We start from the raw sequence: 57671 nt of genomic DNA, 5'->3' as shown, positions 1-57671 counted from the left end.
CGGTGACACAGCACATTCAAAATGGCCGTTTCTTACTGGTGGAGCGAGTTGCCGAGGAAATCGCTAACTTGATCATGACCCAATTCTCCGTGCCGTGGATCAAGGTGCGTGTGACCAAGCCGGGTGCGGTGGCCAATGCCCGCGGTGTAGGGGTGGTGATCGAGCGAGGAAGCAAGTGACCACTGTCTATATCAGCTTAGGCTCCAATATTGACCGCGAACGTTATTTGCAGGCCGGTTTGGTGGGGTTGAGCAAGCTGGGGACGGGGATGCAGGTATCGACCGTTTACGAAGCCGAGCCGGTGGGTTTTAGCGGGCCAAACTTTTACAACTGTGTCGCTGTCATCGAAACGTCTTTGTCATTGGATATGCTGTTGCAAGCGCTGAAGCAGCTAGAGTTGCAACATGGCCGCTCGCCCGATGCGGCCAAAAACCAAAGTCGTACCTTGGATCTGGATATTCTCCTTTTCGGAGATACTGTGCAGAGCACCAACCCGGTTCTACCGCGTAACGATATTTTCAAGTTTGCCTTCGTGTTGCAGCCTTTGATGGAGCTGTGCCCCCACCGGGTGATCCCGGGTGATGGCCGTACAGTCGCCGAGCTTTGGCATGATTCTCGTTTTGAACAGGCGCTTTGGCCTGTTGAATATCATTTTGTCGTTTAGGGATTGTTATGAGTTATTTTGAAGCCTTTGTGCTGGCCCTGATTCAGGGTTTAACCGAGTTTTTGCCAATTTCGAGCTCGGCCCATTTGATTTTGCCATCGGCCATTTTGGGCTGGGACGATCAGGGCTTGGCATTTGATGTGGCTGTGCATGTAGGTACCCTGGCTGCGGTGATCTGGTATTTCCGCAAGGAAGTGGTTGCGCTGTTGTCGGCGTGGATCAGCTCAATTTTCAAAAAAGAGCACAGTGCCGAGTCCAAGCTTGCTTGGATGATCGTACTGGCGACGATCCCGGCCTGTATCTTCGGCCTGTTCATGAAAGACATTATCGAGATTTACCTGCGCTCGGCGTGGGTGATTGCCTGTACCACTATCTTCTTTGGCTTGTTGCTATGGTGGGTGGATGTGCGTGCAACGCAAAAAGATGATGAATACCAGGCTGACTGGAAGCGCTCATTGTTTATCGGTCTGGCTCAGGCTGCGGCGATGATCCCTGGTACCTCTCGTTCTGGTGCAACCATGACGGCAGCACTATACCTTGGCTTTACCCGTGAAGCGGCAGCGCGCTTCTCGTTCCTGATGTCTATCCCTATCATCCTGCTTGCCGGTGGTTACTTGAGCATGAAGATGGTGGTGAGCGGTGCGCCGATCCAGCTTGATGCTTTGCTGATTGGTATTGTGGTCTCGTTTGTCAGTGCGTATGCGTGTATCCATGCCTTCCTTAAGCTGGTAACCCGCCTGGGCATGTTCCCGTTTGTGGTATACCGCCTATTGCTGGGTGCCGGTTTGATCGCTTTTCTTTTGACTCAGTAATGCCACAGCAATTTTGCAGTGATACGAAAAGCCCGGCTTCAAGCCGGGCTTTTTATTGTTCATCAAGTTTTTCACCAAGGAGATAACCAGATGCTGATTAGCGTAGCTCGACCAGCGCGGCTTTGACAGCCTCTGCACGGCGCAGCGCAAGTTGCTCCTTGATCTCTTTCCCTTTGAAACCGGCTTCGACAATCGGCTTTACTTCAACAGCTTGAGCGGCGGCAAAAGCGCCTTCAAAGATATCGGCTTGTGGGTAGGGATCATTCTCAAACCCGGTCCGGCCCCTTACATCAGCCCGGCAACAAGTGGCCAGTTGGGCGACCCGCTCAGGTTTACGCCAGGCATCAATTTGATCGAAGATATTGATGAACGTACTCGGGCGCAGCTCAGCAGCAAAATGCAACTTGGTGTGCTGGGCGCAGACCATCAGGGCAATATCGCGGTACTCGTTCGGGACCCGCAGGCGCTGGCAGAGGCCACGAATGGCATCAAGCCCAGTGTGGCAGTGCATTTTATGGCTGGGTAGCTCTTCTTTCGGGGTCAGGGCTTTGCCAAGGTCATGGACTTGGGCGGCAAAACGGATCACCTTTGATGTGCTGAGGTTGGCTGCCTGCTCGGCAACCAGCAGGGTATGGATACCGCAGTCGATTTCAGGGTGCCATTTCTCTGGCTGGGGAACACCAAACAAGGCATGGATTTCCGGCATGATCACCGCAAGGGCACCACATTGGCGCAAAACCTTGAGAAACACTTCAGGGTTATCAGATTGCAGCGACTTTTCCCACTCGATCCAGACCCGCTCTGGGGTTAGTGCAGACAACTCACCGGCTACTACCATATCTTGCATCAGCGCCATGGTTTCGGCTGCAACGGTAAAGCCAAGATGGGCAAAACGGGCGGCAAAGCGCGCAACGCGCAGGACGCGGAGCGGATCTTCGACAAAAGCGGGGGAGACATGGCGCAACTGGCGTAACTCCAGATCGCGCTGGCCCTGGTAAGGGTCTATCAGGCTGCCGTCTTCGGCCTGGGCAATGGCATTGATGGTCAGGTCCCGGCGCATTAAATCCTGCTCTAGGGTGACATCCGGTGCAGAATAGCAGGTAAAGCCGGTATAGCCTTGGCCAGATTTTCGTTCGGTACGGGCGAGGGCGTATTCTTGTTTGGTCTTGGGGTGGAGGAACACCGGGAAGTCGCTGCCGACCTGGCTATAGCCTTGATCCAGCATTTGCTCGGGAGTCGCACCAACCACGACCCAGTCTTTGTCTTTCACCGGCAGCTCAAGTAGGGCGTCTCGAACAGCCCCGCCAACTAAATACGTTTGCACTGATTTATCCTTTTTTGCTCTGACTGCAGACTGTTATTGGTCGAGTATACCAAACCTTAGTTGCACTCACGAATGGCTTGCGGCAGGTCGGGCTTTAGAGGCAAAACCCTTGTCAGGCCTTATCTGAAGGGCTATACATTCAGTTAAGGGACAGGTAACGTAGGGGGCTTCCCCTTCCAGGCCGACAATAAGAGATCAAAAGGCATGTACAAGGACTTTTTTGGGATCACCGAATCACCATTTTCTATTGTGCCCAGCGCGCGCTTTCTTTATCTGAGTGAGCGACACCGCGAAGCACTGACCCACATGTTGTCTAGCCTCAATGGAGGGGGCGGTTTCGGGTTGTTGACCGGCGAGGTGGGTACCGGTAAGACAACGGTTTTGCGCGCGTTGGTATCGCGTTTGCCCCAGGAAACTCAGGTGGCGGTCATCATGAACCCGTCACTCTCGACGCGTGAGCTGTTAGCCAGCTTGTGCGATGAGCTGAGTATTGATTATACCGATGAGGCAACCATTAAAACCCTGACTGATGGTATCTACCAGCATTTGCTGGCCAACCACCGCGAGGGGCGCCAGACCTTACTACTCATTGATGAAGCCCAGCATCTGCTGCCCGAAGTGCTAGAGCAGTTGCGGCTGCTGACCAATCTTGAAACTGACAGCGTCAAACTACTCAAGGTGGTGCTGGTTGGCCAACCGGAGCTGCAGCAATTACTGCAGCAAGACAGGTTACGTCAGTTAGCCCAGCGGATCACCTCCCGCTACCATTTGCTTCCGCTGACAGAAGATGAAGTGCGGGAATATATCCACTACCGCCTGCAGGCGGTGGATTGTCTGCATGAGGTGTTTGCCCCAGCCCAGACCAAGCAAATTGCCAAGGCAACCGGTGGGATCCCGAGGCTTATCAACCTGGTGTGTGATAAATCGATGCAACTGGCCCACCAACAGTCGACCCACTTGCTCAATAAAGAGTTGGTTGAGCGGGCGTGCAGTGATGTCCTGAGCTGGCAGTTGCCGCAATATACCGTTCCCGGCAATTCTGAGGCACCAACAGCGTCACGCAAGCCTCTGGCAGTTGCCTTGGCTGCCGGTATTATCACTGCTGTTGGCTTAGGCTACTGGTCTGGTATTTTATCGCAACCTAGCAGCCCGTCTTTGCCGGTTGAACCTAATGCTGCGGTGCAACCCCCTGCTGCAGTCACAGCTTCCGTTCAAGAGCCGGTGACAGCGAGCGAGCCTACCGCTTCTCAATCGATATTGGCACAGCCGGCTACCAAGGCCGTGCAGACAACCCCTCAGCAGCCAATGCTTCCACAGGTTAGCCCGCAGCGCCTATCTCCCCAGGAGATGTGGCAGCAGGTGATCACCCAAGCCAGCTCTGAACGTTTGGCGATGCAGACCCTATACAAACTCTGGGGGTATAGCACCCAACTCAACCAGGCCAATTGTGAGTCCGGAAGCCGTGTTCAGTTAAGTTGCTTTAACGGTACGGGGTCACTGGAGCAACTGGCACTGATCAATCGCCCTGCGATTGTTGAGCTCCGCGAGCCGAGTGGGGAGAGCTATTTTGCGACCTTGTATGCGATTGGCCAAGACCGAGTTGAGTTGCTATTGGCAGGGCAGCGCTTTGCTGTTGGTGCCCAGTGGCTGACACAGCGCTGGAATGGTGAATACACCTTACTGTGGCGACCGCCGTTGGGAGACAAAACAGCGATCCGTTATGGCCAGCAGGGCCCAAGGGTTCAATGGCTAGACCGTCAACTCAGCCAGTTACTGGGTGTGATGCCTGAGAACCAGGATACCTTCGAGCAAGCCCTGCTCAACAAACTGCGTCGCTTCCAGCGAGCACAAGATTTATCGGTGGATGGGATTGCCGGGCCTCGCACCTTAATGGTGATTGATTCAGCCTTGAATTTACCGGGCCCGACCCTGCAACCGGAGAAAAGTTAATGTCGAAGTTATTATCTGCCCTAGCGCAGTCGGATGCCCAGCGTGAACCAGCAACGCTGCCTTCTGGCGCGGCATACCGCACAGGGCCCGCCCCCAAGCAGGCTAATCCTTGGTTGCTACCGGGTGTCGGCTTTGCCCTGCCGGTGATAGGGATGTTGGGATACTTGTTTTTCCAGCAACAACAAGCGGCAATGGCACCGCAGCCATATACCGCGGAGCCTCAGGTTGCTGCACCTGAGGCAACAGTACAACAGGTATCCACACCAGCACTTGATATTTTGCCTGAAGAGGTGCCTGCACCAGTGCTTGACGTCGCAGCGACTGTCATACCGCAATATCCGCAAGGTATTGAGCGATTAGATTACCCACAGTTTTATGCCGAGCCTCTCCCTCGCCAAGCGGGACAACCGTACCGGGTGAGTTACACCCAAACATCATCGGTACCCGTTCAAGCCGCCAGTGAGCTTAATGGTTGGGATAGCGACCCCGTTCCGTTACCTTCCTCGGCTGATCCGTCACTCAACCGTTCGCCTGCGAACGCCGTAGATGACAGTTGGGATCTGGAGGCGCTGGATTACTCTGAGCTATCGCCACAGTTGGCAAGTCAATTAAAGGCTGCGATTGCGGCAACCGGTGATGGGGAAACTCTGCCGCAATTGTTGCAGGAAGAGCGCTTACCGCCTATGCCTGAGCCTGAGGCTCCGCTTAAAACGGTTAATGTCGGTGATCTGCCGGCATCCGTACAAGATAGGATCCCACACCTGAATTTCCAGACCCATATTTACTCTTCTTCGGCAGATAGCCGCTGGGTCAAGGTCAATGGCAGTGAGGCTTACGAAGGAGATGAGATAGCGCCGGGCGTGGTACTGCGGCGGATTGATCCGCGTGAGGTGGTGTTCGACTTTGAGTCTTACTTGATAGCGATGCCAGCGTTGTCGGAGTGGTAATCTGGCCCGCAAGAAGTAATAAAAAAGGCAGCCTAGCTGCCTTTTTTGATCCTGCCTTATATCTACCTAAGAGGTTATGCCCAGCCGTTGTTGCGCTTGCGGCGGCGTGGGATAAGGTGAGGAAGAACCAGGCCGAATAGCAGGCCACCACCGGCAACCATACCGCCGTAAGTGAACCAGCGCATTAGCAGGTCATCTTTCTGGGTATCAAGACGGGCGCGCAGTTCGCGGATCTCTGCCTGTGAGCTCATTAGCTGCTCGTTAAGCTGGCCGTTCTGGGTTTCCAGATCCGTAATTTGTTCGTTGCGAAGCTTCAGCGAGTTCTGCAGGCTAGCGGTTTTCTCGTCGCCCGACTCCAGTGCTTCTTCCAACTGGGACTTCACTTCAGTCAGCTCTTTTTCTAGTGCAGGGAAGCGTACTTTCAGGCCTACTTGGGTCGAAACGAAATCTGAGTTAACCCAGCCGGTACGGCCGCGGTTATCACGGATTTTACTAAAACCTGTGCTACTGTTGGTTTCGAGTAGATCGACTTTGGTACCGGCATTCACGCTACCCATGATACGGTATTGCGTACTTGGGCCGTTGTGCATGTAGGTAAATAGGTTGTCGGAGATATACCGAGTTTGTTGGGCCTGTGCAGGCATGGTCGCCATGGCACAAGCGAATAATAGTAAGCTGATTAGCTGCTTCACAATTTGATTCCTTGGGGGAGAGCCTGTTTTTCTCTAAGAGAGGAAGTCTAAGAATTTTGTGCGTTGGGTGCAAGAAAAGAGGGAGGCATAGCCTCCCTCTTTTGATCTTGAGCCCGCTTTGACGGTGTTTAACTAAACACAGCTTGCATTACGTAGTAGAAAATGACTGCAAGCAAGGCGCCAGCTGGCAGGGTAACAACCCAAGAGGCAACGATATTACGGACCACACCCAGGTTCAGTGCTGCGATACCACGGGCAAAGGCAACACCAATGACACCACCGACTAATGTTTGGGTGGTTGAAATAGGAAGACCCGTACCCGATGCAAGTACAACGGTAGATGCAGTCGCTAGCTGGGCAGCAAAGCCACGGCTTGGTGTTAGTTCGGTAATACCGGTACCAACGGTGGCCATAACCTTGTGGCCCATTGTTGCTAGGCCGATAACGATACCGAAACCACCTAACGGTAAGATCCACCAAGCGATTTGACTCTTGGCAGTGATTTCACCCATGTTCTGAACGGTAGTGACAACGGCAGAAAGAGGACCGATAGCATTGGCTACATCGTTAGAGCCGTGGGCAAAGGCCATCGCACAAGCTGTAACCACCATCAGCAGGCTGAAAATACGCTCAACACCGGCATATCCATTGCTATCAACGGTCGAACCGTCGTCTGTGTATTTACGGTTAATATAAATGTAACCAAACACCATTACAATGAGGGACACAGCTACAGATGCCAGCCATGCTTCACCGCTCGAGAGGTGAAGGCCCACGTGTTTCAGACCCTTTTTGATGGTAACTAGAGCGATTACGATCGTGGTCATGAACATGTAGACAGGCACGAAGCGCTTAGCATTGATTACTGGGTTATCAGTATCGAAGATCAGGCGCTGGGCGCTGATGAAAATAGCATAAGCAAACAGCCCCGAGATCAACGGTGTGATAAGCCAGCTGCCGACGATGCCCTGAACAGAGCTCCAGTCAACAGCGTCAGTACCTACTGAAACACAGGCAAAACCGATGATGGCACCAATAATGGAGTGAGTAGTAGATACCGGCCAGCCCATGTAGGACGCAACCAGTAACCAAGTACCAGCAGCCAATAGGGCTGACATCATGCCGTACACCAATACTTCCGGGTTGGCAGCATATAGCGAGGTGTCGATAACCCCTTTGCGGATGGTATCTGTAACTTCACCACCTGCTAGGTAAGCACCTGCAAACTCGAAGATCATCGCAATGATGATTGCTTGTTTAACCGTCAGTGCTTTAGAACCGACCGAGGTACCCATGGCGTTGGCAACGTCGTTCGCACCAATACCAATAGCCATCAATAGACCAAAAAAAGCCGCCACCAAAATAAGAATGGTGCCGTAGTTAGCCAGGATTTCCATTGTAAAACCTTGTTTTTGTTACATTCTTTCGCTTATGAGCGCGATAGCATGATTTCAAGACGAGAGCCGACACGTTGTGCCTGGTCAGCGATAGCACCAACCCACTCGAGAATCTTGTAAAGGAACATGATATCCACCGGACTGAGTTGGTCTTCGATGGACATGAGCTGTTGGCGAAGCTTGATCTGCATGCTGTCGGTATCGTCTTCGATAACGTCAAGCTGGTTAATCATCTCAGCCACGAGCGTCACTTCTCTGCCTTTAAAGCCTGTTTCAAGAAGCTCGTCCAGTTCGTTGATGACACGGTTCGCCTGGTTGGCGGCGTCAAGGCAACGTTGAACGTAGGCGATAAAGTCAGGATACATTTCGGAAGGAATTTGAAGCTGGCGACCCAAGACGCGGCCCGCAATGTCTTTCGACAAGTTGGCAAGCTTATCTTGCTGGGTCAGTAGACCAAGCATGTCAGTACGATCGACTGGCATGAAAAGGCCACGAGGAAGCTTCAGACGGATTTCTCGCTTAAGCACATCCGCATCTTTTTCAAGCTGGGAGATCTGCTCGCGCAGGACAGCCGCCTGATCCCAATCACCCGCCTTACAGGCTTCGAAGAAAGGGACTAGCAATTCGCAACACTCATTTACACGGGTAACGTGACGTTGCAGGGGTTTGATCGGGGACTTAGCAAATAGCCCCATAATAGTATTTACTGGCATAGCCGAATAACCTAGAAAGTGCCTTAAATGGCTAATTCTTGAGCGATGGTCATTAAGGCGCGCATGGTAACGCATAAGTAAGTATAGGGGAACTAATTTCGATCAAGGTTTTGTTTATATTTCAGACTTGCCCCGGAGTGCAATTGCCAATATCCTTGGTTTGCCACTGTTTATAGGTAGAACTATGGAAACTGAGATAGAACTGAAGTTTTTCGTCTCACCAGAATTTTCGAGCCAGTTACTGAAAAAAATCGCTGAAGCGAAAGTTCTGCAGCAAAGTCGTCGCGAGTTAGGCAATGTCTACTTCGACACCCCAGACCAAATTCTTCGCCAGCACGATATCGGTCTTCGGATCCGTCGTTTTGATGATGTATTTGTCCAAACATTGAAGACCGCCGGCCGCGTGGTCGCCGGACTGCACCAGCGTCCGGAATACAATGCCGAAACCAACAGCACCGAGCCTGATCTTGCCCTGCATCCAGCTGATGCCTGGCCGGAAGGGTTTGATGTTGAGCTTACCCAGCAGCAACTTGCGCCGCTTTTCTCTACTGATTTCGTCCGCCAGCAATGGTTGGTTGCGATGCCCGATGGCAGTCAGGTCGAACTGGCCTTTGACCAAGGGGAAGTGAGTGCCAATGGTGACACGACGCCGATCTGTGAAGTTGAGCTGGAGTTAAAGTCAGGTCAAACTGATGCCTTGTTTACTTTGGCCCGTGAATTGTGCGCCGATGGTGGCATGCGCCTCGGTAACTTGAGCAAAGCCGCAAGAGGCTACCGTTTGGCGGCAGGTTACCAGGGCGATGAAGTGACCCAACTCGAGCCTGTCAAACTCGACGGTAATGAGTCGGTTGAAACGGTGTTTGTCAAAACCCTTGAACACGCACTGGGTCATTGGCATTACCATGAGCAAATCTTTGCTGAGCGCCAAGAGCCAAAGGCATTGGTTCAAATCCAGCAAGCATTGGGCTTGATTCGCCAAACCCTCGTCACTTTTGGCGGTATGATCCCGCGTCGGGCCAGTGCCCTATTGCGCCAGGAACTGCAGTGGCTAGAAGGAGAGTTGGACTGGCTGGGTGATTCAGAAGGCTTGGAGTATTTGCTGGCTGAAAAAGGCCATGCACTGAAAAAGCTAAATGCCCGCAAGCAATTGGTCAAGCAACTCGAGGTTGTTCAAGCGGAACTACCAGACGACAACGACATGTTGCTCCTGCTCAGCTCGGCACGTTACTGCGGTTTGCTACTTAACTTGAGCCGTTGGATCTTAAGCCGTGGCTGGCAGCCGTTCCTCGATGATAAGTCCCGCGCCCGCTTGGCCGAGCCGGTTAAAGGGTTTGCCGATAATATGCTGGCACGGTCGTGGCAGGAGTTGCTTGATGTCTTTCCGGCTGAGCGGCAGCTTAACCGGGTTGACTATCTCGACCAGCAGCCGCGCTTGATCCGCAATTTGATGAGTGGCTTGAGCTTTGCCTCCTTATACGAAGAGGAAAAGCGAATGGCTTTTCGCATGCCGTGGCTCGATCTGCAGCAGGGAATTGAGGATCTTCGCCACCTTGAACCTATCCGCCAGTTGTTGGGTGAACAGGAAGACGAAGAGGATCGCAGCCAGATTGAAAAATGGCTCCAGCGCAAAGAGGAGTCGTTGATCCATGCGATGGATCAGACCCGCCAGATGGGTATCGAGCTCATGCCATACTGGCCTTAACAGGCGCGATTCTTTAGTGAAAACACCCGGCGAATGCCGGGTGTTTTGTTATGGACTATTCGTTGTGATTGCTCTTTTCCAGCTTTTTTTCAATGGTTTCAAGGCGCTCGATTAATTGCTGTTGGTTGGCTAGCATCATTTGCCACTCTCGTTCGTGACGGGCATCATCCTGCTCTTTTTTCTGCTCCGGATCGGAGATGATGGAACTCACCAGACCGGCCACCATACCAAACAAACCAACCCCACAGACAATAATGACCGCAGCTAGCATTTTACCAAGCACTGTCACCGGGTAGTGGTCACCATATCCGACAGTGGAAATGGTGACGAATACCCACCACAGGGCATCACTGGCATCTTTGATATTGGACTCAGGGACTTTACCCTCAAGAATCAGCATCAGGGCCGAGCCAACCGAGACCAACACGGTTAATAGCAGGAAGATACTGGCAACGGTTGCTTCGCGGCGGTTGCTACGAATCTGGTTAAGCACGTGTTGGCTTGAGCGGATCAGTCGGATCACCCGGAAGATTTGCAGTAGGCGGGCGAAACGAATTTGCTCGATGATCGGGATACTAGCGATAAAGTCGATCCAATGGGTTTTGAGGTAGGTGGTTTTATCCTTGCTACGGCAAAAATCCGCTAGCAGTTGGCACCAGAATACCAAGCAGATAAAGGTATCGATGCCGAGCAGCAACAAGTAGCCATTACTCTCTTTGGGCAAGAAGATCATGGTCGTCACTATGGTCAGTGATAGAAACGACAATACCAATGACATCAAGCTCATCGGGTTGAGTTCATATTTGACGGGGTCGATCTTTTTCATCATTAAATTTTTGTACTGCGCAGCCGATAGATAGAATGAGATGTATTGTTTCGGTGCGAAAAATAAATAGATTTCTAGGCACCGACTTCCCTACACCCTGTGCAGAATTGACCACCTTACTTGGGAGCTGATTCTGCGTAGGAGTATCAAGCATATATGGAGATACCACATGACCAAAATGGTTTTCAAGCCTTGGGAGAAAGGGCTGACAAATATCCGGTTGATCCCCAAACTGCTCTTGCTAATGGTGTTTAGTACCATTTTGTTGGTCGGCAAGCAGCTTTGGGATGCCAGCACTTTCTACCAATCGGTAGTGGATATCCAACAAGACAGGGCGCAAGAACAAGCGCAAGCCACTGCGGCTGTCATTCAAGCCCTGCCATCGGCTAGCCAGCAAGATATAGTACTGGTTGAGCAAGTAGTTGCCGCACAGGCGGCTGCCATGAACAGCGGCGCCTATGTCTATTTGGTCGAGCGGGGAAGCAACAAGGTAATAGGCCACCCAAGTGTCCATGCATTGTCTGAGTTGCACGGAGAGATAGACAGCCAGGGTAGCCTCAACCGTGCCTTGCAGCAGTTAAATGGGCAAGCCAGCCTGATTTTTTCTGATCAATCACGTTTTGAATATGCGGTTGAATTGCCGCGTTTGAACTGGGTGGTGGTGGCCTCGCAGCCAGCCTCGGAAGCTGACGCTTATTACCAGCAGTATCTGGTTCAGGTGGCGTGGCAAACGGCTTTGATGATCATTGCCTTTGTAGTGATTTTGCTGGGGGGATCCCATGTCATGCTGCGTCAGACCCGATACCTGGCTGATAGCATTAAGCGACTGGCTGCCCGGGACCTGACCCAGCCGATAGTGATGGAGTGCCGTGATGAATACGGTGACTTGGCCAAAGAATTGGAAAAGACCCGCCTTCAGTTGCGTGAAGTGATTTGTAACCAGCGCGATGCCGCCGGTGAGCTATCAGGCTTGGCTGAAGTGATGTCGATTAGCATGATTGAAACCAAGGAGTCGGCGAAGGAAGAATTCAATGAAATCGACCAGTTGGCATCGGCGATGAGTGAAATGACCTCGACGGTGCAGACCGTGGCTGAGCATGCCCGTGAGGCCTCGAGTGCAACGGAGGGGACATCGGGACAGGCTGTCCAGGGGCAGCAGTTCGTATCCCAGACTATCGGTACTATCAACCAGTTGTCACAGGATATTAGCCAGTCAGCCAATGCAGTGAATCAGGTCGAAGAGCGTGTTGATCAAATCGGCACTGTCATTGTCACAATCCAGAGTATCTCAGAGCAAACCAACCTGCTGGCGCTGAATGCAGCAATTGAAGCTGCTCGTGCCGGTGATGCAGGACGTGGCTTTGCCGTAGTGGCAGACGAGGTACGTAACCTCGCCCAGCGCACCCAAACGGCAACGGTTGAAATCCAGGAAATGATTTCCCAGCTGCAAACCAGTGCCCAACAGGCAGTAGGTTTAATGGAACAAAGTGTGGTTGAAGCGGCCGAAGGGGTAGATTTGGTGACCAGTGCGGGTGGCGAGCTGGATAAAATCGTTGAGCAGGTCAGTTTGATCAATGATATGAACTTCCAGATCGCATCGGCAGCCGAGCAGCAGAGCGCGGTTGCTGACGAGATGAACCAGAACCTGACTAACGTTCGCGAACTGGTGGAAGCGTCGGTCGTGGTGGTGACCGAACTGTCGGAGACCTCGGATGCAATGCAAAATCATGCCACTGAATTGGAAAAGAAAATCCAAGCCTTCAGTGTATAAATAAATACACTTTTGCTATCAAATCAACGCCCGCCTCGCGCGGGCGTTGTGCTATCGTAAGGACAATCAATACCCGGCCAGCCAGTATGGTTTTGGTAAAATGTGTTGGGTAGGTAAGACAACGGTATTTGAAAAGGAACCCCTATGACTGTGCAGGATCGCTTCCAAACCGCAATGGACAAGGCGTGGGATAAAGTTAGCAGCGCCCAACCAGAGGCAATAGCTGATTGGCCTCAGGAGAAGCTTGGCGAACTCAAGCAGGCATTGGCCTACAGTGATTTTATTACCGCCTCGATAGCCCGAGATGCGGCCTTATTGCCGTGGTTAGCCTTGCATTTGGACGACCCTGAACGGGCAGAAAACTATCGCTCCGATTTGGCTGACGCATTGGCAGCAGTGAATGATGAAACGGGCATGATGCGGGTGCTGCGTCAGTTCCGCCGCCGTGAGATGGTTTGGATTGCCTGGCGGGACTTTGTCGGCCATAACAGCCTGGATTTGAGCCTTGGCCACCTTTCTATGCTGGCCGAAGCGATGATCATGGAAGCCTACAACTGGCTTTATGCACAATGCTGCAAGGAGTGGGGCACACCGATGAACAGTTGTGGTGAAGCCCAGCCTATGCTGATCCTCGGGATGGGTAAGCTCGGGGGAGGCGAGCTCAATTTCTCGTCCGATATCGATTTGATCTTTACCTACCCGGAAAATGGCGAAACCCAAGGTGGGCGCCGTAGCCTGGCCAATGCCCAGTTCTTTACCCGCTTGGGGCAGCGTTTGATCAAAGCCCTTGACCAGCAGACTTTCGATGGTTTCTGCTACCGGGTCGATATGCGCTTGCGCCCGTTTGGTGATAGTGGCCCGTTAGTCATGAGCTATGCTGCACTGGAAGATTACTACCAGGAGCAAGGCCGTGACTGGGAGCGTTACGCCATAATCAAAGCGCGGGTCATGGGCAAGGAGAGTTTCTCCCAGTACCAGGAGTTGCGCCAGATGCTGCGGCCGTTTGTGTTCCGCCGCTATATTGATTTCAGCGCCATACAGTCATTGCGCCGGATGAAGGCGATGATCAGTAGCGAAGTGCGCCGCCGAGGCCTCACCAACAATATCAAACTCGGTCCGGGCGGGATCCGCGAAGTGGAGTTTATCGCCCAGTCTTTCCAGTTGATCCGTGGTGGCCGCACGCCTGAATTACGCGGGCGTGGCTTGCGTGAGACCCTGCAGGCAATTCGGGCTCAGGGTTTATTGCCTTGCCAGCAAGTCGATGATCTCGAGCAGGGCTATGCGTTCTTGCGCAAGTTGGAAAACCTTTTGCAGGCTATTGATGACAAGCAGACCCAGACATTGCCGGATAAACCGCTCGACCAGTGCCGCTTGGCATTGGCGATGGGTTTTGATAATTGGGCTGGGTTAGAGCAGGCGGTTGGCTGCAATATGGCAGCAATCCACGCAGTGTTCGATGACATCATCGGCAGTGATGAGGAAGAGCCGCAAAGTGAAGCCACGGCCCAGTTCCATGAAATGTGGGCGATGATAAAAGATCCAGAGGTAGTGACAGCGATCCTTGCCGAGCTCAATGCGCCTGAAGCAGAGAGTCAACTTTCTGTACTGAGCAATATGAAGGCTGAGCTATCGAAACGTACGCTTGGGCCCCGTGGCCGCGAAGTCCTCGCCAAGTTGATGCCTGCAGTGTTGATGCTAATAGTGACCCGGGACGATGCTCCAGCCGTATTGGAGCGGGTCAGTAAACTGATTGTCCGTATTGCAACCCGAACCACTTACCTCGAGCTGCTCAGTGAGCATCCGGCGGCACTTGAGCAACTGGTGCGTCTATGTGCGGCTAGTCCAATGGTCGCCACCCAGTTGGCCCAATACCCGATCCTGCTCGATGAGCTGCTTGATCCCCAACATCTCTACAACCCGACCCCGCTTGAACACTACGGTGACGAGCTACGCGAATTCCTTGCCCGTATTCCTGAAGAGGATATGGAGCAGCAGATGGAGGCTATTCGCCAGTTCAAGCAGACCCAATTGCTGCGTATCGCAGCGGCAGATATAGCTGGCGCATTGCCTTTGATGAAGGTCAGTGATCATCTGACGTATCTTTCCGAAGCCATTGTTGCTGCCGTAGTTAACCAGGCCTGGCTGCAAATGGTGGAAAAATACGGTGAGCCGACGCATTTGCTTGAGCGAAGCGGGCGAGGCTTCGCGGTGTTGGGCTATGGCAAGGTCGGTGGTTGGGAGCTGGGCTACAGTTCCGATTTGGACTTGGTCTTCCTCCATGACTGCCCAGATAATGTCTACACCAATGGCCGCAAAGAGATAGACGGCAGGCAGTTCTACCTAAGGTTGGCACAGCGAATTGTTCATTTATTCTCAACCCGTACCGCCTCGGGCGTGTTGTATGAAGTGGATGTTCGGCTAAGGCCATCAGGGGCTTCGGGGCTGCTGGTCAGTACTATGGAGGCTTTCGCCGATTACCAGCAAAAAGAAGCCTGGACTTGGGAGCATCAGGCGTTGGTCAGGGCAAGAATGATTTATGGGGATGCTCCGCTCCAGCAAGCGTTTGCCAATGTAAGGCAATCTATCCTGATGTCCAGCCGGGAGGCTGCCCCCTTGCGTCAGGAAGTGGTTGATATGCGCCACAAGATGCGTGAGCACCTCGGCAGCAAGAAGGCGGGAATGTTCGGTCTCAAGCAGGACAAAGGTGGGATCACGGATATCGAGTTTTTAGCCCAGTACTTGGTTTTGCAGCACGCGGCTGAAGAAAAGGCCCTAACCCGTTGGTCTGATAATGTCCGCTTGTTCGATACCATGGCCGATTACGATATCTTGGCACCGGAACAAGCGATGCAGCTTAAGCAGGCCTATTGTGTGATGCGGGATGAAATACACCGCTTGAGCTTGCTGGGCTTACCGGCCTATGTGGAAGAAGGGCGTTTTGCAGATGAGCGCCAATGTGTCCAAACGATCTGGCAATCATTGCTAGAGCCTAACACGTAATATTGAACACAAGGGCGAGGCTTTTTCTCGCTCTTTGTGGTTGAATCATCGTTGAAATCCCCCGAGCAGATGCATGCTAATTTGGCTTTGTGTTAATATTTGGGGGTTATCACAATCCCGGAGAAAAAAATGAAACTGACTCTTCCTGATTATGATCAAGCAGGCGTGCTGGTCGTGGGTGATGTCATGCTAGATCGCTACTGGTATGGGCCGACAGGCCGTATTTCCCCTGAAGCCCCCGTCCCTGTAGTAAAAGTCGATCAGGTAGAGGAGCGTCCGGGTGGTGCGGCCAACGTGGCCATGAATATCGCAGCGCTGGGCGGGCATGCCCGTTTGGTGGGCTTAACTGGCATTGATGAACCTGCCCGTGCATTGTCGGAAAAGCTATCGTCATTGGATGTGCGCTGTGACTTTGTGACTTTGCCGGACTATCCAACCATCACCAAACTGCGGGTGATGAGCCGCGGTCAGCAGATGATCCGTTTGGATTTTGAGGAAGGTTTCCACAACGTGCCGGCGGATGTGATTTTACCCCGCATGGAACAGGCACTGACATCGAGCAAAGTGGTTGTGCTATCGGATTATGCCAAGGGAGCCCTTGAGCATGTCCAGGCGATGATCCAGTTGGCACGTAAGTCTGGTATTGCAGTGATGGTTGACCCGAAAGGGGCGGACTTTGAACGCTACCGTGGGGCAACGCTGCTAACGCCAAACCTATCAGAGTTTGAAGCGGTAGCGGGCAAAGCCCTGTCTGAAGAGGATTTGGTGGCAAAAGGCTTGGCATTGATTGAGCGTTTTGAGCTTGAAGCCCTGTTGGTGACCCGCAGTGAGCACGGTATGACCCTGCTGCAAAAAGGCCAGGAGCCGCTGCATATGCCGACCCAGGCCAAAGAGGTCTATGATGTGACCGGTGCTGGTGATACGGTGATTTCGGTACTGGCGGCCTCGCTGGCGGCGGGCAAGTCACTGTCCGATTCTTGCAAACTGGCCAATGCGGCAGCCGGTGTTGTAGTGGGTAAGTTGGGTACCTCGACCTTGTCTACCATTGAACTGACGGAAGCGATTCACGGCAGCCAGGACAGCGGTTTTGGTGTGATCAGTGAAGCGCAGCTTAAGCAAGCGGTCAAAGCGGCCCGTGCCCGTGGCGAGAAAGTGGTGATGACCAATGGTTGTTTCGATATCTTGCATGCCGGCCATGTCGCTTATCTCAATGAAGCCGCTAAACTGGGTGATCGCTTGATTGTTGCGGTGAACTCAGACAGCTCTGTTCAAGTGCTCAAAGGTCCAGGTCGCCCGGTGAACCCTGAAGACCGTCGTATGGCCGTGTTGGCAGGTTTGGGGGCCGTTGATTGGGTCGTGCCATTTAGCGAAGAAACCCCGCAGCGCCTGATCAGTGAGATCCTGCCGACGCTGTTGGTCAAGGGGGGCGATTACAAGCCGGAAGAAATTGCCGGCGGCCAGGAAGTGATTGCGGCTGGTGGTGAGGTTCGCGTGCTTAACTTCGAGGACGGCTGTTCGACAACCGAAATCATTGAAGCGATTAAAGGGGGAAGGGGCTAACAGGGCCTCTCCTTGGACTTAGCCTGAAAACCTCTCAATAAGAGCAGGGCTTTGGCTAGGCAAAGATACTAAAAAAGCGCCGTCATTGAGGGCGCTTTTTTTATATGGTTTGCTTAAGCTAGGTTGTGATTACTTCGCTTTTACCAGGCCTGCGTTAACGTCCAAGATATCTTGTTCGTTCAGTGAGCCAACGGCTTGTTTTAGCTGAAGCTGGCTGATGATGTAATCGTAGCGAGCATTTGCCAGCTGGCGGTTGGCATCATACAGACGGCGAGTCGCATCTAGTACATCAACAATGGTACGGGTACCCACATCGAAACCGGCTTCTGTCGCTTCAAGGGCTGACTGGGCAGAAACCACAGACTGCTGGTAAGCGCGTAGGGCACCGATAGAGGCATTGATGTTGTTGTAGAAAGCGCGGACGTCACGAACAACACTGCGGTAAGAGCCTTCCAGATCTTCGCTTGCTGCTACATAGCCGTATTGGGCCTGTTTGACTTCAGAGGTCACGCGGCCACCGGTGTAAACAGGAAGCGCAAGGTTGATACCGGCTGTTAGCGTACCGTCGTCCGTTGATGCAACTTTGTCATCGTAGTTATAACCAGCATTGAAAGACAGGGTTGGCAAATGGCCAGACTCTGCCAGGGCAATTTCGTCACGGGCGATGTCTTGGGAAATACGGGCAGTCAACAGGCTAAGGTTTTCTGTCTCAGCATCTGTGATCAAGCTTTCAACGCGTGATTGAGGCGCGCTGGCACTAAAGCGGCGGGTGTCCAGAACGCTTAGGTCCGTGTGGGCCTGGCCGGTGATTTCACGTAGGCCTTCGTAGCTGTTAGTCAGTGAGTTTTCTGCCAAAATTTCATCTGCTAGCACGCTATCGTACTGTGCCTGGGCATCATGAACATCGGTAATCGCTGATAGGCCAACTTCGAAACGTTGTTTGGTTTGTTCTAGCTGGCGACCCACTGCGGCTTTTTCGGCACGGACGAATTCTAGGTCATCCATTGCACGCAGCACGGCAAAATAGGCGTCAGAGACACGCAGGATCAGGCCTTGCTGAGAAGTAGCATAAAACGCATCACTCTGGCGTGCTACTTTCTCGCTGATATCTAGGTTTACCCAACTGGTACGGTTGTAGATCGACTGGTCTAGGGTAAGACCACCGTTGAAACCATCGGCATCACCATCCATACGAGCGATGTTGTAGCCAGCTGTTAGATTAATCTGTGGTAGCAATGCGCTTCGAGTAGAGTTAATCGCTTCGAACGCAGTGTCTTTATCGGCAGCCGCACGTAGCAGCTGAGGGTCATTTTGTTTTGCTTGTTGGTAGATTTCGGCGAGATCATCAGCCAGTGCAGTATGGCTAAGACCGCCAAGCGCAAAGCTAACAAAAAGCGGAAGCAATTTTTTCATGTATGCCTTTCCTGGTCCTGACAAAAATAAGAGCAAGGCTCCAGTTTAACCTATGTTTCCTTGCCTGAAACTGATCATTGAACAATTTACTTTATTTTACGATATTTTACTGGATTAAATGTGATTTTAAGCTTTTCGTGGCGAAAAGCGACTTAAAAAAAATCACAATAATTGTCATAAATGTTGAATTAAATCATTGCCGTTCCTTGGCGGGAATGGAATGATATATGCCTTCGTCGGCCGGAGGCCGTGTCAGAAAGGGCAAAAGGAATAAAAACATGGCAAAAACAGGTGCTAAGCAAGGCGGACCAGGACAGTTTTCTCGTGACGACGTCGAAGTTCTCGCCGAGGAGCCTTTGTACCGAGGTTTTTTCAGCATGGTGAAATACCGTTTTCGCCATCGCCTATTTGCGGGAGGCTGGAGTCAGCCATTGGACCGTGAAATGTTTGAGCGTGGCCATGCTGCGGCTATGTTGCCTTATGACCCCCATACTGATCAGGTTGTATTGGTTGAACAATTCCGGGTCGGTGCGATGGCTGCTGATTGCTCGCCATGGCAACTAGAGATAGTGGCTGGAATCATTGAGCCGGGTGAAAAGGCGGATGATGTTGTCCGCCGTGAATCAGTGGAAGAAGCGGGCGTTGAAGTTGGCTCGTTGCATAAAATCACCCGTTACCTGTCTAGCTCTGGTGGTTGCTCGGAAACCTTGGATATTTTTGTCGGTGAGATAGACAGTACAACGGCAGAAGGGATCCATGGCCTGGAAGAGGAAGGCGAAGATATCAAAGTGCATGTGGTTTCTCGAGAAGACGCTTACCAGTGGGTAGAATCTGGTAAAATTGAGAATGCGGCCTCGATCATTGCCCTGCAATGGCTGCAATTGAACTACACTCGGTTGCAGGCTGCGCGTTAGACGACCACACTCACTGAGGATACCGATTGAATAGAAGATACACTGTTGATTTTGCTGGTATCATGCGACTTTACGAAACCAACTATGCGAAGTTGCTCCCATTGCTGCCAAAAAGCGATCAGGTAGGGGACCAATGCATTTATTGTGTTTCGGAACAGGAATATCATCTGACCATTACTGAATCGACCCGATATACCACAGTGGTTGAACTCCATCTCAAGGCAGAAGAATCACTGCCGGATTACCTGATCCCGAAAATGACGATCAGGTTGTACCACGATGCCAGGGTCGCAGAAGTGTGTTCCGCCCAGCAGACTTCGCGTCTGAAGCCAAGGTATGATTACCCCAACATGCGGATGCATCAGAAAGATGAGAAGCATCAAGTTAACCGTTTTCTGGGAGACTGGTTGGCGTATTGCCTAAAAAACGGGATCAGCAGACAGTCGGTTTGTTAATAGAATCAGATAGACAAGGTTTTTGACGTTTTGCAGACTTTTACTCTGCCACAGACGAACCGCGATAGTGTGGTTCTCCTGCAAATTACCGATACCCACCTGTTTGCCGATGACGGCGGCAGTTTGTTGGGTGTCGCGACAAAAGACAGCTTTCATGCCGTACTGAATGCGGTAGATGTTGCTGCACGCCCTTTTGATGCTATCGTGGCGACGGGCGATATTTCCCAAGACCATACCGAACATTCCTACCAGCGCTTTTGCGATGGTATAGCACGCTGGTCTCAGCCATGTTTCTGGCTGCCGGGCAACCATGATTACCAACCAAGCATGCAGGCGGTATTGCCATCGCCGCAGATCAAGCCTTGCCATCAAGTATTGGCGGGAGAGCATTGGCAGGTGATCCTGCTGGACAGCCAGGTCAAAGGGGTTCCGCACGGTGAACTGAGCCAGGAACAACTCGAGATGCTCGATGAGGCACTGTCGGCTCACCCTGACCGCCATGCGCTGGTCTTGTTGCACCATCACCCTTTGCCGGCTGGCAGCACTTGGCTTGATCAGCACCAGTTGCACAACAGCGAACCGTTCTGGCAGGTCATTGGCCGTTATCCGCAGGTTAAGGCGATTTTGTGCGGTCATATCCACCAGGAGTTGGACCGCATCCATCAAGATGTCAGGGTACTGGCGACACCATCGACCTGCATCCAGTTCCAGCCAGATTCCCATGACTTTGCCTTGGATCAGAAAAGCCCGGGCTGGCGTTATTTGTCATTGCACAGTGATGGGCGCCTTGAAACTCAGGTCCATCGCTTGGAAGGCCATGACTTTACCCCGAATTTTGAGTCCGCAGGTTACTAAATGAAGCCGTTGCTATTGTATATCCACGGCTTTAATAGCTCGCCGAAATCCCTCAAGGCAACGGTTATGGCTGAGTACTGCCGCCGTGAACGGCCAGATATCCGGGTCGAGATCCCGCAGATCCCCTGCTACCCTGCAGATGCTGCTACGTTTATTGATGAGCTGGTGCAATCATTGCGTCATCAATACCAGATAGGCTTGGTCGGCAGTTCGCTGGGGGGGTATATCTCTACCTGGCTCAATGACTGCTATCAGTTGCCTGCGGTATTGGTTAATCCTGCGGTGAAGCCTTATGAGTTATTGCAGGATTACTTGGGTGAGCAGGAAAACCCCTATACCGGGGAGCGCTATTTCCTAGAGCCCAAACATATGGATGAACTGCGCCAGATGGATGTGGCCAAACTCCGCCACCCTGAGCAACTATGGTTGCTTCAACAAGAAGGTGACGAGGTACTGGATTACCGCCAGGCTGTCGAGAAATACTCGGCCTGCCGGCAAACCGTTGAACCCGAAGGGGATCATAGTTTTGTCGGATTTGAACGTTACCCTGAACAAATCATTCGATTCTTGGGCTTGTAATATCTTCCGAGCACTTGTTGCTTGAGAGGAATTTGTCCCGACTTGGATCAAATTCGACTCACAATTGTGGGCCACATTATCGACCCTAGCTTGACAACCGAGCTGGGGTTACTGACTATTGTGGCAGAAATTTTTCCGTAACTTTCCGTAATTATGACAGAGCAAAGCTATAACGCTGGAGCCATTGAGGTTCTAAATGGCCTTGAGCCAGTACGCCGCCGTCCGGGGATGTATACCGACACGGTACGGCCTAACCACCTAGGCCAGGAAGTCATCGATAACAGTGTCGATGAAGCCTTGGCTGGCCACGCCCGCAAGGTAGAGGTCATTCTTCATGCGGATCAGTCACTGGAAGTGATTGATGATGGCCGGGGGATGCCGGTAGATATTCACCCGGAAGAGGGGGTTTCAGGGGTAGAGCTTATCCTATGTAAACTCCATGCCGGTGGTAAGTTCTCAGGTAAAAATTACCAGTTCTCCGGTGGTTTGCACGGGGTAGGGATCTCGGTCGTCAACGCCTTGTCGACCCGCGTCGAGGTCACGGTGAAACGTGATGGCCAGGTTTACCAGATTGCTTTTGAAAACGGTGACAAAGCCAGTGAATTGGAAGTGATCGGCACCTGTGGTCGTCGCGCCAAGGGAACCCGGGTTCACTTCTGGCCGGATGCGAAATACTTCGATAGCCCGAAATTCTCTGTCTCTCGCCTGAAAAACATCCTTAAGGCCAAAGCAGTGCTTTGCCCGGGGCTTGAAATTGTCTTTACCGACAAGGCAAGTGACGAAACTATCCGTTGGTGCTACGAAGACGGCCTGAAAGATTACTTGGCAGAAGGCGTGAAGGGCTACACCCTGTTGCCGGAAGAACCGTTTACCGGTGTATTCAGTGGCCAGACCGAAGCGGCTGATTGGGCCTTGCTGTGGTTGCCGGAAGGCGGTGAACTGATCACAGAAAGTTACGTGAACCTGATCCCGACCGCGCAGGGCGGTACCCATGTCAACGGCTTGCGCCAGGGTTTGCTCGATGCGATGCGCGAATTCTGTGAGTTCCGCAACCTGCTGCCACGTGGAGTGAAGCTGACCGCTGATGATATCTGGGACCGCTGTTCATACGTGTTGTCGGTCAAGATGCAAGACCCGCAGTTTGCCGGCCAGACCAAAGAGCGCCTGTCATCCCGCCAGTGTGCTGCGTTTGTCTCTGGCGTCGTCAAAGATGCCTTCAGCCTATGGCTGAACGAGCGCCCACAGATTGCCGAACAGTTGGCGGAAGTCTGTATCGCCAATGCCCACCGCCGTATGCGTGCCAGCAAGAAAGTGGTGCGTAAGAAGGTTGCCTCGGGCCCAGCACTGCCGGGTAAGCTGGCAGATTGTTCGCAGCAGGACTTGTCACGTACTGAACTGTTCTTGGTCGAGGGTGACTCGGCGGGTGGTTCTGCCAAGCAGGCCCGTGACCGTGAATTCCAGGCTATCATGCCGTTGCGCGGTAAGATCCTGAACACCTGGGAAGTCTCTGCCGATCAGGTACTGGCTTCGCAGGAAGTCCATGATATTTCAGTTGCCTTGGGTATTGACCCAGACAGCGACGACTTGAGCGGCTTGCGCTACGGCAAGATCTGCGTCCTGGCCGATGCCGACTCGGATGGTCTGCATATTGCCACTCTGCTGTGCGCATTGTTTGTCCGTCACTTCGAGTCCTTGGTCCGTGCTGGCCATGTTTATATTGCGATGCCGCCACTGTACCGTATCGACCTTGGCAAGGAAGTCTATTATGCCCTTGATGATGCCGAGAAAGACGGCATCCTCGACCGCCTGAGCAACAAGCGCGGTAAAGTGAATGTCCAGCGCTTCAAAGGTCTGGGTGAAATGAACCCGCTCCAGCTCCGTGAAACGACCATGGATCCGAATACCCGCCGTTTGGTTCAGCTGACTATCGATGATGATGAGCAGACCAACGAGATGATGGATATGCTGCTAGGCAAGAAGCGTGCGGAAGACCGCCGCCACTGGTTGCAGAGCAAAGGCGACATGGCCGAAGTGTGATTGATGGGGTTGGTTATCGCATTTGTTAGCCAGCCCTGCTTGATGATTTGATGGCCTGTGACGATGCATGGGCCAGAAACGTAAACGGAATACCCAACGATGACTGATGTCTCAATGGACGGCGTTGAACAGCTCCCGCTGCGTAAGTTCACCGAAGACGCCTACCTCAACTACTCCATGTATGTGATCATGGACCGTGCCCTGCCGTTTATCGGCGACGGCCTAAAGCCAGTACAGCGCCGCATCATCTATGCGATGTCAGAGCTGGGCCTGTCGGCAACGGCCAAGTACAAGAAGTCTGCCCGTACCGTCGGCGACGTGTTGGGTAAATACCACCCGCACGGTGATTCGGCGTGTTATGAAGCCATGGTGTTGATGGCGCAGCCTTTCTCCTACCGCTACCCGTTGGTTGATGGCCAGGGTAACTGGGGTGCGCCGGACGATCCGAAATCTTTTGCCGCGATGCGTTATACCGAATCGCGCTTGTCGCGTTTCTCTGAAGTGTTGCTCAACGAACTCGGGCAGGGGACGGTCGACTGGGGCCTGAACTTCGATGGCACGATGAAAGAGCCGAAGATGTTGCCAGCCCGATTGCCGCACATCCTGCTTAACGGCGTGACCGGTATCGCTGTTGGTATGGCGACGGATATACCGCCGCATAATGCCCGCGAAGTGGCGAATGCTGCCGTACACCTGATTGAGAACCCGAAAGCAGAGCTTGATGAGGTGATGGAATTCGTTCAAGGGCCGGACTACCCGACCGAGGCGGAGATCATTACATCGAAGACCGATCTGAAAAAGGTTTACCGTACCGGTCGCGGCAGCATCAAGATGCGTGCGGTATGGCACAAGGAAAGCGGCGATATTGTGATCACCGCATTGCCACACCAAGTTTCTGGCTCGAAGCTGCTTGAGCAGATCGCCAGCCAAATGCGTGCCAAGAAGCTGCCAATGGTGGAAGACCTGCGTGACGAATCGGATCACGAGAACCCGACTCGTATCGTGATCGTACCGCGCTCTAACCGTGTTGATAGCGAGCAGTTGATGAACCACCTGTTTGCCTCGACTGATCTGGAAAAGAGCTTCCGGGTAAACCTTAACATGCTGGGCCTTGATGGCCGTCCGCAGGTTAAAGGCTTGGTACAGATTATCTCGGAATGGCTTGAATTCCGCCGCGCCACAGTACGTCGTCGCTTGCAGCACCGCTTGGATAAGGTTAATGCCCGTTTGCACATCCTTGAAGGTTTGTTGGCGGCTTACCTCAACATTGACGAGGTTATCGAGATCATCCGTACCGAGGATGATCCGAAGGCTGAGCTGATGTCTCGCTTTGGCCTATCTGCTATCCAGGCTGATGCGATTCTTGAAATCAAACTCCGCCAGTTGGCTAAGCTGGAAGAGATCAAGATCCGCGGTGAGCAGGATGAGCTGTCAAAAGAGCGTGATCACCTCGAGAAGCTACTGGGCTCAGAGCGTCGCTTAAGCACTTTGATCAAGAAAGAGATCTTGGCCGATGCCGAGAAGTACGGTGACGATCGCCGTTCGCCATTGGTAGAGCGTGAAGAAGCTAAAGCACTGACCGAGCGAGAACTGATCCCTTCAGAAGCTATCACAGTGGTACTGTCTGAGAAAGGCTGGATCCGCCATGCCAAAGGTCATGAGGTTGACCCAACCTCATTGAGCTACAAGTCTGGTGATGGCTATCAGGCCCATGCACGAGGTAAGAGCAACCAGCCTGCGGTTTTCCTTGGCTCGGATGGTCGGAGCTATGCGCTTGAATCCCATAGTTTGCCATCGGCACGTAGTCAGGGTGAGCCGATTACGGGTCGCTTGAATTTGACGCCGGGCAGCCACGTCCGCCAAGTGATGATGGCCGATGACGATCAGTTATGGCTGATGGGCTCTGATGCCGGTTACGGTTTCATCTGTAAATGCAGTGATATGGTATCGAAGAACAAGAACGGTAAGGCCTTGTTGACGGTTCCGGAAAATGCCGAAGTGATGCAGCCACAGTGTATTGCTGATCTGGAGAGCGATGAGATCCTGGCGATTACCAACGAAGGCCGGATGTTGCTGTTCCCAATCAAGGAGCTGCCTCAGCTTGGTAAAGGTAAGGGTAACAAGATCATCAATATCCCGGCAGCCCGCTCGAAAGCGCGGGAAGAGTTCCTGTCCCAGTTAGTGGTACTGCCAAAAGGCAGTACCCTGACCTTATATGCAGGCAAGCGTAAGCTAGGCCTTAAGCCAGCCGATTTGGATAACTTCCGTGGCGAGCGTGGCCGTCGTGGTAGCATGCTGCCTCGTGGCCTGCAGCGGGTGACGCGTTTTGAAATAGACGCACCGCAAGAGCCTGAAGCCGAATAAGGTTTTTATTGACGCTTATTGGAAGCCCTCCTGATGGAGGGCTTTTTTTGTGCGTTTTCCAGCAGTTCGGGGCAGAAAGAGGTAGGATGTGGTCTAATTTGTGCACATAAAAGGTGTTTTTTCCCGCAGCCTAAGTATACTAGCGAACGCTTGTACGCTGAGGAGAGTCTGATGTTATTTCTATTGCGCATGATTGCTGTCGCAGTTTTTGCTGTGTTCATGTTTGTATTTGGCTGTGGTTACTGTTTGTTCAGCCCTCGTAACCCTAAGAATGTCTATATTGTTGGCCGTCACTTCTGCAAGATGGCACGTATCTTCGGCATTAAGCTGGAGCTTCGTTTCCCTGAAGGGGACCAGCCTGTTCCAAGCGTATACCTAGCGAACCACCAGAATAACTACGATATGTTTACTGTGTCGGGTGCCATCCAGCCTCGCACTGTGACCGTGGGTAAGAAAAGTATTGCCTGGATGCCGTTGTTTGGTCAGCTTTACTGGTTAACCGGAAATATCTTGATTGACCGTGCTAACCGCAGTAAGGCGGTGGGCACGATTGGCCAGGTGATTGATCAGATCAAAGAGCGTAATGTTTCAGTGTGGATGTTCCCGGAAGGGACCCGCTCCCGTGGTCGCGGTCTGCTACCATTCAAAACAGGTGCATTTCATGCCGCGATCGGTGCGGGTGTGCCGATTGTCCCGATTGTGTGTAGTAGCACGGTAAATGTTAAACTGAATAAGTGGGATAACGGTGTGGTGATCGTCGAAATGTTGCCTCCCGTTTCAGTTGATGGGCTGACTAAAGAAGATGTTCGCCAGTTGTCTAATCAGTGCCGTGATTTGATGGCCGCAAAACTGGAAGAGCTCAATGCTGAAGCGGACAGTCGCTCGGCAAGCTAATCGATAAGCTCTCTTGCCATTGTTGAATGATTAAGGACATGCCCAGCGTGTCCTTTTTGTTTTTATAGTTGAACGTACCATGATTGAAGAACAGGTTATATTAGTCGATCCGCAGGGCAGGGAGCTTGGCGTTGAGGAAAAAATGCAGGCGCACCGGGACGGCGTATTGCATTTGGCGTTTTCGGTTTTGCTTTACCGCGACGGTGGTAACGAGCGTGAGTTCCTGATGCAGCAACGTGCCCTAGGTAAGTATCATAGTGGCGGTCTGTGGACCAACACATGCTGCTCGCATCCCCGTTTGGGTGAGTCGATGAGTCAGGCGGGTATCCGTCGCTTGGGTGAAGAGATGGGGATTGTCGGCATCCATGAGCTGTCAGATGTCGCCAGCTTTGTATACCACGCTGAGCTGGATAACGATTTGGTCGAACACGAGTTGGATCATGTCTTGGTGGCAGAGGCTTCCGATATAGCGATAACGGCAAACCCAGAAGAGGTCATGGCTTATCGCTGGTGGGCGCAAAGTGAGCTTCAGGCGGCCTTGGAGCAGGAGCCTGAGTGTTTTACGGCTTGGTTTCCACAGGTGCTCGCACTGACCTTAGCGAATGCCTAGCGACATGCGTTGTTAGTGCTGGTGGTACCCTTCTCTGCCAAAATGAAAAAAGCTGCCAAAGGCAGCTTTTTTGTATTTCAGCGCGCCGGGGCAATTATTTGCGAACGGCAATGGCTTCGATTTCAATTTTTACGTCTTTTGGCAGACGAGCAACTTCAACACAAGAGCGTGCTGGGTATGGTGCATTGTGCTCGTCAAAGAACTTACCGTACACTTCGTTAACTGTACCGAAGTCATTCAGGTCTTTTACGAAGACGGTCATTTTTACGATGTCAGCCACTTTCAGGCCAGAAGACTCCACAACAGCCTTAACGTTTTCTAGTGACTGGCGAGCCTGCTCAGCGATATCGTCAGACACTTCACCTGTTTGGGGGTTCACAGGGATCTGGCCTGAAGTCAGAACCATGTTACCTAGGTCAACACCCTGTACATAAGGGCCGATTGCAGCTGGAGCCTGCTCTGTGTGAAGTACTTGAGTCATTTCTTGTCCTTACTTAAATATAGTTGTAGGTCACCGTTAGAGGTCTAGTTTGCAACCCAATGGCGAAGAGGTCAAAGGGTTTCAGGTAGGCTGGGCAAAAAGACAGCATGAAGCTGCTAAGGCTGCCTTTTTGCTTAGTTTTTCTCTGTTCGTTCGGTAATGGCAGTGTGGTCTTGGGCTGGCCCGCTTAGCTTAGCCTATTGTTCAAGCTGGGATCCCCAGTCTTGCTTTAACCACCTTTTCGCATTCATCAATGCGGCTGATGTCCTTCGGTGCCACCATCACAGTGTCATTACCGCCGACCGTACCGAGGATCTCGGCATGGGGCTGGATGTCAATCAGCCTAGCGACCAACTGAGCACCGCCGGGGTGGGTTTTCACCACCACGACCAATTGGTTATGGGTAATAAACTCGATCTGTGAAGCGATCGATGAGCCAACTTGAACCGGCTCACTCTCTACCGTTAGGCAGTAGACCTTTTTACCGTAGGCGTTGGGTACTTTCGCTACGCCTAGTCTCGACAGCAGGCGGGACACTGTCGATTGGCTCACATCTTCAAACCCCATTGCGATGAGCTGCTTGCGGATATCATCTTGGGTTGAAAAGCTTTGTTGCTGCAATAGTCGTTTGCAGGCGGAAGTGATGCTCTCTTCTTGGCAGAAAGCTTCCATCGCTCCGTGCATACTGTATCCACTCACGGGCAACTCCTTGTTATTCTGTTGGGACTTTGATCGTATCTCGTTAGCAGCCTGCGCACCGTCTGATTTGTCTGGAAGTCTGTGCTTCTTATCGGTGAACAAAGGTGGCTACCCTGACGCAAGATATAATGCCTCGGTTGCATAATCTTGCAAGGGCATCATATCAACATTGTCAGAGTAATTTATTGACCCCTATCACCAAAACAAAACGCCATCTATTTGGTTAGAATGAGGAATTATATCCCGACTGATTGAGTAGCACCCGAGGATTTAACTTAGAGTCTGGTTTGGATTGATTTGCTGCAACCCCATCATTTTCCTCGGGAAGGTTCAGACCAGACAAATTATTAGGGTTGTAGGTGTTGTACTGATATGCAGGCATAAATGTACGCCTTTGCGGCGTTTCAACTGTCGATTGCGCGTTGTTATTAGCTATTTGAAGCGTCTCCGTACCAGGGCGGTTGAGGGTGGCGACGTAGTCCGATACCTTGATGCCGGCAAGTTCGGCACTGGCAGAGTTAACCTCGATACCCAGCGCATCTAACCAGTCGAAGATCAATGGTGAAGGAACAAACTGGCTGTAGCGAGTAGCCGGTTTGAGGTTTTGCAAATCTTCCGGGTTGTTGACGATGGCAACGGTTATCCCTGCAATCTCGCCGTCTTCATTGAATACCGGCCCACCACTCATACCGGACATAACCGGCGCATCGCTTAACGAGTACAGGCAATCGGTATTGGTATCGACCACATCTTGGAGGTATTTACCCTCACCGCTTACGGTGGTGCCAACCAGTGAATGACCGTGGTGGATCACTGCCTGATCAGGGTAGATTAGGCCCCAGGTTGGCTGGGCATTGGAAGCGCGTGGGATCAGGGCAAGATCACAGGCCGGGTGGTAGATAACACCGGTATCCCAAGACAGTTGGGCGACATGCTTGGCGGTTATCATGTAGTCATCGTTGATGGGGACAGCGGAGCCAAACCCACCCATTAGCATAGGTACGCCGATGACCACCATTTCATTGGCGGAGTGCTGGTAGGTTTGTTGGACAGGACCATTGCTGGTAACACAACCCGATAGGACGAGAGTTGCAAGAAGGATACTACAGGGGCGGGCAAGCCCTGGCTTACCTGCCACAATCTTTTGCGCAATTTTTCTCATTTCACTTGCCTTTATTTTTGTTGTTTTATCCAGCACGCGGGGCTGGAAACTTAAAGGTAGTGAGAGGAGTGGGATCGATCTTTGCCGGAAGTGAGAATAAAAAAGCCTGCTCAAAGTTGAGCAGGCTTTCTTTTTCCTAGGGCAGGAAATGTCGCTAATGAGACAGCTTTTTCAGCTATTTAGCGAATCTAACTGTGAAATTTTAGTGGTTCTCTGTGACGATTTCGCGTGAGAAGACCTTTTCGCAGTATTTACACTTAAGCTGGATATCTTCTTTCTTGGTGATGACTTTGAAGCTGCTGTCTACCGGTTCGCCATGTGAAATACAGTTGGTGTTCGGGCACTTGAACACGGCATTGATTTGCTCTGGCAGGGTCAGGTTCAGCTTCTTCACGACTTCGTAGTTTTCGATCTGGTTAACTGTCGCCTGTGGTGCATACAGTGCCAGTTGGCTTGCCTGCTCTTCGCTGATGAAGATGTTTTCAATCTTGATAAGATCTTTTGCACCCAGAGCCGATGATGGCAGGTTCAGGCCAACCGTTACGCGCTGGTTAGTTTTGTGCATCTTGAACAGCTTCAGCACCTTGAAGCCAATGTTTGCAGGGATATGGTCGATCACCGAGCCGTTTTTGATCGCTTCGACCTGTAGTTGTGTTTCCTTCGCCATTATATTCTCTCCTGCTTAGATTGCTTCGTTTAGGACCAGTGCCAATAGGGCTTCACGTGCGTACACACCGTTTTCTGCTTGCTGGAAGAAGTAAGCATGCTTAGTTTTGTCGACGTCAGTCGTGATTTCGTCAATACGTGGCAGCGGGTGCAGTACTTTCAGGTTGTCACGGGCTTCGGCCAGCATCGGTGCGGTAAGGATGTAGGCTGCTTTCATGTGGGCGTACTCAGACTCGTCGAAGCGTTCTTTCTGGACGCGAGTCATGTACAGGATATCCAGCTCTGGAATCACTTCTTCCATCGAGTCATGCACGCTGTAGCTGATGCCGGCTTCGTCTAGTTCCTCACAGATGTAGTCAGGCATTGCTAGTACTTCCGGGGCAACAAAGAAGAACTTCACGTTGTTGAACTTGGCGAGCGCCTGGGTGAGGGAGTGGACGGTACGGCCGTATTTCAGGTCACCGACAAACGCGACATTCAGATTATCCAGTGTGCCCTGGGTTTCGTAGATAGTGAATAAATCCAGCAGGGTCTGGGTTGGGTGTTGGTTAGCACCGTCGCCACCGTTGATGATAGGCACGCCGTTGGAGAACTCAGAAGCAAGGCGGGCAGCCCCTTCCTGCGGGTGGCGCATGACGAAGGCATCAACATAGGAAGAAATGACCTGTACCGAGTCGGCTAGGGTCTCGCCTTTCTTCGCAAGTGACGTGTTACCACCGTTATCAAAACCAATCACAGTACCGCCCAGGCGCTGGATAGCGGTTTCGAAAGACAAACGGGTACGGGTAGATGGCTCGAAGAAACAGCTTGCAACAACCTTGTTCTTCAGAAGTTCAGGGTTCGGCTCGGCTTTTAGTTTGCCAGCCGTCTCGACAACTAGCTCAAGCTCACTACGGCTCAGTTCCGGAATGGAAATGATGTGCTTTTGAAACAGCGAATTCGCCATGGCTTCTCTTCCCTTTTAATTACGATGATGAACGACAGGTGCCGGCTGGTGTGGACAGCAGGCAAAAAAAAGCCCCCTTTAAAAAGGAGGCTCTTTTTACAACAACAGGAAAAACAAAAAACGGCGCTTCCGCCGAAAATCGGCGAAGGGTCATCAGGTTTAGCTGAAAAGACGGGCGCATTTTTTATCTCTCTCTAGACAAATTGCGAAGGATTATACCCCCATTTTTTGCGAACGCAAGCGTTTGCCTAAAGTATTCATTTAGCGGAATTTTATGCATTTTTCAGGGGTGTTTTACGGGCTAGGAATCGTGTTCTAACCCTGTGAACTGTAAGGGCTTGTTTTTGAACGAAGAGAGCGACTGGGGAAAATTGGCTGGAATAAAAATACCGGCCCGAAGGCCGGTATGGGTTTGAGAGTAGTTACACTCAAGAGAGTCGATTACTGACCCAGTGTGGCAACCATCACAGCTTTGATGGTGTGCATACGGTTCTCTGCTTCGTCGAATACGATAGAGTAGTCAGACTCAACTACTTCATCAGTTACTTCACAGCCTTGTGCCAGTACTGGGTATTCTGCTGCTAGTTGCTTACCAACTGTGGTGTCTTCGCCGTGGAAGGCTGGTAGGCAGTGCATGAATTTAACGTGTGGGTTGCCAGTGGCTTTGATCATGTCCATGTTGACCTGGTAAGGCAGCATTAGGTTGATACGCTCAGCCCATGCTTCTTTCGCTTCACCCATAGATACCCAAACGTCAGTGTATAGGAAGTCTACGCCTTCAACGCCTTCTTGTACGTCTTCAGTCATAGTGATTTTCGCGCCAGTGGTTTCAGCGATTTCGCGGCACTGAGCAACAAGTGCTTCTTCAGGCCAGAATTGCTTAGGTGCGACTAGGCGGATGTCCATACCCATTTTCGCTGCACCAACCATTAGGGAGTTACCCATGTTGTTGCGCGCATCGCCTAGGTAGGCAAATTTCATTTCGTGTAACTGTTTGCCACGGCCGTGTTCCATCATAGTCAGGAAGTCAGCCAGGATTTGTGTTGGGTGGAATTCGTCAGTTAGGCCGTTCCATACAGGTACGCCAGCGTAAGCGCCTAGCTCTTCAACGATCTCCTGACCGAAACCGCGGTATTCGATACCGTCATACATGCGGCCAAGAACGCGAGCGGTGTCTTTCATTGATTCTTTGTGGCCGATTTGAGAGCCAGATGGGCCAAGGTAAGAAACTTGTGCGCCCTGATCGAAAGCGGCTACTTCGAATGCACAGCGTGTACGAGTTGATGTTTTCTCGAAGATCAGTGCGATGTTCTTGCCAGTTAGGCGAGGCTGCTCGTAACCGTTGTACTTCGCTTTTTTCAGCTCAGCAGATAGTTCTAGTAGGTGCTGGATCTCACGTGGAGTGAAGTCTAGAAGTTTTAGGAAGTTACGGTTGCGAAGGTTAAAAGCCATGATGTTATCCTCTCTGAATCTGTATCTCTCTGTCCGGGGAAGGGCTGGGTTGTAATGGTTGCCCCGCCACCGGAAGCTATTATGTATTGTTTAACGTATTATTTATGTTTTGTGAATAAATATTCTTTTATTCTGCAATAATATTTGTGCCAGCTTCACCTTTTAGGATGGCTAGGCCATCTTCAAGGGCGCCGATACCAACTAGCTTGCCACCTTTGTTGATGAACTCGCATGAGGCATCGATTTTTGGTCCCATAGAGCCGGCATCGAAGGCATATTGAGCCAGCTCGCGAGGGTTGGTGCTGCGCAGTGCTTTCTGGGTTGGTTTACCCCAGTCTAGGTACACTGCATCGGCATCGGTCAGGATCAATAGGGCATCGGCATCAAGCTGCTGGGCAAGGTATGCTGCAGACATGTCTTTGTCGATAACCGCTTCAACACCAACCAACTTGCCATTTTCCTTTTTCACCGGGATACCGCCGCCACCGGTACAGATCACTAGGTGCTCTTGTTTGATAAGGGCAGTGATTGCATCGCTTTCAACAATACCGGTTGGTAGTGGGCTTGGCACCACGCGGCGGAAGTACTGGCCGTCAGGCTTGACTGTCCAGTGGTATTTCTCTGCCATCTCGCGGGCTTCGGCTTCTTCGTAGACCGGGCCGATTGGCTTGGTTGGATCCGCAAAGGCAGGATCATTCGGGTCTACCGTCATTTGGGTTAGCATGCAGGAGACGTCTTGCTCCGGCAGTAGGTTCTTTAGCTCTTGCATTAGCATGTAGCCAATCATGCCTTGGGTTTCTGAGCCCAGTACGTCCAATGGGTATGGATTAACCTTTTTGTATTCCAACCCTTGTAGGGCTAGCAGGCCAACTTGAGGGCCATTGCCGTGAACAAGAACCACATTGTATTCTTTGCCAATTTCCGCAATGGTTTTTGCCGCTTTGGCAATGTTCTGGCGTTGGATATCAGCTTCGAGTGGCTCGCCGCGGCGAAGTAGGGCATTACCGCCCAGTGCCACTACAACAGTTTGCTTAGTCATGTGATCGTCTCTCTTGGTTTTACTCTCAGTTATTGTGTTTTGTTTGGCTTATTGCCTAAATGTGTTCTGAGAGGTCTTGCTTTTTGTGGCCGGTGCCAGGCACCGGCCGTAGGTTTGGCTAATTGCCTCGGTATTAGATACCGTCACGCTCGATTGGGCAGCTCATGCAGCGAGCACCACCACGGCCACGGCCTAGCTCATCACCTGGGATAGGTAGGACTGTGATACCTGCTTTGTCGTATTTCTCGTTGGTGTAGGTGTTACGCTCGTAACCGATAACAACGCCAGGCTTAACAGTTAGAACGTTGTTTGCATCATTCCACTGCTCACGCTCTGCTTCGAAGCTGTCACCACCTGTTGTGATAAGGTTTAGCTTGTCTACGCCTAGGGCTTTTTCGATAGCCGTTACGAAGTAGCCTTCCTCTTTCACTTTCACCGCACCAGACTCGTCGCCAGTTAGGCTCCAGCACTGTACGTCTTTGCGCACAACTTCTGGGTAAACAGAGAAAGTATCTTCACGCATGTGTGTCATTACTGTATCTAGGTGCATGCAAGAGCGGTGCTTAGGTAGCTGCATTGCGATAACTTGCTTCGCTTCACCGTGCTTGAACAGGCTAGATGCCAACTGCTCAACACCCTGTGGAGTCGTACGTTCAGACATACCGATAAGCACAGCGCCTTTACCGATAACCAATACGTCGCCGCCTTCGATAGTTGAGTTGTCGTACATCTTCTCTTCGTCGCCGAAGTACTTGATGAAGTCCTGGCCAGCGAAGGTTGGGTGCCAGCGGTAGATAGCGCGAACGTGGTTGGTTTCACGCTGACGGGCAGGTTTCGCCATTGGGTTGATAGACACACCGCCGTATACCCAGCAAGACGTGTCACGGGTAAATAGGTGGTTTGGAAGTGGTTCAATGATGAAGTCAGTTGGCTCGTGCATACCCTGCATCATTGAAGAAGATTTAATTGGTAGCTCTGCGTAGCTTAGGCCGCCAAGCAGGATAGAAGACAACTCTTTGCTTGGTAGGTCTGCTAGGAAGCAACGTACATCGTTAGCGAATGCAGTACCTAGGCGGTAGTCAGAGATTTGGGTTTTCAGAAGCCAATCTTTCGCTTCTGGCACTTCTAATGTATCTGCTAGTAGATCACCAAGAAGCATAACTTCAACACCTTGCTCGCGCAGTGTGTTAGCAAATACGTCGTGTTCCTGGCCTGCGCGTTCAACTGCTAATACATCATCAAAAAGTAGATCGTGACAGTTTGATGGTGTTAGGTGAGTTAGGGCACGCTCTGGACGGTGGATAAGAACGCGGCGCAATTGACCTATTTCAGAACCTACGTAAAACTTACTCATGATCGTATCTCTCTTTATTTATCGCCAAGTGTTTGGCTGTATTTGTTTTATTGCAAAGTAAGAGTTTATTTATTTCTTTGCTTTCGTATCTGGGTTTTATTTTACCCTTAAGGCATTCTCAGTCTTAGAGGTTTATCACACTTTTATTATTAATATAGTAACGCTATATATTTGTTTTATTAACATTTTTAATGCACTTGTCACTCGCTTACGTGAATGGGTATTTATGTGCTTTGTCTAGGTTAACAGCAATGTTGCTTTGTTTAAGTTGTTGTTTTGAATGAGTTGTTTCGGTGGTTGTGGAATCTTATTCAGAAGTTTTCACGTTATGCATATGTGAAAAAGATATTCTTATGCACTAAAAGTGTTTGTCTATATAGAAATAAGTAGAATGTTACTTGGTTGGTAACAAATATTTTTCCTTTTATATTTTTGATTTGGCTTTTTGTAATTTAAATACATAAGTTCAATCACTGGTTTTTGATTGCATTTAAATAGAATGGCCTAGTTATAAATTGTCTATATGACTTTTGTATGGTGGTTTATTGATATTTGAGTTAATAAATTTAGCCATAAGCTGGAAGGTTATTCTGTTATGTGTGGTAGATATAAACAGAATAAAAGCCGTTATATCGATGAATAACGGTAGGTTGCTAGGTAACGTTGAAATTCAGGGAGGACGGTTTGGCCATGAAATGAGACAGCCTAAGAGGGTTTGCTTGTCTGGTGCCCAACTTATCCTGTGGCGGACCGTTATTTGATACAGTTGGCTGAGTCTATGGCGTGGAAATAAAAAAGCCGCCCAGAAGGGCGGCGAAGTAAGCAAGATCGAAAGGGGGGGATTTATAGCATGGCGCCGACGCTCAGCATGACCATGATCAGTACGGTTAGAATACCCAATAGCGGCGCAACCCATTTAACCCAGCGAACGTAAGGCACGCGAGCGATAGCCAAACCACCCATTACGACGGCTGAGGTTGGTGTCATTAGGTTTACAATACCTGATGCTGACTGGTAGGCGGTGACCACTAGGTCACGGCTGACACCAGCGAAGTCTGCCAGTGGTGCCATGATTGGCATGGTCAGTACCGCTAGGCCTGAAGATGAAGGCACCAAGAACGATAGCAAGATCTCCAGCCAGTACATCACATTGATAAATACGATAGAAGACAGGCCGGTAACGGCATGTTCAGCTGCATTCAAGATAGTATCTGTGATCATACCGCGGTCCATAATAACCACGATACCGCGGGCGATACCGATAATTAGGGCAACACCCAGTAGGTCACGCGCACCGTCAATGAAGCTAGATGTGAACTCTTCTTCGCTCATACGGGCAATCAAGCCGATGATGATGGTTGAGGCCAGGAACATCGCAGAGATTTCAGCCATCCACCAACCCACAACGGCCACACCGTAAATCATGATACCGAAAGAGGCGGCAAAAATAGCAAGGATAACTTTACGGGTTGTGGTGAACTCCAGCATCTCACCAGACTGGTTACCCAGGAAGTGTGCTTTGTTCTCTTCGTATTTGTCGTAGACAATTGATTTGGTTTTATCTGCGCGAACCATCTTGGCATAGCGCATGACGTAACCCACACAAATCAACCAGCCAACAACTAGCATGGCAACGCGCAGCATGATGCCGTCTGTGAATGGGATACCTGCCGCATTGGCAGCGATGACGGTTGCGAATGGGTTAATGGTTGAACCTAGGGTACCGATACCTGCACCAAGCAGTACAGTTGCAGCGGCAACCACTGGGTCAAAGCGTGCTGCCATCATGACTGGCACCAACAGGGTGTAGAACGGTAGTGATTCTTCCGCCATACCATAGATGGTACCGCCTGCAGCAAACAGCGCCATCAGGATCGGTATCATTAATTCTTCCCGGCCCTGCAAGCGAGCGGTAACGCGTTCGATGCCCGCATCAATCGCCCCTGTTTTGGTCACTAGGCCAAGGAAGCCACCAATGACCAGAATGAACAGCGAGACGTCGATAGCAGCAGCTTCGTAGGTGGTATGGTCATAGAAGCCATCGATAGGGGCTAAAAGCACATCCACAACACCTTGTGGGTTGCTCTCTACAGCGTGGTATGTCCCGGTGACAGGGACTTCTTTGCCCAGATCTTCATTCATGACACGGTCGTACTGGCCAGCCGGTACTATCCAGGTCATCAATGCAACAAGGGCGATAAGGGCAAATAAAATGGTATAGGCAGAAGGGAATTTAAAATTAGCGAAGAAGCCGCCTTTCTCTTCCTGTTTCATTGTTTCGGTTGTCATTGTTTTCTCCTTGCCCTTGTACATCCAGTACAAGGGTGATTCATCTACCAAGCCTGTCGTCAGGCATGACGGGGCTCGCCGGACATGACGCCGGAGCAGGCAGAACCAGGTGTTAGTTGCAACTAACGGAAATGGTTTACAGGTTGTTTATCCGTGCTGTCGAAACAGATTGGATAGAGGTGTCAATGTTGGGTGAGGTGTCGGAGCCGCGCTCTCACTCTCTGGCATCGCAAAGGATTCCGATAGCAATTCGCTATCTAACCCAGATGTCAGGTGGGTGAGTGTCCTACGGGGACGACGCAGCTGGCTGCGGCGCCGTCTCCCAGGCTCAGGGCCGTGGTAGAAGTTACTCATGATCGTATCTCTCGTATGCTTATTTAATGGCCATCAGTCTTTGCCGTGGCTCTATTTGCTTATTGCCACTGAATTTTATGCCGCTGGGCGCAGTATATCTTTGGGATTGTTCACACTTTTTCGGCACTTTCATACCGCCCGGCTATCGGTAAATAGGGTGTTGAGGGTATTTCTCTGAGTTTTGTGGGTGAATATGCTATTGAGGGTTTTGTGTTTATTCGTTCAAAGCGCATATTGGGGAATATTATGCATTTTTCCACGTTATTGCCGAGAGCAATAAATCGACCGTTAGTTTGATAAATATCAAGTTTTCAAGTGGAGGCGATTTCATTTGGTATTTCATTGCGATCCGTGCGATATTTGCGTTCGAATTTATTTCATAGGTGGAGTTTCCCCATGTCTTATGCAGAAATTATTGAAGAGCAGAAGGAAGAAACGCGCGAAATCATTGCCGCGTTGCTAGAAGATGGCAGTGATCCTGATGCACTTTACAGCATTGAACACCACTTTTCGGCAGACACGTTCGAAGAGCTTGAAGGTGCTGCGGTAGAAGCTTTCAAGATGGGCTTTGAAGTCCTTGAAGCTGAAGAGCTTGAACTGGCACCGGAAGACGGTGGCGGTAAAGTAGTATGTTTCGATGCCGTGATGGAATCCGCTCTGAATGCCGATGCCATTGACGAGCAGGCTGAGAAGCTGATCCAGCTCGCTGAAAAGCACAACATCGATTACGACGGCTGGGGTACTTACTTCGAGTCGGGCGAAGAAGATGACGATGAAGAGTACGAAGACGAAGACGAAAAGTAATCGTCGACAGCCGTAACATCGCAATCAAAAGCTGGCAATAGGCCAGCTTTTTTGTACCTTGAATCTAATTGAAGCCCCTTATAATCTGCCCATAGCCCATAGCCCATAGCCCATAGCCCATAGCCCATAGCCCATAGCCCATAGCCCATAGCCCATATTCTACAGCGTCTTGAGCATCCTGACCTCACAGGCATCGTGCCCGGTTTGGCCCATAGCGTGTGGGATGTGGACAAACCCTAGCCCCTGGTAAAGTTTGATCGCGGCCTGCAGAGAGGCAGTGGTCTCAAGGTAACAGGCTTTGAATTGCTGCTCCCGGGCAAACTTCAGGGCCGTGGCGGCAATCCGTCTGGCAAAGCCCTTGCCACGTAACTCTGGCAGGAAATACATCTTCTGCAGTTCACAGATACCTTCCTCGCCGGCCAATGGCGCAATACCGCCACCCCCTAATATCCGGTTATCCTTCTCTACCACCCAAAATGCGCTACCAGGCTCGCTGTAAACCTCACTAAGGGCATCTAATGTCGGATCGGCAACACCATAGCCTTTATCTGCCGTTAGGCCGTGCTCGGCTGATACCCTGCGTACGACAGCGGCCATCGCGGCATTATCAAGTGGGGTAAGAAGCCGAAGCTGGTAGCCTTCTTGCTGCTTGTTGGTCTGGATTGCTTTGGTATAGCGTTGCAGGCTTTGGGCAAGGTTGTCGATTTCATCTTGGTCAAGCTGCTCCATGAAATGAGCCACTTGGAGGTTGAGGGATTGGTTGAGGCTATCGAGTAGTGATTGGCCTTGCGATGAAAGGGTAGATAACTGCTTGCGACCATCGTTAGGATCGGCTTGTGTGGTCAGTAGCCCGGCATTGAGCAGGCTAGCGCAGGTCCGGCTAGCGTTAGATTTGTCAACCTTGAGCCGGGTGGCAAGTTGGTTGACCGAAAGTGGTTGGTTTTCCAGTTCTATCAGGGCGTGGGCCTGGACCGGGGTTATATCGAGGTTACCGCATTGGCGGTCAAGCATACCCAATTCCCGCACGAGGAGGCGGGATTGGGCCCTGAGGGAAGCTGCGTCCATGGAGTGGTCTCTTTTGGTTGCGTAGTGCAATCAAAATTAGTTGCTTCTCACAACGTTGTCAACCGCAATGTCACTTACATCTGTGTACTGCTGCAGTTCACCATGGTGGCAGGCAAGGTGACCAAGGGCTTCTTTCGCTGCTTGTTGTGCGGTTTTCTTCTGCCAGATACGCTCGTGGAAGTAGTAGGCAACCGTGTTGATAGCCGGCTCAATCATTGCCATCACACTGCCGATCAGTACATCACCAGTCAGCAGGTAGGCAACTCCAAAAGCAACGCTGAAGTGCACGACGGCAAAACTGAACGTTTTACGGCCTGGGTTGGCATAGCCACTGCGAAGCAGTGCTTTGGTCTGCCAGGCTTTCTCATGAAAATAGAAGGCCACCGTGTTGACCATTGGCTCGATCATAGCAATAAGGCTGCTGATCAAAATTTCGCCCGTCAGTAAGTAAGCAACGCTGAATGCGACAAAAAAGTGGATAATGGCAAAGCTAATGGTCTTTTTCATGGTGGACTCTCCCTCAGTTGATAACTAGATATTAGTGATAATTATTATCATTTGCAATCTATTATCATCTATCACTTCGATAGGTGTGCTCTATGACAGAATACGGTCTGGGTGAGTAGAAGGATTTATGAGTGAGGTCACAGTGGGCAGGCAATAAAAAAGCCGGCGCATGGCCGGCTTTGATTCAAGTGTGGTGCTGGTAATTACAGCGCAGCGATAGTTGCTTGCTGCTCAGCCAGTTTCACAAGAGTCTCTTTGTAACCATCAAGCTTCTCGCGCTCTTTGGCAACAACCGCTTCTGGCGCTTTAGCCACGAAACCTTGGTTGCCCAGTTTGCCTTCGATACGCTTGATTTCACCTTCGGTCTTCTTGATTTCTTTCGCTAGGCGATCAAGCTCAGCGTCTTTGTCAATCAGGCCAGCCATTGGGATCATCAGCTCAGACTTGCCAACCAGGGAGGTTGCACAAGCAGGCGTTTCTTCACCGGCAGTCAGTACACGGATGTTCTCTAGCTTGGCTAGGGAAACCAGCACTTGCTTGTTCGCTTCAAGGCGCGCGGCATCTTTGTCATCAGCGGCTTTTAGCATTACATCAAGCGGCTTGCTTGGGGCAATGTCGTACTCGGCACGTAGGTTACGGATGCTGGTGATAAAGCTCTTCACCCACTCGATGTCAGCCAAAGCTTCTTCGTTGAAGTTCGCTTCATCGTACTGAGGCAATGCCTGCAGCATGATAGTGTCACCTTCAACACCCTCTACCAGCGGCTTCACGCTCTGCCAGATAGTTTCGGTGATGTATGGGATCACTGGGTGAGCCAGGCGTAATGTCTTCTCAAGTACGGTGATCAGGGTGCGGCGTGTTGCACGTTGCTGTGCTTCAGTGCCTTTCCACAGTACCGGCTTGGTTAGCTCTAGGTACCAGTCACAGAACTGGTTCCAGATGAACTCGTAGATAGTGTTCGCAGCCATGTCCAAACGGAAGTTATCGATGTGGCCGTTGAACTCTTTCGCAGCTAGCTCGAACTGGGATTCGATCCACTTATCAGCCAGCGAGTACTCAAGCTCGGCATCAGTGGCGAAACCACAATCTTGATCTTCTGTATTCATCAGTACGTAACGGCTGGCGTTCCATAGCTTGTTACAGAAGTTACGGTAACCCTCAAGGCGCTTCATGTCCCAGTTGATGTCACGGCCGGTAGAAGCCATGGCAGCAAGGGTAAAGCGCAGGGCATCAGTACCGTAAGGTTCGATACCGTCTTCGAAAGTCTTGCGTGTTTGTTTTTCGATCTTTGCGGCCAGCTGTGGCTGCATCATGTTGCCACAGCGCTTTTCAACTAGGTCTTCAAGACCGATACCATCGATCATGTCGATTGGGTCAAGTACGTTACCTTTTGACTTCGACATCTTGTCGCCGTTTTCGTCACGGATCAGACCCGTTACGTAAACTGTCTTGAACGGAACCTGCGCCTTGCCGTCTTCGTCTTTGCAGAAGTGCATGGTCATCATGATCATGCGGGCAACCCAGAAGAAGATGATGTCAAAACCTGTTACCAGTACATCTGATGGGTGGAAGACTTTCAGGTCTTCAGTCTGCTCAGGCCAGCCTTGGGTACCGAACGTCCAAAGGGCAGACGAGAACCAAGTATCCAGCACGTCATCGTCCTGGCGAAGAACCACAACCGGTGCTAGGTTGTTCTGCTCGCGAACTTCTTCTTCGCTGCGGCCAACATAAACGTTACCGTCGTTGTCGTACCAAGCAGGGATACGGTGGCCCCACCATAGCTGGCGAGAGATACACCAATCCTGAATATCACGCATCCAAGAGAAGTACATGTTTTCGTATTGCTTAGGTACGAACTGGATGTCGCCGTTTTCTACCGCAGCAACAGCAGGCTCTGCTAGAGGAGCAGCACGCACGTACCACTGGTCAGTTAGCATTGGCTCGATAACCACACCACCACGGTCGCCGTAAGGTACGGTCAGGTCGTGGTCTTTGATTTCGTCCAGTAGACCCAGTTCGTCGAACTCGGCAACGATAGCTTTACGTGCAGCAAAGCGTTCCATGCCGTGGTATTTTTCCGGTAGCTCTGTGCTGTAGGCATCGCTTGGTTCGCCATTAGTGGTGAACACTTCAGACGCATCACGGATATCAGCATTGAACGTCAGGATGTTGATCATAGGCAGGCTGTGGCGCTTGCCCACTTCGTAGTCGTTGAAGTCGTGTGCAGGGGTGATCTTCACACAACCTGTGCCTTTTTCCATGTCAGCGTGTTCGTCGCCAACGATTGGAATACGGCGGTCAACGATAGGCAGAAGGATTTCTTTGCCGATCAAGTCTTTGTAACGTGGATCTTCCGGGTTGACTGCCACACCGGTATCACCCAGCATGGTTTCCGGACGGGTAGTTGCTACTACGATGTAGTCTTTGCCTTCAGCCGTTTTCACGCCGTCAGCCAGCGGGTAGCGGAAGTGCCACATGTGGCCTTTCTTGTCTTTGTTTTCTACTTCAAGATCTGAAATGGCGGTGTGCAGTTTCGGATCCCAGTTAACAAGACGCTTACCGCGGTAGATCAAGTCTTCTTCGAACAGGCGAACGAAAACTTCCTGAACGGCGTTAGACAGGCCGTCGTCCATCGTGAAGCGCTCACGATCCCAGTCTACAGAAGCGCCTAGGCGACGAAGCTGCTTGGTGATAGTGCCACCAGACTCACCTTTCCACTCCCAGATTTTATCGATGAAAGCGTCACGGCCGTAGTCGTGCTTGGTCTTGCCTTCTTCGGCAGCAATCTTACGCTCCACAACCATCTGGGTAGCGATACCCGCGTGGTCAGTACCGACTTGCCATAGGGTGTTCTTGCCCTTCATACGCTCACAGCGGATCAGGGTATCCATGATGGTATCCTGGAACGCGTGGCCCATGTGCAGGCTACCTGTGACGTTCGGCGGTGGGATCATGATGCTGTAGGCATCTTTTGATGTGTCACCGTGAGGCTTGAAGTAACCAGCCTCTTCCCAGCGCTGGTACAGCGCCTTTTCAATTGATTGTGGGTTGTATGTCTTTTCCATAGCGCTCTTAGAAGGATCTATGTGGAATTAGGGCGTCGCAGCATTGGCGGTGTTGAGCTGGATACCAGCCTGGCGATATTGCTTGTAGCGTTCGCGTGCCAATTGCTTCTGTTTTTCATCGCAAGGGACGAAGTCTACCACTTGTGAGAAGGTAACGGCAAAATTTGGTGCATCGAGCCCCAAATTAATCAGGATCCCGCGCCGTCCGCTGTGGCGCAGTCCGGGCCAACCAATCTCGACCGGTGAACCGCCACGGGGGCCTTCACCTATCAGGTTATGGGGCACGAAGTTATCGGGATCCAGCTGCCATAAATACTCATCTATTTGTTCTGCCTGTGCTTTGTCGGCAGCAAGCAAGTAGACTTTGTGGCCCTGGCGGTAACTCATTGCTGCTTGATGACAGGCAAAATGCAGCTGGAAGTCGTTATCCTCTGCATGTTGCTGTTCACTGATTATATAAAAAGTAGCATGAGTCATGGCGTTTACTCTATAAACGAAGGGGGCCGTTTGGCCCCCTTTATCGTCAATTTTACTCGACGTTCTCTAGGCCGGCTCGGTTGAGCAGGAATTGGACCAGCAATGGGACCGGACGACCGGTTGCCCCTTTCGCCTTGCCACCGACCCAAGCGGTACCTGCGATGTCTAGGTGTGCCCAGTTGTATTTCTTGGCAAAACGAGACAGGAAACAACCTGCGGTAATCGTACCTGCTCCCGGTGAGCCCAGGTTCGCCATATCGGCAAACGGACTTGCCAGTTGCTCCTGATACTCATCGTTCATTGGCAGGCGCCATGCGCGGTCGCCCGCTTGCTCGGAAGCGTTGATCAGCTCGTGAGCTAGCGGGTTGTGGTTTGAAAGCAGGCCACTGATGTGGTTACCCAGTGCAACTACACAGGCACCCGTTAGGGTCGCTACATCGACAACACATTCTGGCTCGAAGCGTTCAACGTAAGTCAGTGCATCACATAGGACCAAGCGGCCCTCGGCATCGGTATTTAGCACTTCTACTGTCTGGCCTGACATGGTTGTCAGGATGTCACCCGGGCGGTAGGCTCCGCCACCTGGCATGTTTTCACAGCCAGCCAGGATACCGACAACATTGATTGGCAGGTTAAGCTTCGCCAGCGCTTTCATCGCACCGAAGACGGTTGCTGCACCGCACATGTCGTATTTCATCTCATCCATCTGGGCAGATGGCTTGATAGAGATACCCCCGGAGTCGAAGGTCAGGCCTTTACCGATAAGAACAATTGGCTTGGCATCTGAATCAGGGTTGCCCTTGTATTCAATCACCGACATCATGGCTTCGTTTTTCGAGCCCTGGCCTACGGCTAGGTATGAAGTCATGCCCAGCTCTTTCATTTCCTGCTCGCCAATGATCTTGGTGCTGACAGTATCGAAGTCATCCGCTAGGCGACGGGCCTGTGAAGCCAAGTAAGCTGGGTTTGCTACGTTTGGTGGCATGTTGCCCAAGTCTTTACCGGCTTTTACGCCAGAGGCGACAGCCAAACCGTGGGCGATCGCGCGCTCGCCAAGAGAAAGCTCACGGCGGGTCGGTACGTTGAATACCAATTTGCGCAGTGGACGGCGGGTCTCTGGTTTGCTGCTCTTAAACTGATTGAAGGTATACAGGCTGTCCTTAGTGGTTTCAACGGCCTGGCGCACTTTCCAGTAGGTGTCACGGCCCTTGACGTGCAGTTCTGTCAGGAAGCAAACCGCTTCCATCGAACCGGTTTCGTTCAGGGTGCTAATTGTTTTTTTGATGATCTGCTTGTACTGGCGTTCATCAAGTTCGCGCTCTTTACCACAACCAACCAGTAATACACGCTCTGATAATACGTTTGGTACATGGTGAAGCAGCAGCATTTGGCCAGGCTTGCCTTCTAGATCACCACGGCGAAGCAACGAGCTGATATAGCCATCGCTGATCTTGTCGAGCTGTTCGGCAATGGGAGAAAGGCGACGTGGTTCGAATACGCCAACGACGATACAGGCACTGCGCTGTTTCTCGGGGCTACCACTTTTTACACTGAACTCCATGCGTACTCCTACATCCTAATAAAGACAATTAAAGCTAAATGTTAGATAATGCCGCACTTATGTTGCTGGACCACAAATTCGGTATAGGATTAAAGTGCAGGTTAACAATTAGCCGAAAGATTAAAAAAATAACTGATTAACCGAAAAATTATAGTGATTCCAGTAAAAAAACAAGTTTTCTATGGGTATTTAAAGCGTGATTATTGTTCGGTATTTGACGCGTGAGACAGTAAAAAGCCAATTTGCGGTGCTTTTTGTCCTTTTTCTTGTCTTTATTAGTCAAAAATTTATTCGCATTCTAGCTGATGCAACAGAGGGTTCCATCCCGAGTGATTTGATTGCGACCTTGCTCGGTTTGTATATGCCTTCAATGGCGCTATTGATGCTGCCACTCAGTTTGTACATCGGCATTTTGCTGACTTTTGGCCGATTGTATGCCGAAAGTGAAATTACCGTGATGAATGCCACGGGTATTGGCAATAAATTTCTTATTCAGGCCGCGCTGTGGCTAGCGATTATCACCGGCTCGGTAGCGGCTTTCAATGCGTTGTGGCTGGCTCCTTGGTCAGTAGAAAAAACCGAACAGTTAATGGAGCAGGTGAAGGCGGACTCCGGCCTTGATTTGTTGGTGAAAGGCCAGTTCCAAGCTGCGCCTGATGGCCAGGGGGTCGTGTTCGTCAATGACATTACCAATAGCGGTAGCCGGCTGGATAAAGTGTTCGTTGCCCAGTTATCAGCCCGTGATGCATTGCGCCCGAGTGTGATGGTGGCTGACCGTGGTTATGTCAGTGAATTACCAGATGGCCGTCAGGTACTGGATTTGAAAGAAGGCACCCGCTACGAGGGGATCCCGACACGGCTGGACTATTCCATTACCCAGTTCGATGACTACCAGGCCCTTATTGGCCAGCGGGCTGTGCGTGAGAATAAGCGTGACTGGGACGCGTTGCCAACCCTTGAGTTGATGCAGCGGTCTGAGCTTGCTGCCAAGGCGGAGTTCCAGTGGCGTATGTCACTGGTCTTGTGTATCCCGTTGTTAACGATGATTGTTGTGCCACTTTCTGCCGTGAACCCGCGTCAGGGACGCTTTGCCAAACTGGTCCCGGCGGTATTGATTTACTTGGCTTATTTCCTAGCTATCAGTGCCGCTAAGTCTGCGGTCGAAGATGGGGGGCTACCGTCTTATATTGGCCTGTGGTCGATCAATGTTGTGATTTTTGCCGTAGCGATTGGCCTAAACAGTTGGGATACCCTAGCTATTCGTAAAGTGAGAGAGAAGTTTCGGAGACGTGGTTAATGTTTAAGATTCTGGATTTATACATTGGCCGAACACTGATTTCGACTTCGGCCCTCACGTTGTCGACCTTGGTGGGGCTGTCGGCCATCATCAAGTATGTCGAACAGTTGCGCAAAGTCGGTGATGGCACTTACGACCTTTGGAAAGCATTGGCTTATGTGTTGCTCAGTATTCCCCGCGATATTGAGATGTTCTTCCCTATGGCTGTGTTACTGGGGGCGCTGATTGGCCTCGGTATGCTGGCATCGAGCTCTGAGCTGGTGGTCATGCAGGCGGCAGGCTTTTCAAAGTTGGATATCGGCCTGTCGGTGTTGAAAACAGCAGTACCCTTGATGTTGATGATCACCTTGCTTGGTCAATGGGGGGCACCTGAAGCCCAGAAAGCCGCCCGGGAATTAAGGGCCTTGTGGACTTCCGGGGGGAATATCCTCTCGGTTCAGCAAGGCGTATGGACTAAAGACGATAACGATTTTATCTATATTGGCCGTGTGCATGAGCAGAAGGAATTGCATGGGATCAACATCTGGCAGTTTAATGATCAAGATGAGCTGACGCATTCGACTTTCGCCGAGTCGGCAACCTACGAGAGTGGCAATGGTTGGCAGCTAAAGAATGTAACGGTAACGACTTTAGGCAAAGATCAGCAGGTGAATGAGCGCTTGCCTGAGCTGCAGTGGCAGACGACGTTGACGCCAGATAAACTGGCCATTGTGACGCTTAAACCTGAAGAACTCTCGTTGTCTGGGGTATATGACTATAAAAACTACCTCGAGGATTCCAAGCAGGATTCATCACGTTATGCATTGGCATTTTGGCGTAAGGCACTGCAGCCTTTCTCAATTGCTGTGATGATGTTGCTGGCACTGTCTTTCGTATTTGGCCCACTGCGTTCGGTGACCATGGGGGCAAGGGTTCTATCGGGGGTCATTTTCGGCTTTGGTTTTTATATTTCGAATGAAGTGTTTGGGCCGATGAGTATTGTCTACCGCCTCCACCCGATAATAGGGGCGATAGGGCCGAGCTTGGTGTTCTTGTTTATCACCATTTACTTATTACGACGCAAGCTCTAATAATTGGATTCAAAAAGGCGCCCTAGGCGCCTTTTTTGTAGATATGATTCGGTGGCTTAAGGGGTATGGATCAGTTTACCTTTGGCAGCACAACCATTTCACAGTCAGCCATAGCATCCTGGAAAGATTGGTTGGTCTTGCTGAACGGTGCCAACAAGTTACCCAGCCCAAACGCAGAGGTTGCCATACGGATCATTGCCTGAGTCGGGCGGATATTCGAACCATCTTTATTCTGGATACGTAACTTCCATGCCCGCATCCCCAAAGTTTGGCCGGCCTGGCACCAGAAATAAGTAAAGAAGCTAACAATAACGACAGCAAGGTAGCCAGTGTAAAGCATGCCCACCACCGGGTGAAGGGTCATGTAGGCGCTGACATCTTCATAGCCAGTAATATCGACCATGCCGACGGCGACTAAGGCTGCCATCAAGCCGATAGCGATGCCGCCAGCAAGCATAAGGACGGCGGCGATAACGAGGGTGTCATACAGCCATGCCGCTAGGCGGCGGAAAAGGCTAGGATATTGTTTGGTGGATTCAACGTCCGGCTGTTTCTTCTTTTTCACAAGGTTTTCCAAATTAACTAAGCTTCAAGGTGTTGCGTGCAGTGTAGCAATATTACTCACAGGCGTGAATGATATGGATCTTGGAAATGAGAGCCGTCCAGCCAGCAGTTTTTGCTAGCAGCACTATATTTATTGGAGTCAGTAGCCAAAGTGCCTCGAGGGGCCTTGCGTTACTGCTGACACCTATTCCATAGCCTGTTTCTGGGCACTTTGATTGAGGAGCAAGAACAATGGCTGATACCCATGACAACACCACGAACTGGCCAGAATTGGCTGGTGCGCTTTATGACAAGCTAACAGAAAGGCATGCAGAGCTAACCTATGATTTTGACCATGTTGAAATCAGTGTGCCAAGTGGAGCTGGCGACAAGCCGGAGCACTCTATCTGGAAGGTGAATGGTAGCGTCAGTATTCGGGGGCGTAACCTAGATTGATGTTGGAATATTACGGCGAGGTTGAGGTTGAGGTTGACGGGGAAGTCGCTCACCTCAATGCACAAGGGCGGCAACTTACCCTGACAGTACCGAGTGATAGGATGCTCTTGGCTTTGATTGGGCTGTATTGCCGTTTTCCCGTGTCAAAGGCGACATCACATGCCCCTTTTATTTTTGATAACCACCACCTGTTGATCTGTGTCTCTCACGGTGGTTCCTTGAGTGTAACCAAACGGCAAAGTTGGCTTCGTGTGTACCTACCTTATAAATTTTCGCTAACGGGTATCAGCTGGTGGTTTCGTCATGGGCCACGGTTCTTGTATCAATTCTGGCGAAGTTAGCGTGCTTTGGCGTGTGCTTTGCTACCTAAAATGTTCAAAATCTCAACAAACAAACTTTAGGGAGCTATTTTCCCGCTTTTTCCTATTGCGTTGGAAAGCAAGATGCGTAGAATGAGCTCTATTGCCCGGGTGGCGAAATTGGTAGACGCAGCGGATTCAAAATCCGCCGGTGAATAACTGTGCCGGTTCAAGTCCGGCCCCGGGCACCATTTTCAAATGATAAAGCCTCGACGAAAGTCGGGGCTTTGTTGTATCTGGGACCTGCCTTGCTTTGAGCTATGTACAGTATTGGCTGCATCTTTCAAACCTTTATTTCTTCACTGTATCCCCTTCATAGTTACTAGCGCTCATTGTCCAATTGGTGCGGCAGGCCTCATAAAAGCGCGGGCTAGTCGTGTAATAAGTTCCTTTCTTCTCTTAATTGCGTAAATCAATCACCAAATAATAATCCTTAATATATCTTATTTATATTGATTGGTTAGTCATTTACCTCTCTGTTTTTTATTAAATGGATATTGGTTGAGTTTCTATTTAAAGTTCTTCAATAAATTATTTATGAAACCGTTGTTTATGAATTTGCGATTCTCTTCACACTCAATGCAACCGGTTGCGCTTTGTTTTGTTTTGCTTGTTAGCTAATATTTATTTGTCGTTTTTAAGTGTTAAAAATGAACCCTGGAGAGAGTAATGAAAAAGATTTTATTGTGTTGTAGTGCGGGTATGTCAACCAGCATGTTGGTCCAGCGAATGACGAAAGCTGCTGAAGAACGTGGCATTGAGTGCCAAATAGAAGCGCAGGCCGTAACAGTATTCGAAGATGCCATACAATCCTTTGACGTCTGTCTACTTGGGCCTCAAGTCCGTTTTCAGCTAGAAGAGTTGCGCAAAACAGCCTCCTTATATGGTAAACCTATTGATGCGATTTCTCCTATGGCATACGGGATGATGAAAGGTGAGGAAGTCCTTGAACAGGCTTTATCACTTATTCCTGAATAGTTTTTTAATTACCACTTACCCTAATAGAAAATAATAGTAGTAATTAAAACATCCTGTATATCTACGCAGGAAGGACTATTACGTTTGAAATAAAGGAATATCTATATGAAGTTTTACGATAAGCTGATGAGGTTTGTTGAAAATAGAATAGCCCCCATAGCGGTAAAAGTAGGTTCTCAAAAACATGTAAGGGCAATGCGAGATGGGTTTATCACCGCGATGCCATTTATTATTGTCGGTAGCTTTTTATTAATTTTAGCCTTCCCTCCATTTGCTGAAGATACGCAAAATGGTTTTGGTCGCGCTTGGCTAGATTTTGCCAGCAAAAACTTTGACATGATTATGATGCCTTTCAATATGACGATGGGAATCATGACAATTTTCGTGTCGATGGGGATAGGTTACAGCTTGGCCCGTGCTTACCAGATGGATGGCATCACCAGTACCTGCCTGTCATTAATGTGTTTCTTGTTGGTCGCAGCCCCAGTCAGCGGAGGTGGGTTACCAACATCACACATGGGGGGAACCGGTATCTTTACGGCAGTTATCTGTGCGTTTTATTCTGTGGAATTGATCCGCTTCCTCAAAAAACACAACATCACTATCCGTTTGCCAGAGCAGGTTCCGCCGGCGATTGCCCGTTCTTTTGAGATGCTGATCCCTGTACTGGTTGTATTCATGACCGTTTACCCACTCAGCCTATTTGTCCAATCTCAGTACGATATGCTGATCCCAGATGCTGTCATGCAGATGTTCAAGCCATTGATCAGTGCTTCTAATTCTCTGCCTGCAATTATTGGTGCCTTGCTTGTTTCCCAGTTGCTTTGGTTTGCGGGTATCCATGGGGCAGCGATTGTCGTTGGTCTGCTTTCTCCGATTTTCTTGACCAACATAGGTGCCAACATTGATGCATTTGTTGCTGGTGAGCCTATTCCGAATATCTTTACCCAACCTTTCTGGGACTTCTATATCTTCATTGGTGGTTCCGGTGCGACCTTAGCGCTGGCCATTTTAATGGTCTTCAGCCGCTCTATTCATTTGCGTAGTTTAGGGCGAATGAGTGTGGTACCTGGCTTCTTCCAGATCAACGAACCGATTATTTTCGGTACGCCCTTGGTACTTAACCCTATGCTATTTGTTCCGTTTGTCTTTGCACCGGTTATCAATGCGGTGATTGCATATGTCGCGGTACATACGGGGCTTGTTGGTATGGGCGTGGCAACAACGCCTTGGACGACACCAGCCATTATCGGTGCTTCATGGGGAGCCGGTTGGACATTGGCTCCAGTCCTGTTGGTTATTGGCCTCCTGATCCTTGATCTCTTTATCTACTTGCCGTTCTTCAAGATGTTTGAAAAGCAATTGCTTGAGCAAGAGAAAGAGACCGCAGATCAGAAAGAGATGGGTAAAGCACCTATCGGTGAAGGTGCGACAGCGTAATGGTACGACTGCGGGCCATAGGCCCGCAGTGTTTATATCTTAATGGAGGAGAGACTGATGGATCAGGAATCAGTAGTCATGGAAATTATCGTCAATGCCGGTGAAGCCAGAAGCTTATGTTTTGAAGCATTGGCCAAAGCGCGCAAGCATGAGGTACTGGCGGCCAAGGGCTCGCTTAAACAAGCAAAAGAGTGCCTCAATCGCGCCCACTTGATCCAGACCCGGTTGATTGAAGCTGATCAGGGGGAGGGAAAAGTAAAAATGACCTTGGTGATGGTACATGCCCAAGATCATCTGATGACGACCATCCTTGCCCATGAGTTGGCAACAGAAATGGTTGCGATGCATGAAAGGTTGCTTGAAAAATAAGGACGGATTATGACCCAATCTCTTAAATTGGCCATTATTGGTGGTGGTAGCAGCTATACGCCAGAACTTGTCGAAGGGGTACTCAAGCGACTCGACAAACTCCCTGTAAAGGAAATGCACTTTGTCGATATTGAGGCGGGAAGGGAAAAGCTAGAGGTTATTGTAGGGCTTACTCGGCGGATGGTGGAAAAAGCCGGTGCTGATATTGAGATCAAGGCATCACTGGATCGCCGGGCTGCGATTAAAAATGCTGATTTTATTATGACCCAATTCCGGGTTGGTGGTTTACAGGCAAGGGCAAACGATGAACGTATTCCTATTGAATATGATGTGATTGGCCAGGAGACGACAGGCCCCGGTGGTTTTGCCAAAGCACTACGCACCATTCCGGTTATCTTGGATATTTGCAAGGATATTGAGGAGTTAGCGCCTAATGCGTGGATGCTGAACTTCACGAATCCTGCAGGGCTAGTTACCGAAGCGATTCAAAAGTACACGCGTGTTAAGTCTATAGGCCTTTGTAATGTGCCCGTATCGATGCAGATGATGATTGCTGAGATGATGGCATGCCCACCTGAAAAGCTCTCGCTCGAGTTTATTGGTTTGAACCACCTTGTTTGGGCCTACAGAGCATGGGTAGATGGTCAAGATGTGACGGCTGAAGTGTTGAAGAAAGTTGGTGACGGCCAGAACTTCAGTATGAATAACATCTTTGAGGAGCCTTGGGATCCTGACTTTCTCAATGAGTTAGGTGCCATTCCTTGTCCTTACCATCGTTACTTCTATCAAGTGGATGCGATGCTAGCTGAAGAAAAGGAATCTGCAAATGAGGGTGGTACACGGGCTGAGCAGGTAATGAAAACCGAAGCTGAGCTCTTCGATTTATATCGCGATCCCAACCTTGCGGATAAGCCCAAACAGCTTGAAATGCGCGGTGGAGCGTACTATTCAGATGCCTCTTTGAACTTGGTCGATGCAATTTATAACGACCGTAAAACGATCCATGTCGTCAATGTGGCGAACAATGGCACGATTTCAAGTTTGCCCAATGATGCGGTTATTGAATGCAGCGCTGTTGTGGGGAGTTGGGGTGTAAGACCTTTAGCTGTCGGTACGTTAAGTCCTGCCATCACCGGCTTGATCCATCAGGTTAAGGCGTATGAACAGCTTACGATTGAGGCTGCTGTTGAAGGGAGTTACAGCAAGGCTTTAATCGCCTTGTCGAGTAACCCGTTAGTGCCAGATATTACCCGTGCTAAAGCTATTCTTGAGGACATCCTGCGTACAAATCATGATTATCTGCCCAGTTTTGCTTAATTGATTATAAGGGTTGCGGCAGAGAGGGCTGAGCTCTCTGCTGCCAAGTGTAAAGAGGGATCTTATGCATGTAATTTTCAATGCGGACGACTTTGGTTTGACCCCGGGTATTAACTTGGGGATCGGGCAGGCTTGCCAATATGGAGTGGTCCGTTCAACAACAATGATGGTGGGGATGGCGGCAGAGCAACATGCTTTGCAGGTTGCATCAAATCAGCCATCGCTAGCGGTGGGGTTGCATCTACGGTTTACTACGGGAACGCCTTTAACTCCAGCGACCTCGGTTGTCGGCAATGATGGCTGTTTTTTAGCCAAAGAGACGTTCTGGCAAACGCAAATATTCAAAGAGCAAGAAATTGCTGATGAGGTCATTGCACAGGTTGAGCGTTTCTTGGCTACCGGGCTGCCACTTAGCCATGTAGATAGCCACCACCATGCACATATGCACCCTAAATTACTGCCTGTTATTGAAGAGGTTGTGGCGGGATATCAAGTGCCGCTTCGCGGATGCCTGAAAAATAAAAAAGACTATGTTTTCAGCCAAAACTTTTATGGTGAGTCACTGAGCGTCGATCAGCTACTCGCTATCATCAGGCATTATCGGGGGCAGTGTGAGGTATTGGAAATCATGTGTCATCCTGCCTACATCGATCAGCCCTTACTTGAATCGAGTGGCTATGCCTTACCTAGAGCGATGGAGTTAGAGATCCTTACTGATGCGAGGCTGAGAGAATCACTAGAACAATGGGGGGTGACGGTGGGGAATTTTCTGTCGATTAAAGGCTAATGCTTTTCAACCGTCATCGAAATAGCAGTTGTCAGTAGTGCATCTTTCCCCCCTAAATCGTTATGGGTGCTCTCTACTGGCAACTTGCTATGTGTCGGGCCGCGGATAAGGATGTGGTCATTACTGGCTTCATGTACCCAGAAAATCATTCTATAGTCGCTAATTGGACTTATAAGCCGGAGATGATGGTAGATAATTTATGCTGAAGGAGGAAATGCAACTGCCATGGCAAGTATAAAAGATGTTGCAGCATTGGCCGGGGTTCACCGCTCAACAGTATCGCGAATTATAAATGGGGAAGGGACATTTCGTTCTGATACCAAAAGGAAAGTTGAGCAAGCGATGACCGATCTCAACTACCGGCCAAGTGCTATTGCCCGCTCGCTGGCCACTGCCTCATCCAATATGACAGGGCTGCTTGTTACCTATTATACCGGTGGCTTCTTTGGTCAGATGATGGAGCAAGTACAGGCCGAGCTGGATCAGCACAATAAGTTTCTTATAACAGCACAAGGACATCACAGCGCGGAAGGGGAGCGGGAAGCGATTAGGCGGTTCCATGCGCTTAGGTGTGAAGGGTATGTTTTGAATAGCCGCCACTTAAGCGATGATGAGTTGAGGGCATTAGCACAAGAGCCTACCCCGTTTGTGCTCTTGGATAGGGTGGTCGAAGGTTTGGAGCCACGCTGTATTACTTTTGATCATCCTCTGGCTGCAAAATTAGCGGTGGAGCATTTGATACAGCAGGGGCATCGTAATATCGGCTGTATTTCCGGGCCACTGAGCCGAACAAGTAGCCACCTCCGTCTACAGGGGTACAAAGAAGCGTTGCAGCAGGCGGATATCAGGTTCGAGCCTGCGCTTTGTGTTGAAGGGGACTATGGAAGGAAAAGTGGCTATTTAGCGGCAAAACAGCTATACCGTTCTGCACCTGCAATGACGGCTTTGTTTTCATGTAGTGAGGAAATGACCCTCGGAGCATTGCAATATTTTCATGAACAGAGTGTTATTTTGCCGCAACAACTCTCCTTGATCAGTTTTGATAGCATTGAGCTTTGTGACGCGCTTTACCCGCAGGTATCGTCGGTTCACTTTCCCATTAGTCAAATGGCCCAAACGGCCGTTGAACTATTGATGTGTCAAATTAACCAAAAAGAGTGCGTTATCACCCAACACTTTTTACCCGAGTTACGCTTACGAGGCAGTGTAAGCAAGCAGGCAGTCCCTATAGCGTGATTTTTGATCATTCATAGTAATGGCTGAGGGCGATTTGGAAGCGCAGGTCTTTAAACGTTGTGGTGGCGTTCTGAACGTATTGGCTGCATACCATACGCTTGAGCGGCGGTTTTCGCTAAGAGATAAAAAAATGATTGTCTATCAGGTTGATATACGTATAATGAGCCGCATCTGCCCGGGTGGCGAAATTGGTAGACGCAGCGGATTCAAAATCCGCCGGTGAATAACTGTGCCGGTTCAAGTCCGGCCCCGGGCACCATTTTCAAATGACAAAGCCTCGACGAAAGTCGGGGCTTTGTTGTATCTAAACCTCAGCAAACTGAACTTTCTTCTCATAACTCACTACTCAAGCTGCCACTTGGTAAAAGATTGCTTATAGTAGCTATCCCACAGCAATGATATGAATTAGGCCATGCCGCCAAGGAAAGAGCCAAGCCCGGCTATCACTGTTATTGAACTGATAAAGCAGCAGATCAACCAGCAAGTTTGGTTGCCAGGTGAGCGAATCCCATCGATTCGTAAAATGAGTCAATTGCAGTCCATCAGCCCAATGACGGTGATGAAAGCTTATGAGCAGTTAGAGCTTGATGGCTGGATCCGTGCCAAGCCACAAAGTGGATATTTTGTCGCGCCGCATTTTAACCAACTTAATGCCCCTTCATTACCGCATCCTCAGGTCGTAAACCAATCTATCAACATCAACCGGCATGTTTTTGAAGTCATGAAAGGCATCAAGCAGCCAGGTGTGATCCCCTTTGGCTCTGCATTTCCCGACCCTAGTTTATTCCCGGTGCCGACATTAGGTCGGTTGTTGAGTCGCGCAGTGAAAACCATGCCATACGATAGTGGTATTACTGATTTAGCGCCTGGGTGTGAGTCTTTGCGGCGGGCAATCAGCCAGCGATATGCCAAAGCGGGTATTAATGTTAGTACCGATCAAGTCGTGATTACCTCCGGGGCAACAGAAGCGCTCGGATTGGGCTTAGCAGGTGTGACAAAGCCTGGTGATACGGTGCTGGTTGAGTCACCTGCATTCTATGGCGCCCTTCAGGCTATTGAAAGGCTTCATCTCAAGGCTGTTGAGGTACCTGTCTGTCCTGTGAAAGGTTTAGATATAGCAGCACTGATAACTTGCCTTGAGCGTTACCCTATCAAAGCATGCTGGTTGATGAGCAATTTCCAAAACCCAACAGGAGTGAGCCTTTCCCCTGAGCGGCAACAAGCTGTGTATGATCTTCTGGTAGCCCAAAATATTGCCATTATAGAAGATGATGTTTATGGCGAGCTCTATTACGGGGCGAGTAAACCTCCTTGTTTCAAGTCCATAGATAGTAAAGGGATGGTGATCCATTGCGCTTCATTCTCTAAATCCCTTGCGCCAGGGTTTCGTATTGGTTGGGCTCTTGCTGGACGGTTCGCCCAGCAAGTTACCGAACTTCAGTTTATGTCGACCCTTTCGGCACCTGTACCCAACCAGCATGCCATTGTCAGTTATATAAAGGAGGGGATATATGATAGCCACCTGCGACAACTGCGCCGAACGTTGTTAGCGAGGCAGCAGACAATGAGGGAAGCCATTCAGCGATTGTTTCCTGTTGGTACGACAGTTACCAAACCGGATGGGGGGTATTTTCTATGGGTTGGGCTCCCATTTGATGTAGATAGCTCCGAGTTGCTAGCACTATTACTTGAGCGGCATCGTATCAGCATAGCTCCTGGTACGTTGTTTTCTCTGGGTGAGCAGTACCGTCATTGTATTCGTATTAATAGTAGTTATGAGCTCACCGCTCAAAATTACGAGGCATTGAGCTCACTGGCCCAACTACTCAGTTGCCATAAACAATAAACTGTTTCGATATTTGTTAGGCAAACTGTACTACCCGAATTTATCAGTTCTCCTATTCAATATTGGTGTATTGAAGACAGAAGGAGGAAAACATGGGATGGAAAGGTATTACAGCAGAGCTGAAGCTGATAATTGTTGCTGTTGGGTGTGCGTTATTGTTGGTTTTTGGCCACCTCATTTTGGCCAAACAGCTGATTCAATACGCTTGGGTTGAGTATACAGCAGCCGGAATCCCCTTTTTATTGTTTGCTATTGCCGCTTGGGCGATACGTTATACCTTACGTTTGGAGCAGAAAAACTAGGTATTTACAGAATAGGCCTTCGCTTAATGGGAGTGGCTTGTAGGGTATTTATGCGCAAAATAGAGCTATTGTCTGTTTATTGAGCGTTTGGTTAATTTAAATGAAATAAATGCATTTTTGCTATTGCCAATGTGATCGAAGTCTCTATAATGCCACCTCACCGACACGGAGCACGGCAACTTAAGCCGGCAACGTAGCGGATTGTTCTTTAACAATTTGACCATGCAATCTGTGTGGGCACTCGTGAAATGATAGTCAACAAAAGAATTAT

At 50.5% G+C, this 57671-nt stretch carries 53 protein-coding genes and 2 tRNA genes (1 of these 55 running past the window's edge); 33 read left to right on the top strand and 22 right to left on the bottom strand.

Annotated features, from left to right (window positions below; genetic code table 11):
• The 3 genes in view from folB to C9J01_RS18325 are tightly spaced (at most 8 nt apart) and all read left to right on the top strand, a layout consistent with a single transcriptional unit that may run on beyond the window.
• A protein-coding gene (gene folB, locus C9J01_RS18335; RefSeq protein ID WP_107299591.1) for a dihydroneopterin aldolase crosses the window boundary here: on the top strand, nt 1-179 show its 3' portion. It extends 175 nt beyond the left edge of the window; only the last 179 of its 354 coding nucleotides appear in the window; the start codon falls outside the window, past its left edge; its stop codon occupies nt 177-179.
• The gene (gene folK / locus C9J01_RS18330) at nt 176-664 is read left to right on the top strand and encodes a 2-amino-4-hydroxy-6-hydroxymethyldihydropteridine diphosphokinase (protein WP_107299590.1); all 489 of its coding nucleotides are present in this window, start codon (nt 176-178) and stop codon (nt 662-664) included. Before folB ends, folK begins: the two co-directional genes overlap by 4 nt.
• An 8-nt stretch (nt 665-672) precedes the next feature.
• Nucleotides 673-1476 carry an undecaprenyl-diphosphate phosphatase gene (locus tag C9J01_RS18325; protein ID WP_107299589.1) on the top strand — a complete coding sequence of 268 codons (804 nt, stop codon included), beginning with the start codon at nt 673-675 and terminating at the stop codon, nt 1474-1476.
• A 97-nt stretch (nt 1477-1573) separates the two neighbouring features.
• Here C9J01_RS18325 and C9J01_RS18320 read toward each other — a convergent pair whose 3' ends face one another.
• On the bottom strand, nt 1574-2800 hold the full coding sequence (locus C9J01_RS18320; RefSeq protein ID WP_107299588.1) for a multifunctional CCA addition/repair protein: 1227 nt from the start codon (nt 2798-2800) through the stop codon (nt 1574-1576).
• Between the two features lie 204 nt (nt 2801-3004).
• On the opposite strand from C9J01_RS18320, the gene C9J01_RS18315 reads away from it, so the two are divergent.
• Both C9J01_RS18315 and C9J01_RS18310 read left to right on the top strand, forming a co-directional pair.
• Nucleotides 3005-4750: an ExeA family protein gene (locus C9J01_RS18315; protein ID WP_107299587.1), complete on the top strand. Its 1746-nt coding sequence runs from the start codon at nt 3005-3007 to the stop codon at nt 4748-4750.
• Nucleotides 4750-5697, top strand: a complete 948-nt coding sequence (locus C9J01_RS18310; protein ID WP_107299586.1) for a general secretion pathway protein GspB — start codon at nt 4750-4752, stop codon at nt 5695-5697. Before C9J01_RS18315 ends, C9J01_RS18310 begins: the two co-directional genes overlap by 1 nt.
• A gap of 74 nt (nt 5698-5771) precedes the next feature.
• Here C9J01_RS18310 and C9J01_RS18305 read toward each other — a convergent pair whose 3' ends face one another.
• The 3 genes from C9J01_RS18305 to C9J01_RS18295 all read right to left on the bottom strand — a co-directional run bounded on the left by C9J01_RS18305 (nt 5772) and on the right by C9J01_RS18295 (nt 8499).
• Nucleotides 5772-6389 (bottom strand): TIGR04211 family SH3 domain-containing protein, encoded by a 618-nt coding sequence (locus C9J01_RS18305; RefSeq protein WP_107299585.1) that lies wholly within the window; start codon nt 6387-6389, stop codon nt 5772-5774.
• 128 nt (nt 6390-6517) lie between these two features.
• Nucleotides 6518-7786, bottom strand: a complete 1269-nt coding sequence (locus tag C9J01_RS18300; RefSeq protein WP_107299584.1) for an inorganic phosphate transporter — start codon at nt 7784-7786, stop codon at nt 6518-6520.
• 32 nt (nt 7787-7818) lie between these two features.
• Nucleotides 7819-8499, bottom strand: a complete 681-nt coding sequence (locus tag C9J01_RS18295; protein WP_039456252.1) for a TIGR00153 family protein — start codon at nt 8497-8499, stop codon at nt 7819-7821.
• A 184-nt stretch (nt 8500-8683) separates the two neighbouring features.
• On the opposite strand from C9J01_RS18295, the gene C9J01_RS18290 reads away from it, so the two are divergent.
• A complete protein-coding gene (locus C9J01_RS18290) occupies nt 8684-10201 on the top strand; it encodes a CYTH and CHAD domain-containing protein (protein ID WP_107299583.1) in 1518 nt (505 codons plus the stop codon).
• A 55-nt stretch (nt 10202-10256) separates the two neighbouring features.
• On the opposite strand, the gene C9J01_RS18285 is transcribed toward C9J01_RS18290, so the two are convergent.
• Nucleotides 10257-11027 carry a potassium channel family protein gene (locus tag C9J01_RS18285; protein WP_107299654.1) on the bottom strand — a complete coding sequence of 257 codons (771 nt, stop codon included), beginning with the start codon at nt 11025-11027 and terminating at the stop codon, nt 10257-10259.
• A 169-nt stretch (nt 11028-11196) separates the two neighbouring features.
• Between C9J01_RS18285 and C9J01_RS18280 the strand changes: the two genes are divergently transcribed.
• The 3 genes from C9J01_RS18280 (at nt 11197) to hldE (ending at nt 17358) form a co-directional block, all read left to right on the top strand.
• Nucleotides 11197-12798: a methyl-accepting chemotaxis protein gene (locus C9J01_RS18280; RefSeq protein ID WP_107299582.1), complete on the top strand. Its 1602-nt coding sequence runs from the start codon at nt 11197-11199 to the stop codon at nt 12796-12798.
• Nucleotides 12799-12942: 144 nt separating this feature from the next.
• On the top strand, nt 12943-15798 hold the full coding sequence (gene glnE / locus C9J01_RS18275; RefSeq protein ID WP_107299581.1) for a bifunctional [glutamate--ammonia ligase]-adenylyl-L-tyrosine phosphorylase/[glutamate--ammonia-ligase] adenylyltransferase: 2856 nt from the start codon (nt 12943-12945) through the stop codon (nt 15796-15798).
• Nucleotides 15799-15927: 129 nt separating this feature from the next.
• A complete protein-coding gene (gene hldE, locus C9J01_RS18270) occupies nt 15928-17358 on the top strand; it encodes a bifunctional D-glycero-beta-D-manno-heptose-7-phosphate kinase/D-glycero-beta-D-manno-heptose 1-phosphate adenylyltransferase HldE (protein WP_107299580.1) in 1431 nt (476 codons plus the stop codon).
• A gap of 129 nt (nt 17359-17487) precedes the next feature.
• Here hldE and tolC read toward each other — a convergent pair whose 3' ends face one another.
• Nucleotides 17488-18771 carry an outer membrane channel protein TolC gene (gene tolC, locus C9J01_RS18265; protein WP_107299579.1) on the bottom strand — a complete coding sequence of 428 codons (1284 nt, stop codon included), beginning with the start codon at nt 18769-18771 and terminating at the stop codon, nt 17488-17490.
• Nucleotides 18772-19049: 278 nt separating this feature from the next.
• Between tolC and nudF the strand changes: the two genes are divergently transcribed.
• The 8 genes from nudF to idi all read left to right on the top strand — a co-directional run bounded on the left by nudF (nt 19050) and on the right by idi (nt 27479).
• Nucleotides 19050-19685, top strand: coding sequence for an ADP-ribose diphosphatase (gene nudF / locus C9J01_RS18260; protein WP_107299578.1), 636 nt, complete (start codon nt 19050-19052; stop codon nt 19683-19685).
• Between the two features lie 26 nt (nt 19686-19711).
• Nucleotides 19712-20140 (top strand): DUF1249 family protein, encoded by a 429-nt coding sequence (locus C9J01_RS18255; RefSeq protein ID WP_107299577.1) that lies wholly within the window; start codon nt 19712-19714, stop codon nt 20138-20140.
• 30 nt (nt 20141-20170) lie between these two features.
• Nucleotides 20171-20995 (top strand): 3',5'-cyclic-AMP phosphodiesterase, encoded by an 825-nt coding sequence (cpdA, locus tag C9J01_RS18250; RefSeq protein ID WP_107299576.1) that lies wholly within the window; start codon nt 20171-20173, stop codon nt 20993-20995.
• Nucleotides 20996-21574 (top strand): esterase YqiA, encoded by a 579-nt coding sequence (yqiA, locus tag C9J01_RS18245; RefSeq protein WP_107299575.1) that lies wholly within the window; start codon nt 20996-20998, stop codon nt 21572-21574.
• 153 nt (nt 21575-21727) lie between these two features.
• Nucleotides 21728-23611 (top strand): DNA topoisomerase IV subunit B, encoded by a 1884-nt coding sequence (parE, locus tag C9J01_RS18240; RefSeq protein ID WP_107299574.1) that lies wholly within the window; start codon nt 21728-21730, stop codon nt 23609-23611.
• A gap of 99 nt (nt 23612-23710) precedes the next feature.
• Nucleotides 23711-25975, top strand: coding sequence for a DNA topoisomerase IV subunit A (gene parC, locus C9J01_RS18235; protein WP_107299573.1), 2265 nt, complete (start codon nt 23711-23713; stop codon nt 25973-25975).
• Between the two features lie 171 nt (nt 25976-26146).
• Nucleotides 26147-26869, top strand: coding sequence for a 1-acylglycerol-3-phosphate O-acyltransferase (locus tag C9J01_RS18230; RefSeq protein ID WP_107299572.1), 723 nt, complete (start codon nt 26147-26149; stop codon nt 26867-26869).
• 79 nt (nt 26870-26948) lie between these two features.
• Nucleotides 26949-27479 (top strand): isopentenyl-diphosphate Delta-isomerase, encoded by a 531-nt coding sequence (gene idi, locus C9J01_RS18225; protein WP_107299571.1) that lies wholly within the window; start codon nt 26949-26951, stop codon nt 27477-27479.
• A 94-nt stretch (nt 27480-27573) separates the two neighbouring features.
• On the opposite strand, the gene C9J01_RS18220 is transcribed toward idi, so the two are convergent.
• The 5 genes from C9J01_RS18220 to pyrB form a co-directional block, all read right to left on the bottom strand.
• Entirely contained in the window at nt 27574-27960 is a 387-nt protein-coding gene (locus C9J01_RS18220; protein WP_039456204.1) for a RidA family protein, read from the bottom strand.
• A gap of 204 nt (nt 27961-28164) precedes the next feature.
• Complete coding sequence (locus C9J01_RS18215) at nt 28165-28644, bottom strand: arginine repressor (RefSeq protein WP_107299570.1); 480 nt, start codon at nt 28642-28644, stop codon at nt 28165-28167.
• 238 nt (nt 28645-28882) lie between these two features.
• On the bottom strand, nt 28883-29821 hold the full coding sequence (locus C9J01_RS18210; protein ID WP_237157006.1) for a serine protease: 939 nt from the start codon (nt 29819-29821) through the stop codon (nt 28883-28885).
• Between the two features lie 202 nt (nt 29822-30023).
• Entirely contained in the window at nt 30024-30488 is a 465-nt protein-coding gene (gene pyrI / locus C9J01_RS18205) for an aspartate carbamoyltransferase regulatory subunit (protein ID WP_107299569.1), read from the bottom strand.
• Nucleotides 30489-30503: 15 nt separating this feature from the next.
• Complete coding sequence (gene pyrB, locus C9J01_RS18200; RefSeq protein ID WP_107299568.1) at nt 30504-31433, bottom strand: aspartate carbamoyltransferase; 930 nt, start codon at nt 31431-31433, stop codon at nt 30504-30506.
• Here pyrB and C9J01_RS29520 point away from each other — a divergent pair.
• Complete coding sequence (locus C9J01_RS29520) at nt 31413-31631, top strand: hypothetical protein (RefSeq protein WP_146157093.1); 219 nt, start codon at nt 31413-31415, stop codon at nt 31629-31631. The genes pyrB and C9J01_RS29520 overlap by 21 nt on opposite strands.
• A 243-nt stretch (nt 31632-31874) precedes the next feature.
• Here C9J01_RS29520 and C9J01_RS18195 read toward each other — a convergent pair whose 3' ends face one another.
• From C9J01_RS18195 to C9J01_RS18180, 4 genes are all read right to left on the bottom strand, one after another.
• A complete protein-coding gene (locus C9J01_RS18195; protein WP_107299567.1) occupies nt 31875-32885 on the bottom strand; it encodes an ornithine carbamoyltransferase in 1011 nt (336 codons plus the stop codon).
• 127 nt (nt 32886-33012) lie between these two features.
• Entirely contained in the window at nt 33013-33924 is a 912-nt protein-coding gene (gene arcC / locus C9J01_RS18190) for a carbamate kinase (RefSeq protein WP_107299566.1), read from the bottom strand.
• 133 nt (nt 33925-34057) lie between these two features.
• Nucleotides 34058-35278: an arginine deiminase gene (arcA, locus tag C9J01_RS18185; RefSeq protein ID WP_107299565.1), complete on the bottom strand. Its 1221-nt coding sequence runs from the start codon at nt 35276-35278 to the stop codon at nt 34058-34060.
• Between the two features lie 843 nt (nt 35279-36121).
• Complete coding sequence (locus tag C9J01_RS18180; RefSeq protein ID WP_107299564.1) at nt 36122-37567, bottom strand: YfcC family protein; 1446 nt, start codon at nt 37565-37567, stop codon at nt 36122-36124.
• Between the two features lie 750 nt (nt 37568-38317).
• On the opposite strand from C9J01_RS18180, the gene rraB reads away from it, so the two are divergent.
• A complete protein-coding gene (rraB, locus tag C9J01_RS18175) occupies nt 38318-38725 on the top strand; it encodes a ribonuclease E inhibitor RraB (RefSeq protein WP_107299563.1) in 408 nt (135 codons plus the stop codon).
• A 159-nt stretch (nt 38726-38884) separates the two neighbouring features.
• Here the strand turns inward: rraB and C9J01_RS18165 are convergent, their stop codons facing one another.
• The 5 genes from C9J01_RS18165 to pepA form a co-directional block, all read right to left on the bottom strand.
• Entirely contained in the window at nt 38885-39790 is a 906-nt protein-coding gene (locus C9J01_RS18165) for a bifunctional helix-turn-helix transcriptional regulator/GNAT family N-acetyltransferase (protein ID WP_107299561.1), read from the bottom strand.
• Nucleotides 39791-39826: 36 nt separating this feature from the next.
• On the bottom strand, nt 39827-40297 hold the full coding sequence (locus C9J01_RS18160) for a DUF2061 domain-containing protein (RefSeq protein ID WP_107299560.1): 471 nt from the start codon (nt 40295-40297) through the stop codon (nt 39827-39829).
• Between the two features lie 203 nt (nt 40298-40500).
• A complete protein-coding gene (locus tag C9J01_RS18155) occupies nt 40501-43362 on the bottom strand; it encodes a valine--tRNA ligase (RefSeq protein WP_107299559.1) in 2862 nt (953 codons plus the stop codon).
• A 27-nt stretch (nt 43363-43389) separates the two neighbouring features.
• On the bottom strand, nt 43390-43839 hold the full coding sequence (locus C9J01_RS18150) for a DNA polymerase III subunit chi (protein ID WP_107299558.1): 450 nt from the start codon (nt 43837-43839) through the stop codon (nt 43390-43392).
• Between the two features lie 52 nt (nt 43840-43891).
• Nucleotides 43892-45400, bottom strand: coding sequence for a leucyl aminopeptidase (gene pepA, locus C9J01_RS18145; RefSeq protein ID WP_107299557.1), 1509 nt, complete (start codon nt 45398-45400; stop codon nt 43892-43894).
• Between the two features lie 196 nt (nt 45401-45596).
• Here pepA and lptF point away from each other — a divergent pair, with 196 nt between their 5' ends.
• Both lptF and lptG read left to right on the top strand, forming a co-directional pair.
• Nucleotides 45597-46697 carry an LPS export ABC transporter permease LptF gene (lptF, locus tag C9J01_RS18140; protein WP_107299556.1) on the top strand — a complete coding sequence of 367 codons (1101 nt, stop codon included), beginning with the start codon at nt 45597-45599 and terminating at the stop codon, nt 46695-46697.
• Nucleotides 46697-47767, top strand: coding sequence for an LPS export ABC transporter permease LptG (gene lptG / locus C9J01_RS18135; RefSeq protein ID WP_107299555.1), 1071 nt, complete (start codon nt 46697-46699; stop codon nt 47765-47767). The genes lptF and lptG overlap by 1 nt, the downstream gene beginning before the upstream one ends.
• A 70-nt stretch (nt 47768-47837) precedes the next feature.
• Here the strand turns inward: lptG and C9J01_RS18130 are convergent, their stop codons facing one another.
• Nucleotides 47838-48332: an RDD family protein gene (locus tag C9J01_RS18130; RefSeq protein WP_107299554.1), complete on the bottom strand. Its 495-nt coding sequence runs from the start codon at nt 48330-48332 to the stop codon at nt 47838-47840.
• 230 nt (nt 48333-48562) lie between these two features.
• Here C9J01_RS18130 and C9J01_RS18125 point away from each other — a divergent pair, with 230 nt between their 5' ends.
• The 8 genes from C9J01_RS18125 (at nt 48563) to chbG (ending at nt 54016) form a co-directional block, all read left to right on the top strand.
• The gene (locus C9J01_RS18125) at nt 48563-48766 is read left to right on the top strand and encodes a hypothetical protein (RefSeq protein WP_107299553.1); all 204 of its coding nucleotides are present in this window, start codon (nt 48563-48565) and stop codon (nt 48764-48766) included.
• Entirely contained in the window at nt 48766-49107 is a 342-nt protein-coding gene (locus tag C9J01_RS18120) for a hypothetical protein (RefSeq protein ID WP_107299552.1), read from the top strand. Before C9J01_RS18125 ends, C9J01_RS18120 begins: the two co-directional genes overlap by 1 nt.
• 123 nt (nt 49108-49230) lie before the next feature.
• Nucleotides 49231-49316 (top strand) — tRNA-Leu (locus tag C9J01_RS18115).
• Between the two features lie 478 nt (nt 49317-49794).
• Nucleotides 49795-50103 carry a PTS sugar transporter subunit IIB gene (locus C9J01_RS18110; protein ID WP_107299551.1) on the top strand — a complete coding sequence of 103 codons (309 nt, stop codon included), beginning with the start codon at nt 49795-49797 and terminating at the stop codon, nt 50101-50103.
• A gap of 105 nt (nt 50104-50208) precedes the next feature.
• Complete coding sequence (locus tag C9J01_RS18105; protein ID WP_107299550.1) at nt 50209-51543, top strand: PTS sugar transporter subunit IIC; 1335 nt, start codon at nt 50209-50211, stop codon at nt 51541-51543.
• A 57-nt stretch (nt 51544-51600) separates the two neighbouring features.
• Nucleotides 51601-51912 carry a PTS lactose/cellobiose transporter subunit IIA gene (locus C9J01_RS18100; protein ID WP_107299549.1) on the top strand — a complete coding sequence of 104 codons (312 nt, stop codon included), beginning with the start codon at nt 51601-51603 and terminating at the stop codon, nt 51910-51912.
• A 9-nt stretch (nt 51913-51921) separates the two neighbouring features.
• Nucleotides 51922-53229: a 6-phospho-beta-glucosidase gene (locus tag C9J01_RS18095; RefSeq protein WP_419687273.1), complete on the top strand. Its 1308-nt coding sequence runs from the start codon at nt 51922-51924 to the stop codon at nt 53227-53229.
• A gap of 64 nt (nt 53230-53293) precedes the next feature.
• Complete coding sequence (chbG, locus tag C9J01_RS18090) at nt 53294-54016, top strand: chitin disaccharide deacetylase (protein ID WP_107299547.1); 723 nt, start codon at nt 53294-53296, stop codon at nt 54014-54016.
• Here chbG and C9J01_RS29645 read toward each other — a convergent pair.
• Nucleotides 54013-54165: a hypothetical protein gene (locus C9J01_RS29645; RefSeq protein ID WP_158264560.1), complete on the bottom strand. Its 153-nt coding sequence runs from the start codon at nt 54163-54165 to the stop codon at nt 54013-54015. The genes chbG and C9J01_RS29645 overlap by 4 nt on opposite strands.
• A 76-nt stretch (nt 54166-54241) precedes the next feature.
• On the opposite strand from C9J01_RS29645, the gene C9J01_RS18085 reads away from it, so the two are divergent.
• The 4 genes from C9J01_RS18085 to C9J01_RS18070 all read left to right on the top strand — a co-directional run bounded on the left by C9J01_RS18085 (nt 54242) and on the right by C9J01_RS18070 (nt 57400).
• Nucleotides 54242-55252 carry a LacI family DNA-binding transcriptional regulator gene (locus C9J01_RS18085; protein ID WP_107299546.1) on the top strand — a complete coding sequence of 337 codons (1011 nt, stop codon included), beginning with the start codon at nt 54242-54244 and terminating at the stop codon, nt 55250-55252.
• 173 nt (nt 55253-55425) lie between these two features.
• Nucleotides 55426-55511: transfer RNA gene (locus C9J01_RS18080), tRNA-Leu, on the top strand.
• Nucleotides 55512-55664: 153 nt separating this feature from the next.
• A complete protein-coding gene (locus C9J01_RS18075; protein ID WP_107299545.1) occupies nt 55665-57098 on the top strand; it encodes an aminotransferase-like domain-containing protein in 1434 nt (477 codons plus the stop codon).
• Between the two features lie 92 nt (nt 57099-57190).
• Nucleotides 57191-57400, top strand: coding sequence for a hypothetical protein (locus tag C9J01_RS18070; protein WP_107299544.1), 210 nt, complete (start codon nt 57191-57193; stop codon nt 57398-57400).
• Nucleotides 57401-57671 lie beyond the last annotated feature (271 nt).

This window comes from Photobacterium rosenbergii, from assembly GCF_003026455.1.
GTDB classification, from domain to species: Bacteria; Pseudomonadota; Gammaproteobacteria; order Enterobacterales; family Vibrionaceae; genus Photobacterium; species Photobacterium rosenbergii.
Note: the sequence above shows the minus strand (reverse complement) of the source record. Positions and strands in the feature narration are given on the sequence as shown.

Excerpts from the sequence above, each read along its gene's own strand:
- C9J01_RS18325 (WP_107299589.1), top strand. The coding sequence starts at position 673 with ATGAGTTATTTTGAAGCCTTTGTGCTGGCCCTGATTCAGGGTTTAACC.
- C9J01_RS18315 (WP_107299587.1), top strand. The coding sequence starts at position 3,005 with ATGTACAAGGACTTTTTTGGGATCACCGAATCACCATTTTCTATTGTG.
- C9J01_RS18310 (WP_107299586.1), top strand. The coding sequence starts at position 4,750 with ATGTCGAAGTTATTATCTGCCCTAGCGCAGTCGGATGCCCAGCGTGAA.
- C9J01_RS18300 (WP_107299584.1), bottom strand. The coding sequence starts at position 7,786 with ATGGAAATCCTGGCTAACTACGGCACCATTCTTATTTTGGTGGCGGCT.
- C9J01_RS18295 (WP_039456252.1), bottom strand. The coding sequence starts at position 8,499 with ATGCCAGTAAATACTATTATGGGGCTATTTGCTAAGTCCCCGATCAAA.
- C9J01_RS18290 (WP_107299583.1), top strand. The coding sequence starts at position 8,684 with ATGGAAACTGAGATAGAACTGAAGTTTTTCGTCTCACCAGAATTTTCG.
- C9J01_RS18285 (WP_107299654.1), bottom strand. The coding sequence starts at position 11,027 with ATGAAAAAGATCGACCCCGTCAAATATGAACTCAACCCGATGAGCTTG.
- C9J01_RS18280 (WP_107299582.1), top strand. The coding sequence starts at position 11,197 with ATGACCAAAATGGTTTTCAAGCCTTGGGAGAAAGGGCTGACAAATATC.
- glnE (WP_107299581.1), top strand. The coding sequence starts at position 12,943 with ATGACTGTGCAGGATCGCTTCCAAACCGCAATGGACAAGGCGTGGGAT.
- hldE (WP_107299580.1), top strand. The coding sequence starts at position 15,928 with ATGAAACTGACTCTTCCTGATTATGATCAAGCAGGCGTGCTGGTCGTG.
- tolC (WP_107299579.1), bottom strand. The coding sequence starts at position 18,771 with ATGAAAAAATTGCTTCCGCTTTTTGTTAGCTTTGCGCTTGGCGGTCTT.
- nudF (WP_107299578.1), top strand. The coding sequence starts at position 19,050 with ATGGCAAAAACAGGTGCTAAGCAAGGCGGACCAGGACAGTTTTCTCGT.
- yqiA (WP_107299575.1), top strand. The coding sequence starts at position 20,996 with ATGAAGCCGTTGCTATTGTATATCCACGGCTTTAATAGCTCGCCGAAA.
- parE (WP_107299574.1), top strand. The coding sequence starts at position 21,728 with ATGACAGAGCAAAGCTATAACGCTGGAGCCATTGAGGTTCTAAATGGC.
- parC (WP_107299573.1), top strand. The coding sequence starts at position 23,711 with ATGACTGATGTCTCAATGGACGGCGTTGAACAGCTCCCGCTGCGTAAG.
- C9J01_RS18230 (WP_107299572.1), top strand. The coding sequence starts at position 26,147 with ATGTTATTTCTATTGCGCATGATTGCTGTCGCAGTTTTTGCTGTGTTC.
- idi (WP_107299571.1), top strand. The coding sequence starts at position 26,949 with ATGATTGAAGAACAGGTTATATTAGTCGATCCGCAGGGCAGGGAGCTT.
- C9J01_RS18220 (WP_039456204.1), bottom strand. The coding sequence starts at position 27,960 with ATGACTCAAGTACTTCACACAGAGCAGGCTCCAGCTGCAATCGGCCCT.
- C9J01_RS18215 (WP_107299570.1), bottom strand. The coding sequence starts at position 28,644 with ATGCACGGAGCGATGGAAGCTTTCTGCCAAGAAGAGAGCATCACTTCC.
- C9J01_RS18210 (WP_237157006.1), bottom strand. The coding sequence starts at position 29,821 with ATGAGAAAAATTGCGCAAAAGATTGTGGCAGGTAAGCCAGGGCTTGCC.
- pyrI (WP_107299569.1), bottom strand. The coding sequence starts at position 30,488 with ATGGCGAAGGAAACACAACTACAGGTCGAAGCGATCAAAAACGGCTCG.
- pyrB (WP_107299568.1), bottom strand. The coding sequence starts at position 31,433 with ATGGCGAATTCGCTGTTTCAAAAGCACATCATTTCCATTCCGGAACTG.
- C9J01_RS18195 (WP_107299567.1), bottom strand. The coding sequence starts at position 32,885 with ATGGCTTTTAACCTTCGCAACCGTAACTTCCTAAAACTTCTAGACTTC.
- arcC (WP_107299566.1), bottom strand. The coding sequence starts at position 33,924 with ATGACTAAGCAAACTGTTGTAGTGGCACTGGGCGGTAATGCCCTACTT.
- arcA (WP_107299565.1), bottom strand. The coding sequence starts at position 35,278 with ATGAGTAAGTTTTACGTAGGTTCTGAAATAGGTCAATTGCGCCGCGTT.
- C9J01_RS18180 (WP_107299564.1), bottom strand. The coding sequence starts at position 37,567 with ATGACAACCGAAACAATGAAACAGGAAGAGAAAGGCGGCTTCTTCGCT.
- rraB (WP_107299563.1), top strand. The coding sequence starts at position 38,318 with ATGTCTTATGCAGAAATTATTGAAGAGCAGAAGGAAGAAACGCGCGAA.
- C9J01_RS18165 (WP_107299561.1), bottom strand. The coding sequence starts at position 39,790 with ATGGACGCAGCTTCCCTCAGGGCCCAATCCCGCCTCCTCGTGCGGGAA.
- C9J01_RS18160 (WP_107299560.1), bottom strand. The coding sequence starts at position 40,297 with ATGAAAAAGACCATTAGCTTTGCCATTATCCACTTTTTTGTCGCATTC.
- C9J01_RS18155 (WP_107299559.1), bottom strand. The coding sequence starts at position 43,362 with ATGGAAAAGACATACAACCCACAATCAATTGAAAAGGCGCTGTACCAG.
- C9J01_RS18150 (WP_107299558.1), bottom strand. The coding sequence starts at position 43,839 with ATGACTCATGCTACTTTTTATATAATCAGTGAACAGCAACATGCAGAG.
- pepA (WP_107299557.1), bottom strand. The coding sequence starts at position 45,400 with ATGGAGTTCAGTGTAAAAAGTGGTAGCCCCGAGAAACAGCGCAGTGCC.
- lptG (WP_107299555.1), top strand. The coding sequence starts at position 46,697 with ATGTTTAAGATTCTGGATTTATACATTGGCCGAACACTGATTTCGACT.
- C9J01_RS18125 (WP_107299553.1), top strand. The coding sequence starts at position 48,563 with ATGGCTGATACCCATGACAACACCACGAACTGGCCAGAATTGGCTGGT.
- C9J01_RS18120 (WP_107299552.1), top strand. The coding sequence starts at position 48,766 with ATGTTGGAATATTACGGCGAGGTTGAGGTTGAGGTTGACGGGGAAGTC.
- C9J01_RS18110 (WP_107299551.1), top strand. The coding sequence starts at position 49,795 with ATGAAAAAGATTTTATTGTGTTGTAGTGCGGGTATGTCAACCAGCATG.
- C9J01_RS18105 (WP_107299550.1), top strand. The coding sequence starts at position 50,209 with ATGAAGTTTTACGATAAGCTGATGAGGTTTGTTGAAAATAGAATAGCC.
- C9J01_RS18100 (WP_107299549.1), top strand. The coding sequence starts at position 51,601 with ATGGATCAGGAATCAGTAGTCATGGAAATTATCGTCAATGCCGGTGAA.
- C9J01_RS18095 (WP_419687273.1), top strand. The coding sequence starts at position 51,922 with ATGACCCAATCTCTTAAATTGGCCATTATTGGTGGTGGTAGCAGCTAT.
- chbG (WP_107299547.1), top strand. The coding sequence starts at position 53,294 with ATGCATGTAATTTTCAATGCGGACGACTTTGGTTTGACCCCGGGTATT.
- C9J01_RS29645 (WP_158264560.1), bottom strand. The coding sequence starts at position 54,165 with ATGATTTTCTGGGTACATGAAGCCAGTAATGACCACATCCTTATCCGC.
- C9J01_RS18085 (WP_107299546.1), top strand. The coding sequence starts at position 54,242 with ATGGCAAGTATAAAAGATGTTGCAGCATTGGCCGGGGTTCACCGCTCA.
- C9J01_RS18075 (WP_107299545.1), top strand. The coding sequence starts at position 55,665 with ATGCCGCCAAGGAAAGAGCCAAGCCCGGCTATCACTGTTATTGAACTG.
- C9J01_RS18070 (WP_107299544.1), top strand. The coding sequence starts at position 57,191 with ATGGGATGGAAAGGTATTACAGCAGAGCTGAAGCTGATAATTGTTGCT.